This is a genomic window from Azospirillum largimobile (assembly GCF_977007025.2).
This window is the reverse complement of sequence record NZ_CDRMUA020000006.1, coordinates 229,164-285,998: the sequence shown is the minus strand read 5'-3', so window position 1 is coordinate 285,998 and position 56,835 is coordinate 229,164. Positions and strand designations below refer to the sequence as shown.

The following is a 56,835-nucleotide window of genomic DNA, read 5'->3' as shown; positions in this document are numbered from 1 at the left end:
GACCTATCAATGGCGCCTGATCCGTCCGCGCGTGATCGTCTACGCCCTGCTGATGCTGGTCATCGGCGGCGCCATGGCCTGGAGCTTCGCGCTGCGTCCCAGCCTGAACATCACCGTCCTGCGCGACCGTGCGCCGCTGTTCGTCACGCTGTCGGACGGGTCGATCCGCAATGCCTACACCTTCAAGGTCGCCAACAAGACCCGCCAGAACCGCTCCTACACCCTCAGCGTCGTCGGCCTGTCCGCTGCCGACATCAAGGTGATCGGCGAGAGCGAGGCGGAGACCGCCGCCCACACCGCCACCATCTCGGCGGAGGCGGACAGCGTCGCCACCTACCGCGTCTATGTGACTGCCCCCCGCGGGGAGGTGACCGCCACCTCGCTGCCGCTGACCTTCCAACTGTCCGACACCGTGACCGCTGAAAAGAACAGCCGCGACAGCGTGTTCATGGGGCCGGCCAACCAGTAGTCCGTCACAGAAGCTCTCCGTTGGCGCGGAGTCGAAAGGCGGTGGCCGGCGGATCGGCCTACCGCCTTTCGCATTTCTGCGCAAAGGGAGGGCATCCGCATGGACAGTTTGCGCGAGCCGGACCGCCACTCACCTGACTCAGCGAACGAAGGCTGGGCAATCGGGAAACCGGGCCCGCCGGCCGGCAGCGGGGTGAACAGGCCATGCTTTTCGATTTCGAACCGTCGGGCATCAACGACACCTACCTGCGCCTGACACGGTGCGGCGTGTCCAGCATCGTCGCCCCGGCGGGTGCCTGGAACGGCCTGCTGCGGGTCAATTACATCGTCGCCGGCGCGCCCGGCGGCGGCGAACCGCACATGATCTTCCGCAGCCTCGATGTCGGCTGGGACGACGGCCGCTTCTGCTGGAAGGGACGCGCGGCACCGGTGATGACCAGTTCCGCCATGGTGGACATCCTTCTGGAGCGCGGTCTGGTGACGGAGGCGGAAGCGGAACGGCTGCTGTTCGGCATCAACACCCCGGCCGCCGGCGCATCCTCCGACGAGGCGCTGATGATCCGCGCGCTGCTCGCCGGCTGCAGCTTCACCCCCGTCTACGAGTCGCAGCCGCTCGGCACCGAACCGCCCGCCGTGGTCGGGTTCGCCATGCGCACGCTGTCCGATCCCGGCGCCTACATGCTGGATGCCCGTGGCGGTATGCCGGTTCTCGACGGGGATTCGCGCGACGCGCTGCGGCGGCTGGTCGGCGTGGTGATGTGACCCACTCGTTCTTTCGCCCCTCCTTCTTTGGTCGAAGATAGGGGCGAAAAGGGCGAAAACCCTGCCCTATGGCCTATGGGCTAAACCTTCGGATGGTGGAAACTGTCACAGTGCCGCGTCATCCTTACTGCAACCGCTCACAGGAGCCTGACGCTACCCCATAGAACCGCCGATCCCGACATCCCGTGCGAGAAAGCTGACCAGCCATGAACGCCAGACTGTCCCATCGCTGCACCGCCCTGATCGACCGCGCCCGCGCAGCCTGGCTCAGCCGGCCACTGGCCCGGAAGCTGAGCGCCCGCAAGACGGCCGGTCGCCGCCGGATGACGATGGAACTGCTGGATCTGGAGCTTTACCGGATCGATATCGGCGGCTGAAGCAGGCCCGACCTCACTTCAGCAGATGCTCGTACCGCGCGTCGGTCAGCGTCTTCATGAAGGCGACCAGCGCCTTGACGCGGCGGGTTTCCAACGCCGGAGCCGATTCCAGCTCCTTTTTCGACAGGTTCGCCGCCACCTCGGGCGGGCCCCAGGGCTTGCCGGTCTCCGGGTTGATCGCCGCCTTTTCCGTGCGGTTGTTGTAGTGATCGTAGAAGCGGACCACCGTTTCCAGATCCTTGAAGACGCCGTTGTGCATGTAGGGGCCGGTCACGGCCACATTGCGCAGGCTCGGTGTCTTGAATTTCCCCTCGAAAGCCGGCTTGGCCGCCCCAGGGTTGTCGCGCAGGCCGCGGTCGGCGAAGCTCGCCGGCTTGCCCGATGCCTCGCGCAGGGCCGGGTTCGCCGGCACGCCGATGTTGTGGTGTTCGTAGTTGGTGAACATCTCCCCGGCTGCGGCCGGCATCGGCTTCAGCTTGTGGCACTGGTTGCAGTTGGTGAACTGGGTGGAGAAGAACAGGGTCATGCCCAAGTCCTCCTCAGCCGTCATCTTGTACTCGCCGCGCAGATGGCGGTCGTACTTCGAATCGAAAGGCGCGAAACCGTCGGTCTTCTCGAAGGCGGCGAGGCTGTCGCTCATCGCATCATAGGCGCGCTCCGCATCGTCGAGCACGCCGGCACCATAGAGCGCCACGAAGGCGCGGGCATAATCGGGATTCTCGGCCAGCCTTTCGCGCGCCTGCTCCTTGGACGTCAGCCCCATCTCGGCCGGGTTCAGCGGCGGGCCGCCGGCCTGATCCTTCAAGGTCGCGGCGCGGCCGTCCCAGAACTGTCCGCCGATCGCCTTTCCGTCCGCGGTGATGTGAAAGGCCGGCGTGAAGGCCGCATAGCTCGCCGTCGGCGCATTGCGGTCGCCCACCGACTTGCCGTTATCGCCGACTGACGCCGCCCCGCCCGCGCCGCCGGTGCGCGGATCGGCGAAGCCGAAATCGGGATTGTGGCAGTCGGCGCAGGCCTGGGTGCGGTTGGCCGACAAATTGTGGTCGGAAAACAGCGCCTCCCCCAGCTTTTCCTTCGTCGACAGATCCGCCGCAAGGGCGGAACCGCCCCCGGCGAGTCCGGCCGACAGAAGCACCAGCGCGAGCGCGCGGCGAGACAGGGGGAGGATGGTGACGGACATGACGACGCTCCTGGCAACGGCCGGCCACAGGGAGTTTCCCGATGGCCGGCGCCAACACTGCGCGTCAAAGGTTAAGCGAGAGTGAGAATTGTTATCAATGAGGCTGCGCAAAGGGAGGGTGGGGCGAAAGGTCGCTGTGCTGCGGCCTCACCCCTGCCCCTCCCCTATCGGACCTATCTAGCCCCCGCCCCTTCCGTCAGCAGACGGCGGATGGCATTGACCAGCGGCTTCATGTGGAAGGTCGATTCCGGGGACACCGCGACGGTCCCGCCCGCCGCCTCCACCGCCTCGGCGACAACCGGGCCGACCGCGGCGATCCGGGTCCTGGCGAAGCCCTGGCGGAAATCGTCGGCAAGGCCGCAGGCCTCCGCCACCTCGTGCAGGCGCCGCACCTGGGGCGAGGCGGTGAAGGCGACGAAGTCGATCCGACCGGCCGCCATGTCGCGGATGGCGGTCTGCACCGCCCCGGTCTCGGAATCGTTGGCATAGCGGTAGGGCGTGACCGCCACCGGCGTGCCGCCGCGCGCCCGCACCGCCTCCAGCAGCGGCTCGTTCGGGTTGTCGGGGTAGAGCTGGATGCCGACTCGGCGGCCGGTCAGATCCTCGTCAGACAGCATGGCGATGACGCCGTCCGTGGTCGGAGCCGGGGCGGATTTGAACGGGCTGCAGCCGATCTCCCGCAGCGCCTTCACCGGCTTGGGTCCGCGGACGAAGACGCGTGCCCGACCGATGGCGGCGGCCACGTCGGCCTCCCGGCCCATGGCGCGGGCGACCGTCATCAGCCGCCGCAGCCCTTCGCCGGTCAGCAGCACAATGTCGTCGAAGCCTTCGGCCAGCAGCCGGTCCAGCCATTCCCAGGCCGGTGCCGGGTCATCGAGATCGAGGATCTTGACCATCGGGCAGCGGATGGTCTCGGCCCCATGCTGTTCCATCATGCCGGCGAACAGGTCGAGATCCCGGCTCTCCGGCACCAGAATCCGCTTTCCCGCCAGATCTCCGCCCTGTTCGGACATGGCCCCGCTCCCGTGATCGCCTGTGTGGTCACGGCGAGTCTAACAGCAGGCGGCGGGGGCGGTCACGCGCCGGTTGGAGGGGTGGGATTCAGCCGACTGCCGGCAACCCCCTGACCAAACGACCTTGACAAGCGGTGTCCGGGTGCCCCCCATCACGCGGCCCTCCCATGGCTGCGCATGATGATCCGGAACGACGCTATGGCCTTGTCCCCGCTCCTATCGGTTTTCCTGTTCGCGGTGGCGATCTGTGCATCCTGGACCGTCCTGCGCCTCGTTGCCCTGCCGCTTCGCCCGCACGCCAGCGCCACCGGCCGGTACGCCGCCATCGACGGCATGCGCGGGCTGCTTGCCTATGCCGTGTTCATCCACCATGGCGCCATCACCTGGCATTATCTGCACACCGGCCTTTGGGCGCTGCCGCCCTCCCGGCTCTATACCCATCTGGGGCAGAGCAGCGTCGCCCTGTTCTTCATGGTCACGGCTTTCCTGTTCTGGGATAAGCTGCTGAAGGCAGGGCCGGACATGGATTGGCCGAGCTTCGTGTCGTCCCGCTTTTACCGCGTCTATCCGGTCTATGCGGTTGCCGTCCTGCTGATCGCGGTCCTGGCACTGGCATCGACGGGCTTCGAACTCAGGACCGGTCCGCTCGACCTGCTGCGCCGGCTGATCGCCTGGGCGACCTTCAAGGCGCCGCCGATCAACGGAATGGAGAATACCGGCCAGATCGTCGCCTACGCCACCTGGTCCCTGCCATACGAGCTGCTGTTCTACGCGGCGCTGCCGGCGTTGGCGTTCCTGTTCACTTCGGCGCGTCGGCTGCGGCCCGCCCTCGTCTCGGCTGTCGCGACGCTGATCCTGTTGCTCTACTTCCGCAGCTTCAGCCTTGCGGTATTGGAGTGCTTCCTCGGCGGCATCGCCGCAGCCTACGCCATCCGCCAACCCTGTCTCGTTGGATTTGCGAGGTCGGATCGCGGGCTGGCCGTGGCGCTCGCCGCGCTGTTGGCAGCCGTCACAGGCTTCGAAACCGCCTATGCGCCGCTCCCAGTGCTGGGGCTCGGCTTGTTCTTCATCATGGTCGCAGCCGGGCAGGATTTCCGCGGCGTCCTGACCCGGCAGCCGGTCCTCTGGCTGGGGGAGATCAGCTACGGCGTCTACCTGCTGCACGGGATCATGATTTGGGCACTGATCACCGCCAATGCCGCACTGCGCCCTGTCATCGCCGAGGATGCGCGCCTATACGCTCTGGCGTTAGCGGGCGCAGGCATTCTGGTGGTGGCGGTGGCCAGTCTGGTCCACCTGACGGTAGAGCGGCCGACGATCATGGTCGGCCGGCGGAGTCGTGCCTCCCGTCGCGACGACCGTGTCGCCGCCTGATACCAACCGATCATCAATCCCTTACCCACGCCCCTACCCCCGCCGGCAATGCAGCAGGCTGAACAGCCCGAAGGGCGGCAGGGTGCGGATGCTTTCCACCGCCAGCCGCGATCCGGCCATCATCGCGTCCAGGGTGAAATCGGGCCGCCAGCCCAGCTTCTTCGACAGCGGCGACAGCCAGCCCTCCACCGCGCGGCGGACGCCCGGGCGGGGAGCGGCGAAGTGGTTGACGATCACGATGTCGCCGCCCGGTTTGCAGACGCGCTCCAACTCCGCCATCGTGCCCTGGGGGTCGGGGACGACGGTCATCACATACATGGCGACCACCACGTCGAAGCTGCCGTCGGCGAAGGCCAGCTTGCCGGCATCCATCTCCAGCAGCCCCTCGACATTGTCGAGCTTCTCGCGCTCCACCCGCTCCTGCGCGACCTTCAGCATGTCGGTCGACAGATCGATGCCGACGACGCGGTTGTCCTTGCGGTAGTCGGACAGCGACAGGCCGGTGCCGACGCCGACTTCCAGGATCCGCAGGTTCCCACGCCGGTTCAGCCACTCCACGGCCGCATGCCGGCCGGACGCCAGAAGCACCCCGAACACCTTGTCGTAGAAGCCCGCATAGCGGCGGTAGGCCGCACGAATGGAGTCGGCGTCCATGATCCTGTTTCCCCTCTCTCGATCCCGATGCCGGGTACTGTTCAAAGGTCAAGCCCAAGCCGGCAGGGGCGCACCATAGCCGTCTTTGGAGCTTCATGAAAGTGACGCAAACAACAGAATCGGGCCAACGTCGCCATTCGGCGGTCCGTTCATTTGGCCTATCCATTTCGTCGCTTGCCCTTGCCGTTTTTGATTGAACGTTCATTCAAAGAACGACGCCCCATTGTTCGAAGAAATTTTTCCACTCCCATCGTCCCTTCCGGACGGGAAAAGCCGCTGGACAGCATCGCCCCCACCGTCCCATAGACGGAGCATGGCCGACATCGTCTCCACCCGTCCGCTGCGGCGCCGCAGGCTGGCGTTTCTCGTCGCGGCACTGACCGCGGTCACCGCCTTGGCCTGCTGGGGCGCCTACCGCTGGGCGGAGGTCGACGCGCGGACGGCCCTAACCCTGAACGGCGACCAGCGGCTGGGGCTGTATGCCAGCAGCATCCGCAACGCGGTCGGCCGCTACGACTATCTCCCCTTCCTGGTCGCCCGCGACCATGAGGTGCTGGATCTGCTGGACGCGCCATCGGACGCATTGCGCGACGCCGTGAACCGGCGGCTGGAGACGGCGAATGCGGCGGCAGGCTCGGCGGCGCTCTATGTGGTGGACCGCAGCGGGCTGGCGCTGGCGGCGAGCAACTGGGCCGATCCGGCGCAGAGCTTCGTCGGCCAGACATACGATTTCCGCCCCTATTTCCGGCAGGCGGTGGAGGCCGGCAGCGGGCGTTATTTCGGCATCGGCGTCACCACCGGCCTGCCCGGCTATTTCCTGTCGCACGCGGTGCATCTGGCGGAGCGGCTGATCGGCGTCGCCGTGGTCAAGATCGACCTGGAGTCTCTCCAGCGCGACTGGACGGCCGGCGGCGAGCGGGTGCTGGTGACGGACGAGAACGGCATCGTCTTCCTGTCCAGCCATGCCGGCTGGAAATACCATGCCCTACGCCCGCTCCCCGACGCGGTGAAGGCACGGCTGGCGCAGACCCGCCAGTACGATCGCAGCGAGGTGATGCCGCTCGGCCTCCACGACGGTCCGGTGATGGAGAACGGCGCCCGGCTGGTCAGCCTGCCCGATTCTGTTCCCGGCGGTTCCCGCCGCGCCTATCTGATGCAGGAGCTTGCCCTGCCAGAATTCGGCTGGACCATCCGCTTCCTGTCCGATCTGGAACCGGTGAAGGCGCAGGCGGCCGGGGCGGCGGTGCTGACCGCCATGGGACTTCTGCTGCTGGCCGCGGCCCTGGCGCTGGGCTGGCAGCGGCGCCATGCCCTGCGGCTGCAGCAGGAGGCGCGGGCGATGCTTGAGCGCCGGGTGGAGGAACGCACGGCCGAACTGCTGACCGCGAACCGCGTCCTGCGCGAGGCGCAGGAGGAGTTGGTGCAGGCCGGCAAGCTGGCGGCGCTCGGCCAGATGTCGGCGGCGCTGGCGCACGAGATCAACCAGCCGTTGGCCGCCATCCGCACCTTCGTCGCCTCCACGCGGCTGCTGGCCGAACGGGGCGAGACGGCGATGGTGCGCGACAACCTCGCCATGATCGGTGATCTGGCGGAGCGGATGGCGGTGCTGTCCGGCCATCTGAAGGACTTCGCCCGCAAGGGGCCGGCGCGGGTCGAAGCAGTACCGGTCGCCCGCACGATGGACCGCGCACTGGCCCTGCTCGCTCCCCGCCTACGCGAGGAGGAGGTGCGGGTGGAGCAGGCGATCCCGTCCGACGCCCATGTACGCGGCGACGCGGTGCGGCTGGAACAGGTCTTCGTCAACCTGCTGCGCAACGCCGCCGACGCCATGGACGGCAGCGACGAGCGGCGGCTGACCTTGACCGCCGCCCGCGATGCGGAAGGTTGGGAAATCCGCATCCGCGACACCGGCACCGGCATCGCCGAGGCGCACCAGTTCCAGCTGTTCGATCCCTTCTTCACCACCAAGGAGGTCGGACAGGGGCTTGGCCTGGGGCTGTCGCTGTCCTATGGCATCGTGCGGGACTTCGGCGGCACGCTGCGTGCGGAGAACAACCCCGGCGGCGGCGCCTGCTTCGTCATCCAGTTGCCGGACGCCCAGTTGCCGCACGCACAGTGAGGACCGCGATGAAGACCGATCCGCTTGCCACCCCCGTGCTGTTCATCGACGACGAATTGGCGATGCGCGTGTCGGTGACGCAATGGCTGCAGCTGGCCGGCTTCGCCGCACAGGGTTTCGAGACGCCGCAGCCGGCGCTGGACCTGCTGTCGCCCGACTTCCCGGGCGTGCTGGTCACCGACGTGCGGATGCCGCGGATGGACGGCATGGCGGTGCTGGAACGCGCATTGGAACGCGACGCCGACCTGCCGGTGATCCTGGTGACCGGCCATGGCGACGTGGCGCTGGCGGTGGAGGCGATGCGGCGCGGCGCCTACGACTTCATCGAAAAGCCCTTCGAACCCGACAATCTGGTCACCGTCATCCGCCGCGCGGCGGAGAAGCGCCGTCTGGTGCTGGAGAATCGCGGCCTGCGGCGCAGTGCGGCCGGCGATGGGATCGATACGCGGCTGATCGGCACCTCCCCCGCCATCGCCGAGCTGCGGCGCGAGCTGATGGATCTCGCCGCCACCAGCGCCAGCGTGCTGATCCATGGCGAGACGGGCACGGGAAAGGAGCTGGTCGCCCGCTGCCTGCATGATTTCGGCGGCAGAGGGCAGAAGGGCGCCTTCGTCGCCGTCAATTGCGGCGCCATCCCCGACAGCATGGCGGAAAGCGAACTGTTCGGGCACGAACCCGGCGCCTTCACCGGCGCCACCCAGCGCCGCGCCGGCAAGCTGGAGCATTCCAGCGGCGGCACCCTGTTCCTGGACGAGATCGAAAGCATGCCGATGGCCATCCAGGTCAAGCTGCTGCGCGCGCTTCAGGAACGCACCATCGAACGGCTGGGCTCCAACAAGCAGGTCGCGGTCGACCTGCGGCTGGTGGCGGCGACCAAGATCGATCTGCTCGACCTCAGCGAGGAGGGCCGGTTCCGCGCCGACCTCTATTACCGCCTGAACGTGGCGGAACTGCACATCCCGCCGCTGCGGGCCAGGGCGGAGGACATTCCGCTGTTGTTCGACTATTTCGCCGCCGAGTTCGCCACCCGCCACAACCGCGAGCCCCGCCGGCTGGAGCCGGCCGACCTCGACGCCCTGCTGGCCCATGACTGGCCCGGCAATGTGCGGGAGCTGCGCAATCTGGCCGAACGCCATGTCCTGTCGGTCGGGCGGAACGGGGTCGCCGGGCTGCTGCGCCGCCGGCCGATCGGCGGAGAGGCGGCGGCGGTCCCGCGGGCGCTCGTCGATCAGGTCGATGCCTTCGAAAAGCGCGCGATCGAACAGGCGCTGGAGCGTTGCAAAGGCGACATCAAGGCGGTGATGGACCTGCTGGACATCCCGCGCCGGACCCTGAACGAGAAGATGGCCCGCCACGGGCTGGACCGCAGCCGCTTCCTGCCGCGGAGCTGAGAGGCGCACTCCCTGCCAGAGACCAAAGGTTGTGCCGCCTTTCGCGACGGGCGAGCAGAAGCGAAAACCAGAGCACGCACGAGCAGAGCATCCCTGCAAATCGGCTCAAATACAGGAAACTCGCTGTTGCCTGCGTGACATATCCCCATGCGACACCGTAGCGCGGCCAATCGATAAGCATTCTGTTCAATATTCAGGCAATAATTTTCTCGACGACACTCTGCACGACAAGGCGACTGCGATACGCCGAAAGGTGGTGGTCAATGACCAAATCTTCTCTTTCCATCCGCGCGAAGCTGCTGATGCTGGTGGCAACTGCCAGCCTCGCCTGCATGGCGATCGCAGGCGCCGGACTTTATCTCAGCTACAACCGCATGTATCAGGACCGCGTGGAGGCCCTGCGCTTCATGGTCGAGGCCGGGCACAGCATGGCGGCTCGATTCGAAAACGACGTCGTGGCCGGGCGCCTGTCTCGTGACGAGGCGCAGGCCCGCTTCAAGGAAGCCTTCCTCGCCATCCGCTACAGCGGGGAGGAGTATCTGTTCGCGCACACCTACGACAGCGTCGGCTTCGCCCATGTCAACAAGGCCCTGATGGGCAAGGATGTCTCCGGCATCAAGGACGCGGCCGGGGTGCCGGTCATCCCGGCGCTGATCGGCATCATCAAGGCCAGGGGCGAAGGGACCTACGCCTATGATTGGCCGCGCACGGTCGGCGGCACCGAGACGGCGGTGAAGCTGGCTTATGTGAAGGGGTTCGAGCCCTGGCGGATCTTCATCGGCACCGGCGTCTTCATCGACGATCTATGGACCGCGTTCCTGTCGCAGCTCTGGACCCTGCTCGGCGTCATCGCAGGCCTCGCCCTGCCGGCCATCGTGCTGCTGGCGCTGGTCGGGCACAACATCAGCGCCACCATCCGCTCGCTGGCCGACCGCATGCGGGCCATGGCCGATGGCGACCTGACCGTCACCTTCCCCGAAACCCGCCGTGGCGACGAGCTTGGCGACATGAGCCGCGCCACGCAGGTGTTCAAGGAGAATGCGCTGGCCAAACAGCGGCTCGAATCCGAACAGGCCGAGCAGGCCCGCCGCGCCGAGGCGGACAAGCAGCGGGCCATCGCCGAACTGGCCGACCGCTTCGAGCACGCGGTGGGCGGCGTCATCCATGCGGTGGTCGAGGAAGCCGCCGGGATGGAAAGCCGCGCCAGCGCGGTGACGCAGGCGGCGGATCAGACCGGCCGGCTGGCCAGCGACGTCGCCGTGACGACGGAACAGACCTCCGCCAATGTCCAGACCGTCGCCGCCGCGACGGAGGAACTGACCAGTTCGATCGGCGAGATCAGCCGGCAGGTCGGCCAATCCTCGGAAATCGCCCGCGAGGCGGTCGGCATCGCCGAGCGCGCCAACGGCAAGGTCGACGGGCTGGCCCAGGCGGTGCAACGAATCGGCGCGGTGGTGGAACTGATCAACTCCATCGCCAGCCAGACCAACCTGCTGGCGCTGAACGCCACCATCGAGGCCGCCCGCGCCGGGGACGCCGGCAAGGGCTTCGCCGTGGTCGCCAGCGAGGTGAAGGCGCTCGCCAACCAGACGGCGAAGGCGACCGACGACATCGCTGTCCAAGTCGCCGAGATCCAATCGATGACCGGCGAGGCGGTGGGAGAGTTGCAGGAGGTGGTCCGCGTCATCGGCCACATCAACGAGGTCGCCACCTCCATCGCGTCGGCCGTCGAGGAACAGGGGGCCGCGACCCGCGAGATCAGCCGCAACATCCAGCAGGCCGCCCAAGGCACGCAGACCGTGTCCGACAGCATCGGTGGCGTCAACCAGGCCGCCAGCCAGAGCGGCAAGGTCGCCTACGAGGTCCTGACCTCCGTCCGCCAGCTGTCCAGCCACACCGACACGCTGAGCCATGAGGTGGACCGCTTCCTGACCCAGGTCCGCGCCGGGTGACGATCTCTCCGATCTAAAGCGCGCTTTAGCTCATTGACGTTGACTTCCCCCTGCGCCCGTGGCGAAATCCGCTGGCGCAGGGGATTGTCCATGTCCGAACGGGATCGGGTTTACGGCGTGACGGAACTGGCGGCGGAGTTCGACCTCACGCCGCAGGCGTTGCGCTTTTACGAGGAAAAGGGGCTGCTGACGCCGCAGCGGGCGGGGGGACGCCGTGTCTTCACCTACCGCGACCGCGCGCGGCTGATCCTGATCCTGAAATTCCGGCGGGTGGGCTTCTCGCTGGAGCAGATCGCCGACTATCTCGCCCATTACCGGTCCGGCCGGCCCAGTGCCGGGCAGTATCGCGACGGGCTGCGCAAGATCCGCGCCCGGCTGGACGAGCTTGAACGAATGCAGTCGGAAATCGCCGAAGTGATCATCGAGCTGAAGGCGATGGAGGCCGACGCCGAGCGGCGGCTCGCCACCTGCATGCCTGACGAAAACCCGATGCAGAATATGCCCACACAGAAGAGAAACGAACCGGGAGTGAAACGATGCTGCGTGGAATGATGATGAACGAGCCGCTGCTGGTGACCTCGATCCTGCGTCATGCGGCGCTCTACCACGCCGACACCGAGATCGTGTCGCGCACGACCGAGGGGCCGATCCACCGCTACACCTATGCCGACGCCTGGATCCGCGCGCAGAAGCTGGCGAATGCACTGGCGGCGCTGGGGATGAAGCCGGGCGACCGCATCGGCACGCTGGCCTGGAACGGCTACCGCCACCTGGAATGCTATTACGGCATCGGCGGCTCGGGCATGGTCTGCCACACCATCAACCCGCGCCTGTTCCCGGAACAGATCGCCTACATCGTCAACCACGCCGAAGACCGGCTGCTGTTCACCGACCTGACCTTCGTGCCGCTGCTGGAGGGCATCGCCCATGAACTGGCCGGGCTGAAGGGCATCGTCGTGATGACCGACCGGGCCAACATGCCGCAATCCTCCCTGCCCAACCTGCTGTGCTACGAGGATTTGCTGGCCGACCAGCCCGGCAGCTTCGACTGGCCGGAGCTGGACGAGAACACCGCCTGCGGCATGTGCTACACCTCCGGCACCACCGGCAACCCGAAGGGCGTGCTGTACAGCCACCGTTCCTCCTACCTGCATGCGATGGCCGCCTGCCTGCCGGACGTGTTCGGCCTGTCGGCGTCCGACGTGGTCCTGCCGGTGGTGCCGATGTTCCATGTCAACGCCTGGGGCGTTCCCTATGCCGCGCCGATGGTCGGCGCCAAGCTGGTCTTCCCCGGCGGCAAGCTGGACGGCGCCAGCCTGTACGAGCTGTTTGAGAGCGAGAAGGTCACCAACACCGCCGGCGTGCCGACGGTCTGGCTGGCTCTGCTGAACTGGCTGGACGCCAACAAGAAGAAGCTGACGACCATGCGCCGCATCGCCATCGGCGGCTCCGCCTGCCCGCCGGTGATGATCCAGCGCTTCCGCGAGATGGGGGTCGAGGTGCTGCATGCCTGGGGCATGACGGAAACCAGCCCGCTCGGCCTCGCCAACATGCCCAAGGGCAAGCATTCGGGGCTGAGCGCCGACGATGCGCTGGCGCTGGCCTCCAAGCAGGGGCGGCCGATCTGCGGCGTGCAGTTCCGCGTCGTCGACGGCTCCGGCAACGACGTGGCCCGCGACGGGACCAGCTTCGGCCGGCTGCTGGTGCGCGGCTCCACCGTCTGCTCCGGCTATTTCGGCGTGACCGAAAGCCCGGCCCACCAGATGGTTCCGGGCTGGTTCGAGACCGGCGACGTGGTGACGATGGACGCCGACGGCTATGTCCAGATCGTCGACCGCACCAAGGACGTCATCAAGTCGGGCGGCGAGTGGATCAGTTCCATCGACCTGGAGAACATCGCCGTCGGTCACACGGGCGTCCAGGAAGCCGCCGCCGTCGCCGTTCCCGACGAGAAATGGGGCGAGCGCCCGGTCCTGGTCGTGGTGCGCAAGCCGGACTCGACCGTCACCCGCGAGGAACTGTTGGCGGTGTTCGAGGGCAAGGTCGCGAAATGGTGCATCCCCGACGATGTCCGCTTCGTCGACAGCCTGCCCCACACCGCCACCGGCAAGCTGCTGAAAAGCGAGATCCGCCACATGCTGACCGACCCCGAGGGGGTGTGAGCCAGAAAGAAAACGGGCCGGACGGCGTGAACCGTCCGGCCCAGTGTCCCCGCTGGACCGGCGAGGACGACGCACCCGAGGGAGGAGCGCGCAACCGAAATCAGATTAGCGGCGGGCAAACGGGGCGACTTGTCCGTCTGCGTCAGACTCTCTGCAAAATTCCGCCATCGCGGCCCTATCGGCGGTCCGACCGCACCCGCGCCACGGCGTCGCGCCAGCCGCCATAGAGGCGGTCGCGCTTGTCCTGCTCCATGCGCGGATCGAAACGCCGCTCGCTGCCCCAGGCGTCGGAGACCGAATCCAGCCCGTCGAACACGCCCACCCGCAAGGCCGCGAGGCAGGCGGCGCCCAGCGCCGTGGTCTCGATCACCTTCGGGCGTTCGACCGGCATGTTCAGCAGGTCGGCCAGGAACTGGCAGAGCCAGTCGTTGGCCGCCATGCCGCCGTCGACACGGAGCGCGTTGATGGTGCCGCCCCAGTCGCCGGCCATCGCCTCCATCAGGTCGCGGGTCTGGAAGGCGACCGCTTCCAGCGCCGCGCGGGCGATGTGGGCCGGGCCGACATCCAGCGTCATGCCGAAGATCGCGGCGCGGGCATCCGAATCCCAATGGGGAGCACCCAGCCCGACAAAGGCGGGGACGAAATAGACGCCGTGGCTGTCGGGCACGCGGGTGGCCATGTCGTCGGTCTGGCTGGCATGGGTGATGATGCCGATGCCGTCGCGCAGCCACTTGATCGCCGCGCCGGCAACGAAGATCGAGCCCTCCTGCGCATAAGCGGTCTTGCCGTTCAGCCGGTAGGCGACGGTGGTCAGCAGCCGGTTCTTGGACACCACCGGCGTCTCGCCGGTGTTGATCAGCGCGAAGCAGCCGGTGCCGTAGGTCGATTTCGCCATGCCCGGCGTCAGGCAGGCCTGCCCGAAGGCCGCCGCCTGCTGGTCGCCCGCCACGCCGGCGATGGGAATCGGCCGGCCGAACAGCTCCGGGTCGGTCTCGCCGAAATCGTCGGAGCTGTCGAGCACCCGCGGCAGCACGGCGCGCGGCACGCGGAACAGCGCCAACAGCTCGTCGTCCCAATCCTGGGCGTGGATGTCGAACAGCATGGTGCGCGAGGCGTTGGTCGCATCGGTCGCATGCACGCGGCGGCCGGTCAGGTGGTAGATCAGGAAACTGTCGATGGTGCCGAAGCACAGCTCGCCCCGCTCGGCCCGCGCACGGGCGCCCGGCACATGGTCGAGGATCCAGGCGATCTTGGTGGCGGAAAAATAGGCGTCGATCAGCAGGCCGGTCTTGGACCGCACCAACTCGGCATGGCCGGCGGCCACCAGATCGTGGCAGAGCGACGCGGTGCGGCGGTCCTGCCAGACGATGGCGCGGTGGATCGGCTCGCCGGTCGCGCGGTCCCACACCACGGCGGTCTCGCGCTGGTTGGTGATGCCGATGGCGGCGATGCTGGCGACATCGACCCCGGCCTTCTCCACCGCACCGCGCGCCACGGCGCGGACGTCTCGCAGGATGTCGGCCGGATCATGCTCCACCCAGCCGTCGCCGGGATAATGCTGCGGAAACTCGCGCCGCGCCTCGGCCAGCGGGGTCCCCCGGCCGTCGAACAGGATCGCCCGCGACGAGGTGGTGCCCTGGTCGATGGCGAGGATATGGCCGGCCTTGCTCATGGTGCGTGTCCCCCATTAATCCGATTTTCGCGCGTCTCTCCCTCTCCCCCCGGGGAGAGGGTCGGGGTGAGGGGGACGCATGGCGTGACTTTTCAAGGAATGCGGAGCGGCTTCAACAATTGAAAGCCACGTTGTGCATCCCCCTCACCCTAACCCTCTCCCCGGGGGGAGGGGGGATTGGCAGGTGGTTGAGTAAAAGCGGGGCGGCGACAGCCTTTCGAAGGAATGCCGCCGCCCCAGGGTCACCTCCGGCTCAACCAGGACGAATGCCGGGGTGAGAACCCGTCGCCGCAGCCGCTATCAGCGGGCGCGGCCTTCCTTCCAGGCCTTCAGCAGGTCGTCGTAGGCGATGGTCTCGCCCTTGGGCTTCTCGTTGTCCAGCTTGGCCTTCGGAGCGCCCGGCTTGTCGAACCAGACCTTGGCGTCCTCTTCCTTGTTCAACTGCGGGGCGCACTCGCCGCCGATCTTGGCGCGCTCCATGCGGGACAGCACCTGCTCCATCTGGCTGGCGAGGTTGTCCATCGCCTGCTGCGGGGTACGCTCACCCGTGACCGCCTCGGCGATGTTCTGCCACCACAGCGGGGCCAGCTTCGGGTAGTCCGGCACGTTGGTGCCGGTCGGCGACCACGAAACGCGGGCCGGACTGCGGTAGAACTCGACCAGGCCGCCCAGCTTCGGGGCGGCGGCGGTCATCGGCTCCGAGTTGATGTCGCTCTCGCGGATCGGCGTCAGGCCGACCAGCGTCTTCTTCAGCGACGCGGTCTTCGACACGGTGAACTGGGCGTAGAGCCAGGCAGCCTTGCGGCGTTCCAGCGGGGTGGACTTCAGCAGCGTCCAGGAGCCGACGTCCTGGTAGCCCAGCTTCATGCCCTCTTCCCAGTAGGGCCCGTGCGGCGAGGGGGCCATGCGCCACTTCGGCGTGCCGTCGGCGTTGACCACCGGCAGGCCCGGCTTGGTCATGTCGGCGGTGAAGGCGGTGTACCAGAAGATCTGCTGTGCGACGTTGCCCTGGGCCGGCACCGGGCCGGATTCGGAGAAGGTCATGCCCGACGCTTGCGGCGGCGCGTATTTCTTCAGCCAGTCGATATACTTGGTCAGGGCGTAGACCGAGGCCGGGCCGTTGGTGTCGCCGCCCCGCTTGACCGAGGCGCCGGCCGGCCGGCAGCCCTCGACGCGGAGGCCCCACTCGTCCACCGGCTTGCCGTTCGGCAGGCCCTTGTCGCCTGCGCCGGCCATCGACAGCCACGCGTCGGTGAAGCGCCAGCCGAGCGACGGGTCCTTCTTGCCGTAGTCCATGTGACCGTAGACGCGGACGCCGTCGATCTCCTTCACGTCGTTGGTGAAGAACTCGGCGATGTCCTCATAGGCCGACCAGTCCAGCGGGACGCCCAGTTCGTAGCCGTACTTGGCCTTGAACTTCTCCTTCAGGTCGGGACGGGCGAACCAGTCGGCGCGGAACCAGTAGAGGTTGGCGAACTGCTGGTCGGGCAGCTGGTAGAGCTTGCCGTCGGGGCCGGTGGTGAAGCTGGTGCCGATGAAGTCCTTGAGGTCCAGCGTCGGCAGGGTGACGTCCTTGCCCTCGCCCGCCATGAAGTCGGACAGGGCGACCGCCTGGCCGTAGCGGACATGGGTGCCGATCAGGTCGCTGTCGTTGACGTAGGCGTCGTAGACGTTGCGTCCCGACTGCATCTGCGTCTGCAGCTTCTCGATGACGTCGCCTTCCTGGATCAGGTCGTGCTTCAGCCGGATGCCGGTCAGCTCGCTGAACAGGCGGGCCAGCGTCTTCGATTCATATTCGTGCGTGGTGATGGTTTCGGAGACGACGTTGATCTCCATGCCCTTGAAGGGCTCGGCCGCCTTCATGAACCACTCCAGCTCCTTCATCTGCTCGTCCTTGGACAGCGTGGAGGGCTGGAGTTCCTCGATGATGCGCTTGGCGACGGTTTCCTGCTCCGGCGTCATGGCGGCGGACGGCGCCGCCGACCCCATCGCCAGCAGAACGCCGATGCCGCCGGCCATCACCGCGCCGGTCAGACGGCGCCGCAGAGTCTGGTGCTGAAGCATGGTTCCTCCCACTTGATCGACTTGATGTCGGGTTGACGTTTCGTTTTGCTCTTACCGCAGCCCCCCGGGCTTCGCCGGGACGGCCGATCCCTTGAAAGCCGTTCCCTCAGCCGAACCGGATCACCAGCGCGATCCAGACCAGCGAGACGGCGAAGGCGCCCCACAGCGACACGTCGGTCGCGGCGAGCCAGCCCAGATGGATGAAGGCGCTGCCCAGCAGGCCGATGAACAGGCGGTCGCCACGGGTGGTGCGCATCGGCAGGAAGCCCTTCGCCTCCACCGTCGGCGACACCACCTCCCAAACCGTCATGCCGGCCAGCATCAGGGCGATGCAGAGGAAGAAGATCGCGGTCGGCGTGGTCCACGCCATCCATTCCATATCCATTACGGGTCTCCCTCAGACGCGACCGGTCAAACACGACCGAGTGCGAAGCCCTTGGCGATGTAGTTGCGGACGAACCAGATCACCAGCGCGCCCGGCAGGATGGTCAGCACGCCGGCGGCGGCCAGCAGGCCCCAGTCCATGCCCGACGCGCTGACGGTGCGGGTCATGGTCGCGGCGATCGGCTTGGCGTCGACCGAGGTCAGCGTGCGGGCCAGCAGAAGCTCCACCCAGCTGAACATGAAGCAGAAGAAGGCGGTGACGCCGACGCCGGCCCGGATCATCGGCAGGAACACCGTGCCGAAGAAGCGCGGGAAGCTGTAGCCGTCGATGTAGGCCATCTCGTCGATCTCGCGCGGCACGCCGGACATGAAGCCTTCCAGGATCCAGACCGCCAGCGGCACGTTGAACAGGCAGTGGGCCAGCGCCACCGCGATGTGCGTGTCGAACAGCCCGACCGTCTGGTACAGCTGGAAGAACGGCAGCAGGAACACGGCCGGCGGCGCCATCTTGTTGGTCAGCAGCCAGAAGAAGACGTGCTTGTCGCCGATGAAGCGGTAGCGCGAGAAGGCGTAGGCCGCCGGCAGGGCCACCGTCAGCGAGATGATGGTGTTCAGCGTCACATAGTAGATCGAGTTGATGTAGCCGCTGTACCAGCTGGGATCGGTGAAGATGACCGCGTAATTGCGCAGCGTCGGATTGTGCGGGTACAGCGTCAGGCCCGACAGGATCTCCTCGTTCGTCTTGAAGGACATGTTGACCATCCAGTAGATGGGCAGCATGAGGAAGACGATGTAGCAGACGAGAACGATCGTCCTGTTCGACACCCGCGCCGAGGATCGGCGGATGTTGGCCGGCGCACTCAGCGAACCGGGAGCGAGAACCGCGGCCTTGCTCATTTCTTCTCTCCCTCGCCGGTGCGGGTGATGATGGTGTAGAAGATGAAGCTGAACAGCAGCACGATCAGGAAGTAGACGATGGAGAAGGCCGCGGCCTTGCCGATGTCGAACTGACCCACCGCCATCTGCGTCAGATACTGGCTGAGGAAGGTGGTGGAGTTGCCGGGGCCGCCGCCGGTCAGCACGAATGGCTCGGTGTAGATCATGAAGCTGTCCATGAAGCGCAGCAGGACCGCGATGATCAGGACGCCGCGCATCTTCGGCAGCTGGATGTAGCGGAACACCGCCCATTTGGAGGCGCCGTCGATCTTGGCGGCCTGATAGAAGGCCGGCGGGATCGACTGTAGGCCGGCGTAGCACAGCAGCGCCACCAGGCTGGTCCAGTGCCAGACGTCCATCACCAGCACGGTCAGCCAGGCGTGGACCGAGTTGTTGGTGTAGTTGTAATCGATGCCGATGGCGCGGAAGGTGGCGCCCAGGAGGCCGATGTCGCCGCGGCCGAAGATCTGCCAGATGGTGCCGACCACGTTGAACGGGATCAGCAGCGGCAGGGCCAGCAGCACCAGCGTCAGCGACGTCTTAGCGCTGCGACCGCCGGGCATGCCGAGCGCGATCAGGATGCCGAGCGGGATCTCGATCGCCAGCACCGCCAGCGAATAAATGATCTGGCGGATCAGCGCGTCGTGCAGCCGCTCGTCGGCCAGCACCGCGGAGAACCATTCGGTGCCGACGAAGAAGGTCTGGCCGGGGCCGAAGATCTCCTGCACCGAATAATTGACCACCGTCATCAGCGGGATCACCGCGCTGAAGGCGACGATCAGAAAGACCGGGATGATCAGGAACCAAGCCCGGTTGTCCTGGACCTTATCCATGGCTCTGGCTCCTTCAACCGACCAGATGGCTGTCGCGGTAGAGCTTGGTCCACCGGGTGGGGAAACGGATGGCGGCGTCGAGCGCCGGGATTTCCTGCTCCTCGCTCAGCCGGGCCTTCAGCGTGTGGCTGCCCAGCCGCACCGTCGCCAGCTTGGAGGTGCCGAGATCGTCAACGCCTGTGACCTGCACCGGGATGGCGCCGGCATTGCCGCTGCGGGTCAGCTCCAGGAATTCCGGACGGATGCCCAGTTCGAACTTGCCGCCGACCGCCGGAACGGCACGGTCCGGCAGCGGGATGGCGACGCCATCCACCAGCGCGTGGTCGTTGCCCAGGGTGCAGGGCATCAGGTTGATGCCGGGGCTGCCGATGAAATAGCCGACGAAGGTGTGCTGCGGATTCTCGAACAGTTCCTGCGGCGTGCCGAGCTGGACCATGGCGCCTTCGTACATCACCGCGACCTTGTCGGCGAAGGTCAGCGCCTCCACCTGGTCGTGGGTCACGTAGATCATGGTCAGGCGGTATTCCTCATGGATCTGGCGCAGCTTGCGGCGCAGGATCCACTTGGTGTGCGGATCGATGACGGTCAGCGGCTCGTCGAACAGGATGGCCGCCACGTCGGACCGCACGAGGCCCCGCCCCATGGAGATCTTCTGCTTGGCGTCCGGCGTCAGCCGCTGGGCGCGCTTCTTCAGGTCGGCGGTCAGGTCCAGCGCCTCCGCAACCTGCCGCACGCGGCGGTCGACGTCGGCGGCCGGGACCTTGCGGTTGCGCAGGGGGAAGGCGAGGTTCTCGTACACCGTCATGGTGTCGTAGATCACCGGGAACTGGAACACCTGGGCGATGTTGCGCTCTTCCGGGGTGCAGCGGGTCACGTCCAGCCCGTCGAACAGCACCCGCCCCTCGCTGGGCACCAGCAGGCCGGAGATGATGTTCAGCAGCGTGGACTTGCCGCAGCCCGACGGACCCAGCAGCGCATAGGCCTTGCCGTCCTCCCATTCCTGCGACAGGCGGCGGAGCGCGTAGTCCTCAGGCCGGCTGGGATGCGGGTGGTAGGAGTGGCCGAGATTGTCGAATTGGATGGTCGCCATCGCTCCCGCCCCCTTAAGCGATGTTGCGCAGCGCGCCGCGCCGCCAGTTGGGTGCCGCCACCAGCTGCCCGGCGGTGGAGAAGACGAAGATGCGGTCGGGATCGGCATAGACCTGGATCTCGCTGCCGATCGGGTGGCTGTGCACCCCATCCTCGCGTGCGATCAGCGTGCTGCCGCCATGGTGCAGGTGGACGAAGGTCTCCGACCCGCTGATCTCCGACAGTTCCACCCGCCCCTTGATCGGCACCAGCCGCTCGTTCCGGCGCAGGACCGTCAGGTGGTTGGCGCGGATGCCGACCTTGCAGGGACCGGCCGGCAGGTTGCGGTCATGGACCGACAGCGGCAGGCTGGTGCCGTCGGACAGCGCGACCCGGTCGTTGGTGAGGATCGCGTCCACCACGTTCATCGGCGGGTCGCTGAACACCGCGGCGCATTCCAGCGACACCGGCGCGTGGAACACGTCGCCCGTCGGTCCGGTCTGCAGCATCCGCCCCTCATGCATCACCGTGACGTTGCCGCCGAGGATCAGCGCCTCCTGCGGTTCGGTGGTGGCGTAGACGACGGTGGTCTTGCCGTCGGCGAAGATGTCGCGCAGTTCGGCGCGCAGCTCCTCGCGCAGCTTGTAGTCGAGGTTGACCAGCGGTTCGTCCAGCAGGAGCAGGCCGGCGCCCTTCACCAGCGCGCGGGCGATGGCGCAGCGCTGCTGCTGGCCGCCCGACAGTTCGGCGGGAAGCCGCTGCAGGTAGGGTTCGATCCGCAGCATGGCGGCGGTGCGGCGCACCTTGGCGTCGATCTCCGCCTTGTCCTTGCCCTGGCGGCGCAGCGGCGAGGCGATGTTCTCGTACACCGTCATCGCCGGGTAATTGATGAACTGCTGATAGACCATCGCCACGTCGCGATGGCGCACCGACGTGCCGGTGACGTCCTTGCCGTTCTCCAGCACGCGCCCGGTGCTGGGGGCGTCAAGCCCGGCCATCAGCCGCATCAGCGTCGTCTTGCCGGCCAGCGTCCGCCCCAGCAGGACGTTGAAGCTGCCGGGTTGCAGCTCCAGCGACAGGGGATGGAGATGCTGCTCGGCGCCGACGCGCTTCGCCACGCCTTCCAGTGTGAGTGTCACCGCAATCCTCCCATCGACCGCAGGCCGGAGCTTTCCCCCGTGTCCCTGTTGGCCGTAGCTTCGCGGCGCCGGTCAAACCAGCCACCGATGGCTTCCCGGACATTTGCGTCCAGGTGCAGCCCAAGTTTGGAGCGCCGCCACAGGAAGTCGTCGCCGGTCATGGCGAATTCCTCCCGCATGGCGTAGTCGAGTTCGGCTTCAAAGACGCCGCCCCCGAAATCGATTCCCAGGTCGCCCAGCCCCTTGGCTTCGCCCAGCAGCCGGTCGACCCGCGTGCCATAGGCCCGCGCCAGCCGGTAGGCCAGCGCATCGGGCAGCCAGGGCCGGCTCCGCTTCAGCCCGGCCAGGAAGCCGGCGAAATCCGCGTCGGCGATGTCGCCGCCGGGAAGCGGCGCGTCGGCCGTCCAGGTGACGCCACCCTTGCCGAGCGCCTTGCCCAGCTTTTCCGTCGCCTCCTCCGCCAGCCGGCGGAAGGTGGTGATCTTGCCGCCGAAGATCGACAGCATCGGCGCCTCGCCGGCCGGCTCGTCCATCTCCAGCACATAGTCGCGGGTGACGGCCGAGGCGTTGCCGCTGGCGTCGTCGAACAGCGGGCGGACACCGCTGTAGGTCCACACCACGTCCGCCTCGCGCACGGGCTTGGCGAAGTAACGCGACACCGCGCGGCACATGTAGGTGATTTCCTCAGGAGCGATCGCCACCGCGCCGGGATCGCCCGAGTAATCGAGGTCGGTGGTGCCGATCAAAGTGAAATCACGCTCGTACGGGATGGCGAAGACGATGCGGCGGTCGTCGTTCTGGAAGATGTAGGCGTGTTCGCCTTCGAACATCTTGCGGACGACGATGTGGCTGCCCTTCACCAGACGCACCGACTTGTCGACGGTGACGCCGGTGCGCTTTGCGATCATCTCGCGCACCCAGGGGCCGGCGGCGTTGACCAGCGCGCGGGCGCGGACCACGCGGGTGGCGCCGGTGGTCACATCGACCAGCGTCGCTTCCCACAAGCCATTGCGGCGTTCGGCCTTGTCGCAGCGGGTGCGGGTCAGTATCTCCGCCCCGCGGGCCTGCGCGTCCATTGCGTTCAGCACGACCAGCCGGCTGTCCTCCACCCAGCAGTCCGAATATTCGAACGCCTTGGTGAAGCCGCCCGCCAGCGGCCTTCCGGCCGGCGAGCTGGTCAGGTCGACGCCGTGCGAGCCCGGCAGAAGCTTGCGCTTTCCCAGATGATCGTAAAGGAACAAGCCGATCCGCACCATCCAGGCCGGGCGCATGCTGCTGTCGTGGGGCAGGACGAAGCGCATCGGCCAGATGATGTGCGGAGCGGCGCGCAACAGCACCTCCCGCTCCTGCAGCGCTTCGCGCACCAGACGGAATTCGTAATATTCGAGATAGCGCAAGCCGCCATGGATCAGCTTGGTGCTGGCCGACGAGGTGGCGCCCGCAAGGTCGCCCTGTTCGCACAGCACCACCGACATTCCGCGCCCGACCGCGTCGCGGGCGATGCCCGCCCCGTTCACGCCGCCGCCGACGATCAGAAGGTCGGTAACTGCGGACTCGTTTGCCATGAGTTCCTCTCCGTACCGCGCCGGTTCCTTGCGAACCCGGCCGCTTTCGTTTCGGAACATATGATTTTCGTTCGCGGTTGAAAAGGAAAATGTTTGTTCAGCGGACCATGCTTTGAGGCTACGCCGGTTTGCTCCCACTGGCTACGGGGAAATGGAGTGGGGGATGCGGGCGGGACGATGAGCGCGGCTGGTCGCCGGACTGCCTTCGATTGGCAATGGGCTTTCGTTACCGAATATGCTTGTCTGGCAAACAGTCTTGCCCTTACGGTGAGGCTCGCGCTCTGCGGCGGATCGACCGGCGGCGGCGCAGCCACCCGTTTTTCGCTTTGACCCATTCCGCGCATCTGATTCACTGACGCCCCACCCCCAGCCGACCGGAGACAGCCCCCCGATGGACGCGCGCCTGGACGCCGAACGCCGCCAGCAGGAGATCGTTGCCCTGGTCCATGCCAAGGGCATGGTGCAGATCCAGTGGCTGGCCGAACATTTCGACGTCACGCCGCAGACCATCCGCCGCGATATCGAACATCTGGCCGGCCAGTCCGCCGTGCGGCGTTTCCGCGGCGGCGTCACCGTGCCGTCGAGCGTGGAGAACATCGCCTATTCCACCCGCCAGACCCTGATGGCGGAGGAAAAGCGCCGCATCGCCGAGCTGGTCGCCCGCCATGTGCCGGAGGACGCCTCGCTCTTCCTCAACATCGGCACGACGACGGAGGCGGTGGCCCAGGCCCTGCTCGGCCACAAGCGGCTGCGGGTGCTGACCAACAACCTGAACGTCGCCACCATCCTGCACAAGAACACCAGCTTCGCGCTCTCCATCGCCGGCGGCCTCGTCCGCGAACGCGACGGCGGCATCATCGGCGAGGCGACGGTGGAGTTCATCCGCCGCTACAAGGTCGACATCGGCATCATCGGCATCAGCGGCATCGACTCCGAAGGCGACCTGCTCGATTACGACGAGCAGGAGGTGCGCGTCGCCCGCGCCATCATCGAAAGCTCGCGCCGGGTCTTCCTGGTCACCGACCACACCAAGTTCGGCCGCAACGCCATGATCCGCATGGCCGACGTCAGCGTGCTCGACGCCCTGTTCACCGACCGCCTGCCGCCGCCGGAGCTGATGGAGGTGCTGGGCAACGCCGACTGCCAGGTCCATGTCGCCGACGGCAGCGAGCCGGCCAACGGCGACGTGGAGGATGCGGAGGACTGAGGCGAATTTACCTGATTCGGCGAAACAGCTTCAAAAGAATCAGACCGATCCTGGCCCCACAGCCATTTGATTGATGTTTGCCCGCTGACAAAGCCCCTCTCCCCTTGTGGGAGAGGGGTTGGGGTGAGGGGTAGCAAACCGTTGACTCCCTTCGACTTCCAGTCGCCTGCACCCCTCATCCCAACCCGCGGGTCGGCAAAACGCCGTTGGCGTTTGGCCGATCCCGCCCCGCAAGGGGAGAAGGGCATCCGAAACGCAAAGCCATCGCCCTGAACTCAAGCATCCATGCCCCGTCTGCGACCCCGATGCTGCTTGCCGAAGCGGGACATCGCCTCCACTCTGTGATGTTGGGCCATGTGAAAGCGGTTGGCCCGGCAAACAGATATCAGCAGGTGTGCGGTGATCATCGAAAGCGACCTCAAGCTCGACTTCAAGGATGTGCTGATCCGGCCGAAACGCAGCACGCTGCAGAGCCGCAACGACGTGGACGTCAACCGGACCTTCACCTTCCTGCACACCCAGCGCGACTGGACCGGCTTCCCGCTGATCGCCGCCAACATGGACGTCACCGGCAGCATGGGCATGGCCCGTGCGCTGTCGCGCTTCGGCGCCATGACCGCCCTGCACAAGCATTACAAGGCCGACGAACTGGCCGCCTTCTTCCGGGAGGAGGCCGAGTCCGCCACCCTGTCCAACGTCTTCTATTCGATGGGCATCGCCGACGCCGACCATGACAAGTTCCAGGCGGTCAAGGCCAAGGCGCCGGTGGGAAAGATCTGCCTGGACGTCGCCAACGGCTACACCGAGCGCTTCGTCGAGGTGATCGCCCGCCTGCGCGAGGAGAACCCTGACACCGTCATCATGGCCGGCAACGTCGTCACCGGCGACATGACGGAGGCGCTGCTGCTGGCCGGCGCCGACATCGTCAAGGTCGGCATCGGGCCGGGGTCGGTCTGCACCACCCGCAAGATGACCGGCGTCGGCTATCCCCAACTGTCGGCCATCATCGAATGCGCCGACGCGGCGCACGGGCTGAAGGGGCAGGTCTGCGGCGACGGCGGCTGCACGGTGCCGGGCGACATCTCCAAGGCCTATGGCGCCGGCGCCGATTTCGTCATGCTCGGCGGCATGCTGGCCGGCCATGACGAGTGCGAAGGCGAGATCCGCTACGAGGACCGCGACGGCAACCGCGTGCCGGTCGCCATGACTTTCTACGGCATGTCGTCGGACACGGCGATGCACAAATATTCCGGCGGAGTCGCCTCCTACCGCGCCTCGGAAGGCAAGACGGTGGATGTTCCCTACCGCGGCCCGGTGGAGAACACGATGCAGGAGATCATGGGCGGCGTGCGCAGCATGATGACTTACATCGGCGCCACCCGGCTGAAGGAGGTGCCGAAACGCACCACCTTCGTCCGCGTCGGCGCCCAGCTGAACACCGTGTTCGGCGGCTGATCCGCGCCGGTGCCGCATGGCTGATCCCTGCCGGACACGTCGTCCGATTCTTGTCTCTTGGTCCCGTTCCGTTCTACTGCTTGGGTGAGCGGCGAATCGGATCTTTGCGGGAACGAGAGTGCTTATGGACGGGGTGCCCGGCAGCGGAGCGGACGTCATCCGCGCCCAGTTGCCGACCCTTCCGGACACGCCCGGCGTCTATCGGATGCTGGCGGCCGACGGGTCGGTCCTTTATGTCGGCAAGGCGAAGAACCTGAAGCGGCGGGTGGCCAGCTACACCCGGACCGACGGGCTGCCCAACCGCACCCGGCGGATGGTGTCGCTGACCCGCGCCATGGAGTTCGTCACCACCCATACCGAGGCCGAGGCGCTTCTGCTGGAAGCGAACCTGATCCGCAGCCTGCTGCCGCCCTTCAACATCCTGGTGAAGGACGACCGGTCCTTCTCGTACATCGTCATCGGGAAAGGTCATGACTTCCCCCGCCTGATGCAGCATCGCGGCAGCGCCGAACGCCGCGGCACATCGGGCAAGGGCAACCGCCGGGATTCCGACCTGTTCGGCCCCTACGCCTCGCCGCATCTGGTCGGCATGACCATCGCCGCCCTGCAGCGCGCCTTCCTGCTGCGGACCTGCGACGACGGGGTGTTCGCCTCGCGCACCCGGCCCTGCCTGCAGCACCAGATCAAGCGCTGCTCCGCCCCCTGCGTCGGGCGCGTCGACGAAGACGAATACGCAGCCCAGGTCCAGGGCGTGCGCGACGTGCTGTCCGGCCGCAGTGCGGAGGTGCAGGCGGAATTCGCCCGCCACATGACCGACTGTTCCGACCGGCTGGAATATGAGGACGCCGCCCGCTGGCGCGACCGCATCCGCGCCCTGACCGCGCTGCAGAGCCGCCAGGACATCAATCTGGAGGACACGCTGGGCGACGCCGACGTGCTGGCCCTGCACCGCGAGGGTGGAGCGGCCTGCGTCCAGGCATTCTTCTTCCGCGGCGGTCGCAACCAGGGCACCCGTGCCTTCTTCCCCCGCATCGACGCGGAGGAGGAGCCCGGCGACATCCTGGCCGCCTTCGCCGCCCAACTCTATGCCGACACCCCGCCGCCGGCCCTGCTGCTGCTGAGCGATCCGGTCGAGTCACCGGAGTTGCTGGAAGAGGCGCTGAGCCTGTCGGCCGGCAGCCGCGTCGCCGTGGAATGCCCGAAGCGCGGGCCGAAGCGCCGCGCGGTCGAACATGCGCAGACCAACGCCCGCGACGCTCTCGGCCGCCGGCTGGCCGAGCGGTCCACCCAGGCAACGCTGCTGGAGGGGGTGGCGCGCGTCTTCGGCCTGCCCGCCGCCCCGCGCCGCATCGAGATCTACGACACCTCCCACATCCAGGGAGCCTTCCCGGTCGGCGCCATGGTGGTGGCGGGACCGGAGGGGTTCCAGCGCAACGCCTACCGCCGCTTCTACATCCGCGATCCCGAGGCGGCAGGCGACGATTACGCCATGCTGCGCGAGACCTTCACCCGCCGCTTCCACCGCAGCAGCGACTCCGGCCGCGATTCCGGGCAATGGCCCGACCTCGTCCTGATCGACGGTGGGCTGGGGCAGTTGAACGCGGTGAAGGACGAACTGGCGATGCTGCAGATCACCGACATCCCGCTGGTCGCTATCGCCAAGGGGCCAGACCGCAATGCCGGGCGCGAGCGCTTCTTCCGCCCCGGCCAGCCGCCGCTGACGCTGGCGCCCAACGACCCGGTGCTGCATTTCCTGCAACGCCTGCGCGACGAGGCTCACCGAACCGCCATCGACAGCCACCGCGCCCGCCGCATGAAGGCGATGTCGCACAGCCGGATCGACGGCATCCCCGGCATCGGACCGACCCGCAAGAAGGCGCTGCTCCACCATTTCGGCAGCGCCACCGCCGTTGCCTCCGCGGGCCTGAAGGATCTGGAAGCTGCCCCGGGCATCAGCGCTGCCATAGCGCGAAAGCTCTACGAGCATTTTCACGGATAGACGGTTACGGAACCGTCTTCCCCGTGAACGGGTTCCAGCCCAGCGCCGCCAGCGCCGCCCAGGCGGTGGCGCCCAGATGCGGGCGGCGGTAATAGAGGAAGTCGTCGGTCTTGCTGTCCGGCCCGATGGCAAGGCCGGTGGACAGCACCTGCGGCCGGGTGGCGTAGAGATAGCCGCTGGGGCTGATCTCCTTCAGCAATTCGCCGAACAGCCGGTCGGCATCGCCGCGGCGGCCGACGACGCGGTAGGCGAGTGCAGCCTGCGCCGTGCCCTCCACCCACATGCCGTCGCGGTCGTCGTTGAAATCGAAACCGCCGTCGGCGCCATGGGCGCGCTCGGCATAGGACAGCGCGGCGCGCCAGGGCTCCGGCGCCTTCGGCAGCATCAGCGGCCAGAGCTGGGCGTCGAGGCCGGAGGTGGAGGTGCTGACCGTCACCCCGTCCGGCCCGGTGCCGATCGGGAAATGGTCGCCACCGGCCGTCCACAACGTGTCGAGGAAGGCGCGCGCCTCGCGCTCCGGACCTGCAAAATCGCCGCCGAGCCAGCCGAACAGGGCGACCAGATCAGTGTTGTGCTCCGTCGATTTCCAGGTCAGCGGCTGCGGCGCGTCGTCGAAGCCCTGAAGCCCGCCGTTGAAGCCGCCGGGGCCGCGCGGGTCGCGGGTATGCTCGACGACCCAGCGCGCCAGTTCGCCCGCACCGTCGCGGAACCGGGTTTGGCCGGTCGACTCCGCCAGGGTCAGCAGCGCCAGCCCGGCCCAGGCGACGTTGCCGGTTGCGGTGCCGACCTGATAGGGGTCCTCGCCCCAGTGGTTGCCGACGGCATCCCACCAGCCGTTGGGCGGGATCGGCCGCTGCTTCTGCGCGCCCGCCCGATAGGTGTTGCGCAGCCGTCCCTTCCAGCCGGCGCGGTCGAGCGACACCGCGTCCAGCAGCGCTTCGCCGATGCGCAAGGCACGGTCCTGCCGGCCGCAGGCGGTCAGCGCCATGATCGCAAGCGCGTTGTCGTAGGTGAAGGCGGCGTTGGACAGCGCCGGCTCCGAGGTGGGGCCGGGGGCGTAGGAATTGTCGTAGCTGCGCAGGAACAGCGGCCCGCGCCCCGACACCTCATCGACCCGCGACGCAAGCGTGGCGCAAGTCTTCTGGGCCAGATCCTTCGCTGCCGCCAGCGGGGCGGGAGCGGCGGAGGCCGGAACGGTCATGACGGCACAAATCCCGAATGTGACCACCGCCACCATGGCGTTGCGGAACCATCCGGCCCGCTGCGGGAGCACTCGCTTGACGCAGATACGCTTTGACATCGACACCGCCGGCCAGTTCCAGAAAGGTCCAGATATGGCCCTTTTACCGACCGGCGGCAACCGAACGGGAGAGGAAGCCCGCCCTTACAGCGGCGCCAGCCCGGCCATGATGTGCTGCTTGCGGTCGGCGTAGACGCTGCCCAACTCGGCGGCGCGGGTGTCGTCGAGGACGTCCTTGGCCTCCTCGAACAGCTCCTCCTCCTCTTCGTCCAGGTGGTGGCGGACCAGTTCGCCCAGCACCTGGAGCTTTTCCTTCCAGCCGCTGTCGCTGGTCTTCATCGCGTTCAGTTCGTCCAGCAGGCCGTTGATCAGATGATGCTCGTTCAGCCCCTCGATGGTTTCCGACTTCGCCTCCTTGGCCTTCTTCAGCGAGGCGTAGAACACGCCCTCCTCGACCTTGGAGTGGGCCCACAGTTCGCGCTGCAGGTCCTCGAACACGGCGCGGCCGCTGCCGTTGGCCTTCTCGGTCTGATCGAGAAGGCTGCGGATGGTGTCGTGATCGGTCTTGATGCGGGCGAAGATGTCGGCCTGGGTACCGGTGGTCTTGCTGGCCATCGTCGGGGTCCTTGGCAATTGTCGGGGGCGACCGCTGAAGGGCAATCGCGAAAAAGCTTGCCAATAGAACCCCGCCGCGGCCGGACTGTTCCCGGCGGCCGGCACCGCCCTTTCAGCCCTGCGGCCATTTCAGCCCTGCGGATGCGTGTCCACGAATTCCCGCAGGGTGTGCATCAGTTCCACCGCATGGGCGACCTGCCCGTGGGCACAGGCCTCCGCGATGTCGTCGGCGATGATATGGGCAATGCGGTCGGGTCCGCCGGGGCAGTGGGCAAGGCAATGGCCCATCTCCACCGCCAGCATTTCCGGCAGATGTTCGTGTTCGGCGATCGCGTCGATCTCGGCTTCGGTGAGATCGCTCAGCGCGATGCAGTCCTTGATCGTCAACATGGCGCGTTCCTCCCAGGAACGGCCGGGCCTCCCTGCGGACAGGGGCGGATCGGTTCGGCTGGAACGCCCGCCTTGAAACGGCCGTCGCCGCAGGGCATCCCCGCCCGAATGGGCGGCGGGGATGCCGCGCGGCCGAAGGCCGGCAAAGATCAGTGAGCCATCAGAACCGGCAGCCCGGCGTGGTTCAGCACGTAGCGCGTGACACCGCCCAGGATCATTTCCCGCATCCGGCTGTGGCCATAGCCGCCCATAACAAGCAGGTCGGCGCCCAGCTCCACGGCTTTCTTGGTGACCGTCTCCCCAACGGGTTCCGATCCCGGATGCAATATAGTTAACTCAGGGTTAACGCCCTGCCAAGCGAGATAATCGGTGATGCGGCGTCCTGTCGCGGCCTCCGTCACCGAAGTCTCGGCGGTCAGCACAACCGCGCGCTCGGCGCTGCGCAGGAAGGGCAGTGCCGCGGCGACGGCGCGGGTCGCCTCCGCCTTGCCGTTCCAGGCGACGGCGACGGTGCGGCCGATCTCCGCCGGCAGATCCTTCGGCACCAGCAGCACCGGCCGGGCGGAGCCCAGCAGCGCCGTTTCCATGGTGGTGTAGCCCTGGGTGTCCGCTTCGATGGAGGTGTGGGCGCAGACGATCAGGTCGGACAGGCGGCCTTCCATCGGCACCACATCCTCAACCCGCCCGACGACCTCGCGCCAGGCGGCGGACGGCGCCTCCACCCCGCCGGGGACGTCGCGCAGCTCGATCCCGGCTTCGGCGATCACCGTCTCAAAATGCCGGCGGGCGGCGACGCGATGGTTGTTCGACTCCGATTCCGCCGCGCGCATGATCTCGTCCACCATGGCGCCGGACATGCCCTCGCCCAGCATCGGCACGGCATCGCGCGGGTCGAGGCGCACGAACAGGGCGACGATATGCGCGTCGAAATCCTTCGCAACCGCGACCGCACCTTTGAGGGCCACCGGATCGTTGTCACTGCCGCACAGCGGCACAAGGATGGTCTTGTAGGTCATGGACTCCTCCCGGACCGGTTCGAGCGGCCCTTCCCGGACGGCTCCGGTCCGCCCGCCGGTGCGGCGGGCATTCACCGTGCCGTCGTTCGCCCCATCATCATAGCTCTATGGCCGCAACGGTCCACGGCCTGGGGCGGAGCCGTCGACTTTCGACCCTTAACATGTTGTCCGTCCTGGAATTAGGCCAAGCTTGCGCGGGCGTCGTCCAGCACATCCGCTGCAACCCTGCCAGCATCCAGGCGCGTCCAATCGATTGTACCCAAATCATAGCTTTCCTGCCGTTCCACCACGTCGGCGGTGGCGTCGGACGCGTCGTTGCGACGATTGGCCACACGCTCCACCCGCGCGTTCAAGGGCGCCTCCAGCCAGATCCCGTCGAATCGCACGCAGGCATCGGCGGCCAGCGCGGAGAGGCGGCGGCGCTCATCCGGCCGGGCGCTGACCGCGTCGACCACCACCGCATGCCCGGCGGCCAACACGGCGGCGGCCCGCCGGTACAGTTCGGCATAGACCCGCTCCGTCACGGGCACGGCATAGCCGTCCTCCGGCAGCCGGTCGGTGTCGGCCACGCCGCACAGCCGCTTGCGCAGCACGTCCGTGCGCAGGACCACCGCGCCGGGTGTTGGCCCCAGGCCGGGGGCGAGCCCTTCGGCAAGGCAGGTCTTGCCGGTGCCGGACAGGCCGCCGACCGCGACCAGCCGCGCCGGTGGCGGATCGAGCGCCGCCAGCGCATGGTCCAGATAGCGCCTCGCCTCCTCCGCCAAGCCGGAAGCGGTTCGGTCCAGCCGCAGTGCTGCGGCCAGCACCTTTGCCCGCACCGCGGCGCGGAGCGACAGGAACAGCGGCAGCGCCGCCAGCCCGCCGTAATCCTCCGTCTCCTCCAGATAACGGTTCAGCACCACAGTGCCGAGCGGCCGCAGCCCCTGGTGGTCGAGATCCATCAAGAGGAAGGCGAGGTCATAGAAGACGTCGGCGACCGCCAGCGCCTCGTCGAACTCGATGGCGTCGAACAGGGTCGGCTCGCCGTCCAGCAGGACGATGTTGCGCAGATGCAGGTCGCCATGCCCGTGCCGGACGAGGCCGGTCCGCCGCCTCTCCTCCAGCAGCGGCGCCAGCCGGTCGAGCGCCGCCGCGGTGCGCTCCGCCAGCCGTGCCACCATGGCTTCGGGGAACAGGTCGGGAGCGGCTCGCAGATCCTCCAGGTTGCCGTCGGCGACCGCCCGCATCGCTTCCGCGCCGCCGCCATCGGGCCTGGGGTCGGCCTCGCCATGGAAAGCGGCGATCCGTTCGGCCAGCCGGCGCATCAGGTCGGGGGTCAGCCGGTGCCGCTCCGCCATGCGGTCGAACAGCGCGTCGTCCGGAAAGCGCGTCATCGACACCAGCCAATCGACGGCGTCTCCCGGGCCGTCGCCGGCATCCAGGAACAGCCGTCCGTCGGCGCCGCGGCGGAGTGCCGCCACGTCGTGATAGAGCGCCGGCGCGGTGCGGCGGTTGATCGCCAGTTCCGCCAGGCAGGCGGCGTGGCGCTTCTCCACCGTCGAGTAATCCAGATAAGGGTAGCGCACCGCGCGCTTCAGCTTCAGCGCGCGGTCGCCGGCCAGGAAAACCAGGGCGGCATGGGTGTCGATCCGCTCCACCGCCCGACCGCCATGGCTGTGCGGATCGCTCAGGAAGGCGATCGCCTCCTCCTGCTGGCTGGAGCCCTGCGGCGGGGTCGGGCTTCGATCGACGGGATGCGCGGTCATGACGTGATGGTAACAGAGCAGCGCCCCGCCCCGCTCCTGCTTTCATGGTTGAAACGCCGATGCCAATCACGACATCCTAGGGGTAGCGCCGATACACCATGGGACGACGGCCACGCCCCATCGTTATAGTGGCCGAGAACGCTTGCTTGGAGCCGACGCGTCACCGGAGGGTGCCCGTGAACCGCCTGTTCAGCCACCTGACGCACAGCACACCCGCCGCGGCGCGGGCCGGCCTGATCGCCGGTGCGCTCGCCGGCATCCTTACGTGCACCCTTGCGGCACCGGCAGCGGCACAGGCGATCGACGCCGACGGGCGATTCGGCAATTGGGCGCTGGGCGGCCTTGCCTACAGCCTGCAGCCGCCGGCCGAAAGCAGCCTCACCGTCCTCAACAGCAAGATGCGGATCGGCGCCTCGCTGATCCCGCAGATCGAAGGCTACGCCAACGTGCAGCCCTGGATCGGGCCGGGCACCGGAAGCAGCCTGACCCCGCGCGGCGCCGTGACCGGGCTGACCGGCGGGCTGCCCGGCACGGGAAGCGCCGGTGTTTCCGGCGGACTGGCCGGCATCATGGGCGGCGTCCTGATCGACGTGCCGCTCGGCTCCTTCGTCTTCACCCCCAGCGTCGGCGCCGGCACCCTGCCCACCGTGCGGCGGGAGGGCGCACCCACCACGGAATTCCGCTCGCAGCTGGAACTGGGGTACCAATTCGACAACAACTCCCGCTTCAGCCTGGGCTACAGCCGTATCGTCAACGATGCCGCCGCAGGGGATCCGGCGGCGGGCACCAACAACGTCTTCGGCTTTTATTACCGTTTGCCTTTCGGCGGTCCCTGACCCTGCCGGCACGACAGGACATCGTGTCGCGGCGTCTGGCGGTGGGAAAACGCGCGCGGCGGTAGCGTCTTAACTGCATTTTAAACATGGTCGGCTCAAGTGGACGCGGACCGAACGCTCCCCGGGGAACCCACCATGGCCACCAAGCGCAAGACCGCCGCCTCCGCTGCTCCCGCAACCGCTCCTTCCGCTGCCGCGCCCGTCTTCGAAGCGCCGGTGGAAAGCTGGGCCGACATCATCCTGCGGACCAACTTCGCGTCGGTGGAACAGGACAGCATCGTCCTGCTGCAGGCGGCCAGCTGCCTTCTGGAATCGGATGCTCCGGAGAAGGTCAGCATCGCGCTGGACCAGAACCTGAAGCTGTGGATCGCGATCAAGACCGTCCTGCTGAACGACGATTGCCCGGTCGAGCCGGAGGTGAAGGCCAACCTGCGCAATCTGGCGCAGTATGTCGTCTCCACCACCATGCTGGCGACCCAGGGCGCCATCGAGACGAGCAAGCTGGTCTCGCTGGCCCGCCTGAACATGAACATCGCCGAGGGCCTGCTGAGCGGCCAGCGCAACCGGATGATCCAGGAACGCGCCTACCAGATCTGGGAAGAGGAAGGCCGTCAGGAAGGGCGCGAGCAGGAGCATTGGCTGCGCGCCGAGGCCGAGATCACCGGCCTGTTCAAAGTTTAAGCTCCTCAGCCGGTTAGACGGCGGGTCGGGCGGGTTTTCGCAACGCCGCCATACCCCGTGGACATGACCGCCCGCGTCGCGACACCGTGACGCGGGCGGTTTCGCTTGGTAGGCTCGGGGCACCGTGACAGTCCCGCCGCAAACCCTCTCCAAACCGCACAAGCGCATCGACAACACCCCGCTCGGCATCGGTTCGATGCTGGCGTCGGTGCTGTTCTTCTCGCTGATGAACGTCCTGGCGAAGCTCCTGATGGACCGCTTCCCGGTGACCGAGGTGATGTTCTTCCGCAGCCTGTTCGCGCTGATCCCGGTCTGCCTGTCGATCCATCTGGGCAAGGGCTTCGCGTCCACGCTGTACACGCGCCATCCCTGGGGCCATATGGGACGGTCGCTGATCGGGCTGACCACCATGGTCGCCATGTTCTGGTCGTTCCACCTGCTGCCGCTGGGCGACGCCATCGCGCTGAACTTCGCCGCCCCGCTGTTCCTCACCGCGCTGTCCGTGCCGCTGCTCAGCGAGAAGGTCGGCATCCACCGCTGGAGCGCGGTGCTGGTGGGCTTCGCCGGCGTGCTGATCATCGTACAGCCCAGCGGCGACGTGCTGAACCTGGGAGCCATCATCGCACTAGCCGGCGCGCTGACCAACGCGCTGGCGATGATCGCCATCCGCCAGTTGAGCCGGACGGAGCCGCCGGACACCATCGTCTTCTATTTCACCCTGCTGACCACCGTCCTCCTTGGGCTGACCCTGCCCTTTTCCTGGGTCACGCCGGAGCCGTTGGACTGGCTTCTGCTGGTGGCGACCGGCCTGCTGGGCGGCTGCGGTCAGCTGATGCTGACGCGGGCTTATTCGCTGGCGCCGGCCGCGGTGGTGGCGCCGCTGAATTATACCTCGCTCCTGCTGGCGGTCGGCTTCGGCTGGCTGATGTGGGGGGAGGTGCCGACCGGCACCATGGTGATCGGGGCCGCGGTGGTGATGGCGAGCGGCCTGTACATCCTGCATCGCGAGACCCGGCGCCGCGCCACCCCGTCCCAGCCGCTGCCGCCCGGCGACGGCGACTGAAGGCTCAACCGCCTGTTCCGGCTCTGAATTTTCGCGCCATAGTTTCGCCGCCATAGTTTCGCCACTACGCAATGATGGGCTGTACCATCGCGCCGATGGGCAAAATCCATCGCCGGCACCTATATGATTGGCGTGCGCAGCAGTATCGGTGGGTGGCGGACCGGCTGCATTTCGGCGCGGAGGGGGCGGCATGAAGCAGAACGAGCGACGCGGCGACTCCGGAGCTGGGCCGAACCGGCCTGCCGATGGCAATCCGGGGGGCGACGGCCTAAGAGAGCCGCGCTTCCGGCTGGTCCAGGCGCGCGCGGCGCTGTTATGGGAACGGCTGGGGCCGGCGCTGTGGGCGCCGTTGTCCGTGCTGGGCGCCTTTCTGGCGCTGGCCCTGCTGAATCTGCTGATCCTGCTGCCGGGCTGGCTGCATGCGCTGGCGCTGCTGGCGCTCGCCGCGGCCTTCCTGCTGTCGCTCGTCGTCGGCGTCCGGCGCTTCCGCGCTCCGGCCGAGGATGAGGCGCGACGGCGGCTGGAGCGCGACAGCGGTTTGGACCACCGTCCGCTGCACACCCTGCGCGACCGTCCGGCCGGCAACGACCCGATGGCCCAGGCCCTATGGCGCCTGCACCAGGAGCGCGCCCGGGCCGCGATGCGCAAGCTGCGCGTCGCCTGGCCGGGGACCGAGGTGCCGTCGCACGACCGCTACGCCCTGCGCGCCCTTGTGATCCTGACGCTGGTGGTGGCGGGGGCCGCCGCCTGGGGCGACTGGCGCCCGCGGGTGGCCGCCGCCCTGACCCCGCGGCTGGACGGCGGCACCGCCACGGCCACGGCGACGCTCGATCTCTGGATCAACCCGCCCGAGTATACCGGCCTGCCGCCGGTCTTCCTGAAATCCGGCTCCACCGCCACACCCGCCGGCACACCCGGCACCACGCCCCCCGGCCAGCAAGGAGCCAACAAGCAGGCGTCCGGCCAGCAGCCGGCCGACCAGCCGGTCCAGGTTCCGCAGGGCAGCCTCGTGCTGGCCCGCGTCACCGGCGGCAGCGGCACCCCCAGCCTGGAGGCCGGCGACCGGACCGGCCCGTTCGAGGCGGTGGATTCCACCAATTTCCAGGTGCAAAGGCCGGTGACCGGCGGCACCCGCATCTCCGTCACCCAGGGCGGCCGCACGCTCGGCTCCTGGCCGATCGAAGTGGTGCCGGACCGCGCGCCCATCATCGCCCATGCCAGCCCGCCATCGGCGGCGGAGCGCGGCGCCCTGAAACTGGATTATGCCGCACGCGACGATTACGGCCTGACCGAGGTGAAGGCGCAAATCCGCCTCGCCCCCGCTGCTCCGCCGGCGACCGACGCCGACAGGAAAGCGGCGGAGGAGAAGGCGGACAGCGCCGAGATGCTGGAGCTTCCGCTGTCGCTGCCCGGAGTCCGCCCGAAGGAGGCGCACAGCACCGCCTTCCAAGACCTGACCGCCCACCCCTGGGCCGGCATGCCGGTGACCGTGCGCCTGACCGCCGCCGATGGCGCTGGCCAGACCGGCCGGTCGGAGGACGCGGCGATCACCCTGCCGGAACGGACCTTCAACCACCCCGTCGCCCGCGCCATCGTGAACCAGCGCAAGATCCTGACCCGCAACCCGCAGGGTTCGCGGGTGCAGGTCGCCCGCGCGCTGGCCGAGATCTCCGCCCGGCCCGGCACCTATGGCGACGACATCGTCGCCTTCCTGTCGATGCGCACCGCCATCGCCCGGCTGATGCTGGATGAAAGCGCCGAGGCCATCCCCCCGCTGCAGCAGCTGATGTGGGAAACCGCGCTGCGCATCGAGGACGGCGGCCTGTCGCTGGCCGAGAAGGATCTGCGCGACGCCGAGAAGCGGCTTTCCGAGGCGCTGGACAAGAATGCGTCGGACGAGGAGCTGAACCGCCTGATGGACGAGCTGCAGGCGGCTCTCGACAAGTTCCTGGACGCCATGGAACAGCGGATGATGGAAGCCATGCAGCGCGGCGAGCAGTTGCCCATGGTTCCGCCGGAGATGGCCGACCAGATGACGGACCGCAACGACCTGCAGCAGATGCTCGACCAGATGCGCGAGATGGCGCAGACGGGATCGCGCGACGCCGCACGCCAGATGCTGTCCCAGCTGCAGCAGATGCTGGAGAACATGCGCTCCGGCGCCATGGCCCAGATGAACCAGCAGAACGGCCAGCAGCAGAACCAGAACTGGGAGATGATGCAGCAGCTGCAGAAGCTGGCGCAGCAGCAGCAACAGCTTCTGGACCAGAGCTTCCGCCAGTCGCAGGAATCGATGGATCAGCAGCAGCAGGGGCAGCAGGGCGAACAGCCGCGCAACCGGCAGTCCAACCAGCGCCGCAACCAGAACGGCCAGCAGCAGAACGGCCAACAGAACGGCCAACAGAATCCTGGCAGCCCGACCCTGCAGAAGCAGGCCGAACATCAGGAGGCCCTGCGCCGCCAGCTGGGCGAGCTGATGCGCCGAATGGGTGAGCAGCAGGGCGGCGAGATCCCGCAGCCGCTGGGCCGCGCCGAACGTGCCATGCGCGACGCCGCCCAGGCCCTGCAACAGGGCGCCCCCGGCGCCGCCGTGCCGTCGCAGACCGAGGCGATGGAACAGCTTCAGCAGGGGATGCAGGGCATGGCCGAACAGATGGCCCAGCAGATGATGATGGGCCAGGGACCGGCCATGATGGGCCAGCAGGGCCAGATGCCGCGCCAGAACGGCCGTGGCCGCGACCCTCTGGGCCGCCGCCCGTCCGGTTACGGCATGCAGGACTCCAACGACGTGAAGATTCCGGAACAGTCGGAACTGCAGCGCGCCCGCGAAATCCTGGACGAACTCCGCCGCCGCTCCGGCCAGTACGGCCGCCCGCAGGAGGAACGCAACTACATCGACCGCCTGCTGAAGCAGTTCTGACCGGGAGCTGCGGCCGAACGACGGCTCCTACCCGCGGAAATGGTCCTTGCGGTGGCGGAGTTCGGTGAAGACCTCCACCGCCGGGGCGCCGGACAGGCCGATGGCGGACTGGATGCCGGGGTCGTCGGCGCGCAGGAAGGGGTTGGTGCGGCGTTCCAGGCCGATGGTGGTCGGGATGGTCGGCTGGTTGCGCTCGCGCAATGCCGCGACCTCCTCCATGCGCTGTTGCAGGGCCGGGTTGGCGGGGTCGACGGTCAGGGCGAAGCGGCCGTTGGACTGGGTGTATTCGTGGCCGCAATAGACGCGGGTCGAATCGGTCAGCGCCCGCAGGCCCTGCAGCGACTCCCACATCTGGGCCGGCGTGCCCTCGAACAGGCGTCCGCAGCCGAGCGAGAACAGGGTATCGCCGCTGAACAGAGTCTCCGCCGCCTCGAACCAGAAGGCGATGTGGCCGCTGGTGTGGCCGGGAACGGCGATGATGCGGGCGGTCTGCTCCCCGAACACCGTGCGGTCGCCGTCGCTGAGCGCCACGTCCAGGTCGGGAATGCGGTGGGCATCGGCACGGGCGCCGATCACGGTGGCGCGGTGGCGGGCCTTCAACTCCGCCACGCCGCCGATATGGTCGTTGTGATGGTGGGTCAGGAAGATGTGGCTCAGGGTCCAGCCGCGGCGCTCCAGCTCGGCCTGCACCGGGGCCGCGTCGCCGGGATCGACAACGCCGACCTTGCCGGATGCCGCGTCGCGCAGCACATAGATGTAATTGTCGGCGAAAGCCGGAACGAGAATGACCTCCACGGCAGCGGACTCCCTGCTGTTGCGATACGAAACCCGTGTTACGCTTGGAATACCATGTACACAGATATCGTCGATCTGAGGGAGTTCTACGAGTCCGGATTGGGCAGGACCGCCCAGCGGATGATCCGCCGGCGCATCCGCACCATCTGGCCCGACGTGCGCGACCAGATCGTGCTGGGCGTCGGCTACACCACCCCGTACCTGCGCCCCTTCATGGGCGAGGCGGACCGGGTGGTCGCCGTGATGCCGGCCAGCCAGGGCGTCAGCTTCTGGCCGGCGGAAGGGCCGGGCATGGTGGCGCTGGGCGACGAGGCGGATTTGCCCTTCGGCGACAACACCATCGACCGCGTCCTGCTGGTCCACGGCCTGGAGGGTACGGAACAGCTGCGGCCGATGATGCGCGAGATCTGGCGCGTGCTGGCCGGCGGCGGCCGGGTGCTGGCCGTGGTGCCGAACCGCCGCGGCCTGTGGGCGCGCGCCGACTGGACGCCCTTCGGCCACGGCTTCCCCTATTCGGCCTCGCAGCTGAAGCAGGTGCTGCGCGACACCATGTTCGTGCCGGAACGCACCCGCCACGCCCTGTTCATCCCGCCGTTGCGCTCGCATTTCCTGCAAAAGACGGCGCCGGCCTGGGAAGAGGTCGGCGTCCGCTGGTTCAAGGCCTTCGCCGGGGTGACGATGATCGAGGCGTCGAAGCAGATCTTCGCCGGCGTGTCGCGCCGGGCGGCGCAGCAGCCGGTCAAGCGCCGGCTGATCGTGCCCCTGCCGGGCGGCGCGGCCCCCGCCGCGCGAAGCGGCAGCGCCCGCATCATCACCGGCCCCGGCGGCGACCCGGTGGACCGGCAGCCCTACCCGCGGACCTGACGCAGCGCGTCGGACAACCGGCTGCCCAGCCCGCTGCCCAGGCTTCCCGCCCGCGCCGCGATGGTCTGGCTCAGCGTAGCCAGCTCGTCCAGCGTGCGCGTCACCCCGCCCAGCGTCTGTTCGGCGTCGCCGATCCGCTGTTCCGCCGCCATGGCATCCTGGCGGGAGCGGTCGAGCGAGCGCGCCACCTCGGCGGTCAGCGACGCCTGTTCGTCGATGGCGGCGGCGACGGTGCCGTTGATCGCCTGGATCGAACCGATGGTGGAATGGATGCGGCCCAGCGCCTCGTCCACGGCAGCCGTCTCCTTCTGCAGGTTGGCGACCTGATCGGCGATCTGCTTGGTGGCGTCGGCGGTCTGGCGCGACAGGGCCTTCACCTCGTTGGCGACGACGGCGAAACCGCGCCCGGCCTCGCCCGCACGGGCCGCTTCGATGGTGGCGTTGAGCGCCAAGAGATTGGTCTGGCTGGCGATGGCGTTGATCAGCTTCACCACGCTGGCGATCTGCTCCGCCGCGGAACGCAGGGAGTTCATGACGGTGGTGGCGCGGTCGCTGTCGGACGCCGCCTCCAGGCTGATCTCCCGCGCCTTGCTGGTGTCGCCGGAGATCTGGTCGGAGGTGGAGGCCAGCCGGTCGAGCATCCCGGCGATGGCGCCGACCGACCCGTCGACGGCGCGCGCGGCACCGGCGGCATCGGCGGTCTGGCGCAGCCCTTCGGTCCCGGCGGTGCGGACGGAGGCGACTGCCGTCTCCAGCCGGCGCCCGGCATCCGCCAGATCGGCGGCCAGCCCGCCGACCTCGCGCTCCACCCGGTCGGACAGGTCGCGCATCAGGGCAACGCGGCGGCTCTCCGCCGTCTCGGCCCGCAGGGTCGCCACCGCCCAATGGCGGGCGAGGCGGGCGAAGCGGCGGGCCTGGTCGGCCGGCCCGGCGACGGCCAGCGCCCCCACCCGCTCGCCGTCCAGGTCGATGGCGATGGCGTATCCCTCGCGCATCGTTCCGCCCGACTTGGCCGCCTCCTCCCGGCTGACGGCACGCTCGTCCAGCCGCCGTGCGACGATGTCGGCCGCGGCCGGGTGGCCGGTGCCGATCCGCTCCCGCAGGGTGGAGGCGGCGACGGTGCCGCCCTTGCCGATGAAGGACACGACGGCGTCCAGTTCACGGCCGATGGCGTCGCAGAGATCCTGTGCGATGGTGGCGCTGATGTCCAAGGCGCTTCTCCCCTATCTTCGGTTGGTGCTTCCCGGCCCTGCCCCGCCCACCGGACGGAGAGCATTTGCCATGTTTTTGGTTATCTTCCGACACTACACGCAACATTTACAAACGCAGAGTTGAAAGAATGACGCAGCCGACCGTTCTGGTTCTTCCCGGCCTGGGCAATTCCGGACCGGGGCATTGGCAGACATGGCTGGAAGGCAGGCTGCCGGCGCTGAACCGCGTCGACCTCGGCGACTGGGACGCGCCGGAGCCGGAGCGATGGGTGGAGCGGCTCGATGCGGCGGTCCGCGCCGCAGCCCTCGCCGCACCGGGACCGGTGGTTCTGGTGGCGCACAGTCTGGCCTGCATCCTGGTCGCGCGTTGGGCGGCGGAGTCCGACGCAGCAAACAAGGTGGCGGCGGCCCTGCTCGTCGCCCCGCCCGACGTCGAGTCGCCGGATCGCGTGCCGGCGGTGGTCCTCCGCTTCGCGCCGGTACCGACGGATCCGCTGCCCTTCACCGCGGTGACGGTCGGCAGCCGCAACGATCCCTACTGCGCCGCCGCCCGTGCCTGCGGGTTTGCCGCCCTGTGGGGCGCCGACTTCATCGACGCGGGCGAGGTCGGTCACATCAACGACGACAGCGGCCACGGCCCCTGGCCGATGGGCGAGACCCTGCTGAGGGATCTGCTGGCGCAGCTGTGAAGCAACCCCTTGCCGCTGCAGGGCCAAGGGTGCGACACAGGGCGCGTCGTCGCGCGCCCGCCAGCGGATTGGAGCTTATGACCGGCATTCCCATCACCGAGGCCGCCCCGGCCAAGCTGAACCTGTACCTGCACGTCACCGGCCGGCGCGCCGACGGCTATCACGAGTTGGACAGCCTCGTCGCCTTCGCCGAACTTGGCGACACCATCACCCTGACGCCGGGCGCCGCAAGGGTGGCGCTGCGCGGCGCCGACCTTCCGCCTGCCGGGCCGCGGCTGGCCATCGCCGGCCCCTTCGGCCCGGTCCTGATGGGCGAGAACCCGGCCGGCAATCTGGTGATGCGCGCCGCCCATGCGCTGGCCGCCCGGCTGGGGCGTCAGGCCGACGTGATGATCGCGCTGACCAAGGCACTGCCGGTCGCGTCCGGCATCGGCGGCGGGTCGGCCGACGCCGCCGCCTGCCTGCGGGCGCTGGCTCGCCTGTGGGGGATGCCGGCCGGCGATCCGGCGCTGTTCGCGGTGGCCGCAGGGCTGGGCGCCGACGTGCCGGTCTGCGTCGCTGGGCGCAGCTGCTATTTCGGCGGCATCGGCGACGTGCTGGACGAGGCGCCGGACCTGCCGGAAACCCATGTGGTTCTGGTCAACCCGAACGTGCCGGTGCCGACGCCAGCGGTGTTCAAGGCGATGGCCGCCGCAAGGGCGGCGAACGGCGCCGGATTCTCCGCGCCTGCCCGCTTCACCCGCAAGCCGGCGGACGCCCATGATCTGGCAGCGCTGTTGCTGGAGCGGACCAACGACCTCACCGCCCCGGCGCTGACGGTCGCCCCGGTGATCGCCGACGTGCTGGCGGCGCTGGAGCGCAGCGCCGGTTGCCTGCTGCCCCGCCTGTCGGGCAGCGGCGCCACCTGCTTCGGCCTCTATGCCACGGCGCAGCAGGCGGAGGGTGCGGCCAAGGCCATCGCCGCGGCGGAACCGGGCTGGTGGGTCAAGCCGACCCGCCTGCGCCCCACCCCGCCCGACGCCCCGGTCCTGCCGCGCGACATCGTCGCCGATCCCGTTGCCGCCGTCCCGCCGCCGGCCGCCCCCTTCCCCGACACCGGCGGCTGGGGCGTGGGCTGACCGAAGCGAATGCGGCTCAGGCCCGCATGTAGCCCCAACCCTCCGCCTGCGCCTCGGCGATGTCGAGAACGCCGGCGGGCACCACCGTCAGCCCTTCCGCCGACCGGCCGGTCTTCGCCAGCGTGTTGCCGCAGACGCGCAGAAGCCGGTCGGTCTCCGCATCCGGGGCGTCCAGCGCCGCCGCGACGGCACCGGCATTCACCACGATGCGGACTTCGGCGTCCGGCCGCACCTTCAGCAGGTTGCGGGTGTTGTTCCGCGCCCGCTCCAGCGCCGCCGGGGTGGGGGCGTGGATGACCAGTCGCAGGGTGCCGCTCGGGGGCGGGGTCATCGCCGTCATTTCCCCAGGGCGGCGTCGTGGAAGGACAGGTCGAACAGCGCGTCCACGTCGACCGGTTCGGTGATCTGGCCCAACGTCTGCTGAAACGCCTGCATCCGCTTGGTGGACTCCAGGATCACCCTGGGGTCGTCGATGAAAGTCGTCGCGTCGGAGGTCAGCGCCGCCCGCATCACGTCGCGCTCGACCAGGCCCTTGCCGATGATCTCCGTCACCAGCTCCGCCGTGCGGTCGGGATTAGATTTGGCGAAGGCGGTGGCGCGGATGTGCAGCTTGACCAGATCGGCGACGGCGGCGCGATTGCCGGCGATGGCGTCCTCCGTCACCACCAGGACGGCACCCGGCTGCTTGGGGAACATGGTGCCGGCCTTGGCGATGATGGCGGCATCCTGCAGGCGCGACTGAACCAGGGTCAGGATCGGCTCCAGGATCGAGGCGCCGTCGATGGCGCCGGTCAGCAGCGCCTGCTGCAGGGGCTGCTCGCCCATGCCGACGATCTCGACATCGTCCGCACCGATCCCGGCGACTTCCGCCATCCAATAGCGCAGCACCGTGTCCGGCACCGAACCGGCCGGCAGCGAGCCGATCTTGGGCAACCGGCCGTTGGCCGCGCGGAAGGCCTTGATCCCCTCTGCCGGGCTGGCGGCACCGGCCATCGCCTTGGCCAGCGGCCCGCGGCCGATCAGCGCCACCTGATCGATGACGTTGGCGGCGACGACCTTCAGCTTCACCCCCTTCGACCGCGCGATCATCGCCGGGCCGATGCCGACATAGGCGACGTCCAGCGTCCCCGACGCCAGCGCCTGGATCATCGCCGGACCCGACTGGAAGCTGGTGGTCTGCAGGGCCAGCCCGACATCCTTCGCCCATCCCTCCCCCGTCAGCACATAGAGCTGGGTCATGGGAATGATCGGGATATAGCCGACACGCAAACTGGTCGCGGCAAAGGCCGGCAGCGGCAGCGACGCAGCGGCACCGGCGGCGCCCAATGCGGCTGCACCGGCCAGCAGCCGGCGGCGGGCGATGGGAAGGGTGGTGTTGAAACGGCTGGTCGTCGGCATTGCTGTCTCCCTTTGCCGGGCAAAGCTAGCCCGCCCGGCTAGGAAACTCAATTCACAACATTCTGAAATGACACATCCCAGTATTCAACAAGAATTTTCTGTCTTACTGTTCGCCATGCTGCCGGCGACGGACGGGTCTGATCAGCCACAGGTTCAACACCAGGCTGACCAGGGCCGCGCCGCCGATCACCGCCGCCATCGGCAAGCCTGTGCCGTTGGCCATCAGCCCGACAGCCCAGCCCGACGCCGCGCCGATGCTGAACTGCAGCATGCCCGCGAGCGCCGACGCCGTGCCGGCCATTTGCGGGAAGGACTGCAGCGCCCCGGCCATGGAGTTGGCGAAACAGAAGCCGGTCAGCGACATGAACAGGAACAGGCAGCCGACCAGCCCCCACAAGCCCCCCCAGCCGCTCGCCACGACGACGACCAGCAGGATCCCGCTCGCCGCCGACAGCCAGACGCCGGTCCGCAGCATGACGTCGGACCCGAAGCGCATCACCGCGCGGCTGTTCAGCGTGTTGACGATGATCATGCCGACGATGTTCAGCCCGAACAGGAAGCCGTAATTCTCCGGCTGCACGCCGAACAGCTCGATGTACACGAAGGGCGAGCCGGAGATGAAGGCGAACATCCCCGCATAGATGAAGGACGATCCCACCGCATAGCCGAGATAGCGGCGGTTGGTCAGCAGCTTGCGGTAGGATTCCGCCAGCACTACAGGGCGCAGGCTGGTGCGCCGCGTTTCGGGGTGGGTTTCCGGCAGGGTGGCGAGCGCCAGCATGGCGATGACGCCGAATGCCGCCTGCGCCCAGAAGATCCAGCGCCAGTTCGCCCAGATCAGGATCTGCCCGCCGATCAGCGGGGCGATGATCGGGGCGGCGCCCATCACCAGCATCATCATCGACAGCACGCTGGCGGCGCGGTCGCGTTCGAACACGTCGCGGATCATCGCACGGACCAGCACCGGGCCGGCGCACGCCCCCACCGCCTGCACGAAGCGCCAAGCCGCCAGATGGCCGACATCGGTCGTCAGCGAGCAGCCGACGCAGCCCACGGCATAGAGCAGGATGCCGGTCGCAACCGGGATCCGCCGGCCGAACCTGTCGCTCAACGCCCCCCACAGCAGTTGCCCCACGCCGAATCCCAGGAAGAAGGCCGACAGCGTCCATTGCACCTGATCCTGCGGCGCGTGCAGGTCGCGCCCGATCTCCGGCATGCCGGGCAGATACATGTCGGTGCCCATCGGACCGAACGACATCAGCACGCCGAGCGCCGCGATGAAGAAGGGGCTTTCGGCAGGCAAACGGGAACGGACGGCGGCAAGGCGCGCGAGCATCAGCAAATCCGAATAGAAAAAAGGGGGGGAATCGGCCGGACGGAGTCCGCAGTCTCTAAGCTGATCCGTCACCCGCCATGCGCAAAGTCCCGTCTTGTCATGGCTGCCTTGACCGATGCGCGACGGGCCGAAACCGCGACAATCCGGACTTTGGCCGGTTTGCCGCCCGATCCTGGGAGCCGGCCATTCGGCCGCGGCTTGCGGCGCAACAAAATTCTGGTTCCGTCAACGGAGCCGTGGCTAGAATTGAGGCCGAGTACCGGGTTTTCCACCCAGCTGAAGGCCGTGCCATGCCGCACCCCAACCGTCGGTCGGTCCTGTCCTGCGCCGCCGCCGGGGCCACCCTGGCCCTGCTGCCACGGCACGCGCAGGCGGAGGCCATACGGCCGGGGCTGGTCTATGCGGCGGGACAGAAATTCGACAAGAGCTTCAACGAAGGCGCCTTCGCCGGGGCGGAGCGGTTCAGGTCCGCCACCGGCATCCCGGTCGTCGAATACCTGCCGTCCAATCCGGCCCAGTTCGACCAGGGGGTTGCATCCCTGCTGCGGCGGGGCGTGACCGATCTGGTCGCCATCGGCTTCTACTATGCGACGCCGCTGGCCCGGCTGGCCCCGGCACACCCGGCGGTGCGCTTCACCCTGGTCGATGCGGTGGCGGAGGCGCCGAACATCCGCTGCGTCACCTTCAAGGAGCAGGAGGGCGCCTTCCTGGTCGGCGTGCTGGCGGCGCTGGCGTCCAAGACCGGAACCGTCGGCTTCATCGGCGCGCTGGACATCCCCTTGATCCGCAAATTCATCGCCGGCTTCGAACAGGGTGCGCGCCACGCCCGGGGCGACATCCGGGTGGTGGTGAACTTCGTCGGCACGACGCCCGCCGCCTTCAACGACCCCACCGCCGGCGCGGAGGTGGCCCGCAGTCAGTTCCAGCGCGGAGCCGACGTGGTCTTCGCCGGGGCCGGCGTGTCGAACTTCGGCATCTTCGCCGCGGCAAGCGACGCGCGCCGGCTGGCCATCGGCGTCGACAGCAACCAGAACTACCTGTATCCCGGCTCCATCCTCACCTCCATGCTGAAGCGGGTGGATCTGGTGGTGGATTCGACCTTCCAGGCAGCGCTCCAGGGGCGATGGAGCGCCGGCACGGTGGCGCTGGGGCTGGCGGAGGGAGCGGTCGATTACGCGCTGGACGAAAACAACCGGGAGCTTCTGACCCCCGCCATGCTGGACGCGGCCGAGGCGGCCCGCCGGGCCATCGTCGCCGGCCGGATTCCCGTGGCGGACGGCAGTTGAACCGGCAGTCGATCCGAAGTCGGGGCAGGCTCAGGCCGGCGCCTCGCAAGGCTGCCAACCGAGGGCGGCGGACAGGTCAGCCCCCTTCAGCGTGGCGAAACTTGTCTTGATAGCGGTCAGGTCGGTGCCGCGCAGAACCACCCCGGCAAGGCTGGCGTCGCGCAGGTCGGCCCCGGTCAGCCGCGCCTTGGCGAAGCTGGTCGGCCACAGGCGGCTGCCGTCGCCGCTGAGGTCCACCTTGCGGAACTTGGCCCGCCACAGCTTGGCGCCGGCCAGATTGGCGCCTTCCAGGTTGCAGCCGGACAGGTCGGCGCTGGTGAAGTCGGCATCGCGCAGGTCGCTGTAGGACAGGTCGGCCATCATCAGCTTCGCGCCGGAAAAATCCGCCCCGCGCAGCCCGCAGAAGCGCATCACCGCCCCGCACAGCAGCTGGTTGGCGAAATTGTAGCCGCGCAGGTCGATGCGCTGCAGTTGGATGCGCTCGCCGCCCTTTCCCAGCTTCTCCACCCAGATCTGATGCTCGGCGATCAGGTCGGTCATCCGCGCCGCGGTGGTGGTCAGGCCGGTTCCGTCGACATCGACGCCGTGCCGCTCCAGCGCCACCCGCAATTCCTCGTGCAGGCGGGCGCCGCACATCAGTACGCCGTCCAGCGTCGCCTTGCGCATGGTGGCCCCGGTCAAATCCGCCCCGATCAGGATGGCGCCGCTGAGGTCGCTGCCGCTGAAATCGGCACCGGACAGGTCGCTGCCGCTGAAATCGCACTGCGCCATCCGGCAATCGGTCAGGATCGCCTTGGTCAGGCTGCAGCCGACGAAGGTCGTGGTTCCGTCGCTGTTGCCGGCCGCCCGGAACTCGCCCGCGTCCAGCACCATGCCGCGGCGCAGGTCGGCGCCCTGCAGGTTGGCGTTCTGCAGCTTCGCACCGTCGACCCTGGCCCCGCGCAGATCGGCGCCCTGCAGCTGCGCGCCGGTCAAATCGGCCTTCGACAGGTCGGCGCCGTAGAGATCGGCCTTCGACAGCACGGTGCCGACCATCCGCGCCCGCGCCAGGCTGGCACCCGTCAGCTTGGCGCCCGACAGGTTGACGCGGTTAAGGCCCAGCCCGGCCAGATCGTAAAAGCTGAGGTTGGCGCGGCGCCCCCGTCCGGCCGGGTCGCGCAGCAGCCATTGCTGGTGCCGCACCAGCGCGTCGCGAACCGCCCGAAGGTAGCGTTCATCCGTCATGCGGCGCGTCGATGCCCCGGCACTGCCGTCCCGGACACGCTGTCCCGGACTGTTGGCAATCGGGATGTTACCGAAACCGATTCAATTTCGGAAGGCATGTCCCCTCGAACCTTCGCCAGACCGGCAAGAATCTTTTGTCGCAGCCTCAGATCCGGTCCGACATAGGACCGCCGCCATCACAGCCGCGTGATCGCCCTCCCGACCCGCTTGGGCCGGCGGCAAGTCCGACCAATATAGTGGGTCTGGAACACCGACCACCATCAGCGGAGACCGGCGGCATGCCCGAATCGGACAAGACCAACACGGCCAAGAGCGAACAGGACTGGAAGCAGGAGCTGTCGCCCAACCAGTTCAAGGTTCTGCGCGAACACGCGACCGAGTATCCCGGCACCAGCCCGCTCAACGACGAGAAGCGCCGGGGCGTCTACCGCTGCGCCGGCTGCGGACAGCCCCTCTATGCCAGCGATACCAAATACGAGAGCGGGTCCGGCTGGCCCAGCTTCTGGGAGCCGATTCCCGGAGCGGTGGAGACCTCCACCGACTACAAGCTGGCCTATCCGCGAACCGAGGTTCATTGCGCCAGCTGCAAAGGCCATCTCGGCCATGTCTTCGACGACGGGCCGCAGCCGACAGGGAAGCGCTACTGCATGAACGGCGTCGCCATGACTTTCGTGCCTACGGAAAAGTCCGGCTGACCCGCAGAACTATGACCGGGCGCCGGAGTCCTTTGCCTGATCGGCGTCTGGTCATAAACCCTCCCAAAAAAGGCGGGTTTACCCCTAATTCAGCTAAAAATGACAACCTTGGCCCAGAGCGCGATGGTATGATCTGCCCCCGTGCGGCGGGTTGTCGCGAGGGCATCGCGACCCTCCGCCGTCCATGGCACCATGCGTCGTCGAAGCGGCGCGGGCATTCGGTGCGGCTGGCGGAGGGCGAATGGTCATTTCGGCCGAGTTCCTGGGGATGCTGCTTCTGATCACCAGCGCCGCCGCGCTTGGTCTGTCGATCGTGGTCGACGTCGGCCGCGTCAGCGCCGAAAAGGCGCGCGAGGCGATGAACCAGAGACAATACGACAAGAAGCGCGCCGCACTGGCCGAATGGCGCCAGAAGACGGAGCGCAAGCGCGTCGACGTCACCACCCTGCAAGCCCGCCTGACCGAATTCAACGGCCGCCGCCAGAAGGCGCTGACGGAGTTGCGGGCGCTGGAATTCTCCAAGATCGAACTGGTGCACGAACTGGGCGACCAGGATTCCGACGGCGACGTCTACTGGGCGCAGTTGGCGGTCGGCCCCAATTTCAACGAACTGGATCGCAAGGACATCGTCTTCTCGCGCCAGATCTGGGAGTACCGCAACGTCGCGCACATCACGGCGCCGTCGGCCGAACAGGCGCACGGCACGGTGCGGACCAGCTTTTCCCAGCGCAACGGCCTGATCAGTTCGCCGGTGGTGCCGCTGGCGCTGGCTCCCGATCCCGAGGTGGAGGCGACCGCAGCATGATGGGAACGGCTTGATGACCGGCATGATGCTGTATTTCGCGCTTGGCCTGATGGTGCTGACCGTCCTGTCCAACCGCTATTGGCGCCGCCAGCTGACCCTGACCCGGGTTGCCATGTCCAAGTTGAAGGAGAAGGTGGACGACGTGACCAAGGAGGTCGCGGACGTCGCCTCCGACTATGCCCAGCTGGCCCACCACCATGCGGAAATGGAAAAGCGCGTCCAGAAGGCGGAAATCGACATGCAGGCCGCCATCCTGGAGCTGGACCAGAAGAAGGGCGCCGCCATGCAGCGCTACTTCGTGTTCGACCGGAACGAGCCGCGCCCCGGCCGCTTCTGGGAGGTCGCGGTGCGCTTTCACCCGACCGCTGTCAGCTTCGCCGACCAGCGCGGCCATCGCGGCTGGTCCGGCATCCGCCGTTTCCTGCTGATCGCCGACGGCGAACGTGACGCGCGCGAGCGGGTGGCCGCCCGTTACCCCCGGAAGGCCGGCTTCGAAATCCTGGAGGTTGCCGGCTGCCGCCTGAACGGGCTGACGGTCAACCGCATTTCCGAACTCAGCACCTTCCGCAAGCCCGGCAAGCTGGAGGAGGAAGGCGCCGCCGCCCGTCCGCAGCGCCGGACCTCGCCCGCCCAATCCTGAGCGGCGTGCGCGATCAGTCCACCGCAGCCTGGAACATGTACCCCATGCCGTGGACGGTGACGATGCGGGTCGGGTCGGCGGGGTCGGGCTCCACCACCCGGCGCAGGCGGCGGACCAGCCGGTCGATGGAGCGGTCGTAGGGTATCGAGTCGCCCCGCAGCGTCAGGTCCAGCAGATCGTCGCGGCTCAGCACCCGCCCCGGATTCTCGACGAAGGCGGCCAGCAGTTCGAATTCGGCCGAAGTCAGCCGCGCATCCTCGCCTTCGGGGTCGCGCAGGCGGCGCTTGTCCAGATGCAACTCCCACCCGTCGAACCGCTTCACCCGCCCGCCCGCCGGCTTGGTCGGCTTGGCGATGCGGCGCAGGAGGCTGCGGGTGCGGGCCAGGATTTCCCGCGGTTCGAACGGCTTGGTGATGTAGTCGTCGGCACCCAGTTCCAGCCCGATCAGCCGGTCCATCCGGTCGGACCGGCCGGTGATCAGGATGATGCCGATGTTGGAGGTGGCCCGCAGTTCCCGCGTCACCGCCAGCCCGTCCTTGCCGGGAAGCCGGATGTCCAGCAGCAGCAGGTCGATCCGCCCGCGCGCCAGCAGCGCCGACAGCTGATCGCCGTCGCGCGCCAGCATCACCCGATACCCCTCGCCTTCCAGATAGGCCTTCAGGGTCTCGCGGGTGATGGGATCGTCGTCGACCACCGCGATGGTGTTCATTGTCCCCCGTGACGGAGTCCGATGGCCGGCGGATTGTCTGCCGGCCCCTCATAGCAAGGCTATCGGTTCCGCCAACCGGATACAAGGTGGAGCACACGGGTCCTCCCAAGCGGCATCCGTCGATTGTGCGGCGCACCAAGAGCCAGCAAATAGGGACAATCGCGCCGAACTTGCCAGATCGAGGGGACAATGCCACATTTGTACTCATGACAAATTGGACCCCGAACCTGGAGGGCCGCGCCGGCCCGCTCTATCGCGTCATCGCCGACGCGCTGGCCGACGACATCGCGGAGGGCGCGCTGCCGGTCGGCACCCGCCTGCCCACCCACCGCGACCTCGCCTTCCGGCTCGGCGTCACGGTGGGAACGGTGACGCGCGCCTATACGGAAGCGGAAAAGCGCGGCCTGATCGGCGGCGAGGTCGGACGCGGAACCTTCGTGCAGGGCCAGCGCCCGCCGGCGACACCCCTCCCGCTCGGCTGGCCACCGGCCGGAGAAACGTCCGCCGGGGAGGCGGGCACCGGCTCCGCCATCGTCAACATGACCACGGTCCACCCCGAACATGCCGTCGCGGTGCAGGCCTTCGGCCAGACGCTTGCAGCGATCGGCGCCTCCGGCCGTGCGGCGGCGTTGATCGGCTACGGCCCGCATGCCGGGCTGCCCGACCATCGCACCGCCGTCGCCGCCTGGCTGGAGCGCCAGCACCGGGTGCAAGCGACGGCCGACTCGGTGCTGCTGACCACCGGGGCGCAGAACGCACTGGCGGTGGCGCTGGCTGCCGTCGCCCGCCCCGGCGACGTCATCCTGGCGGAACGGCTGACCAACATCGGCACCAAGGCGCTGGCGGCCACCCAGGGCTATCATCTGGAAGGGGTTGCCATCGACGAGCATGGGCTGGTGCCCGACGCCTTCGACAGCGCCTGCCGCCGGCTGGGGCCGAAGGCGGTCTATCTGGTGCCGACCCTGCAGAACCCGACGGCGGTGGTGATGCCCGCCGCCCGCCGCCGCGAGATCGCGGAGATCGCCCGCCGCTATGGCGTGATCCTGATCGAGGACGACGTGTTCGGCTTCATGGTTCCGGATGCCCGGCCGATCCAGACCATCGCCCCCGACATCACGCTGTATGTGTCGAGCGTGTCCAAGAGCCTTGCCGCCGGGCTGCGGCTGGGCTTCGTCGTCGCCCCGGCGGAACTGCGCTCGCGCGTCGAGACGGCCATCCGCGCGCTGCAATATTCCGCCCCGGCCCTGCCGGCGGAGGTGGTTGCGCGCTGGATCCAGGATGGCACCGCCGACCGCATCGTCGCCACCCAGCGGGAAGAGGATCTGGCCCGCCAGCGGCTTGCCCGCTCCATCCTGCCGGCCGGCACCATCTACGGCAGCTCGGCGGCACAGCATCTGTGGCTGGTCCTGCCGGAGCCCTGGCGGCGCGAGGATTTCGTCGGCGAGGCGCGGCGCCGCGGCGTGATCGTCACCGGCGCCGACGCCTTCGCCGTGGGTCGCGCCAGCGCCCCCCATGCCGTGCGCGTGGGGCTGTGCATGCCGCGCAGCCGCGACGAGACCGCGCGCGGCCTGCGCGCGCTGGCCGATGCGCTGGACGCACCGGCGGCGGCGATGCTGTCGATCGTGTAGGAACCGCCCTACGCCCCCTGCAGCATTCCCTGCACCGCGTCCATCGCCGCAAGCCCGCGGCTGAACACCGACTCCGCGGTCGCGGCGAGTTCCTGGGCCTCGACGCGGCGGCCTTCGCGCATGCCGTCCTCCACCGCGCGCATCAGGCCGACGAAGCGGGTCAGGCCGAAATGGCTGGCGGCCCCGGCCAGACGATGGGCGATGTCCTCGATCTCGTCGTCGGGCGTATCGGCGGCGGTCAGGCGGGGCAACCCCTCCTGCGCGGAGTCCAGCAGCAATCCGCGGATGGTGGCGAAGCGCGCCGGGCCGAGGGACCGGATGTAGCGCTCCAGGATCTCGTCGCTCACGTCCTCCTCGACCACCACCGGTGGGCGGGTGGGGATCGCAACGGCGACCATGTCGCCTCCTGTGTCCTCGCCATTGCCATCCCCGCGCGAGGCGACGGCGTTCGACAGCAGATGCATCAGCCGTTCCGGGAAGATCGGCTTTTCGATCACCGCGTCGATGCCGGCGGTGAGATAGCGGGCACGGTCGGCAGCGAAGACGTTGGCGGTCACCGCGACGATCGGCACCGCCGCCCGGTCGGCATCATCGAAGGCCCGGATGCGGCGCGCCACCTCCGGCCCGTCGATGTCGGGCAGGCGGATGTCGAGCAGTACGGCGTCGAAGCGTCGCCGGGCCGCCAGTTCCAGCGCCTTCTCCCCCGTCTCGGCGATGGTGATGCGATGGCCGGCGTCGGACAGCAGGCCAAGCGCCACCTCCCGGTTGATCGCGTCGTCCTCCACCAGAAGCAGTGCCAGCGACCGTACCCGACTGATCGGCAGAAGCCGGCCGGGCCGCCGCGCCGGCAGGGCGGATTCCTCCACCCGCTGCAGGGGGATGGTGACGGTGAAGACGCTGCCCAGCCCAACCGCGCTGTCGACGCGGATGCTGCCCTGCATGGCGTCCAGCAGGTGCCGCACGATGGCGAGCCCCAGCCCGCTGCCGCCGAAGCGCCGGGCGATGGTGGGATCGGCCTGCTCCAGCTTCTCGAAGATGGCGGCGCGGCGTTCCGGCGGCACGCCGATGCCGGTGTCGCGCACCGCGAGACGCAGCATTTCGCCGGTCTCTCCGCCCCCGGAACGTTCCGGTGCCGGTTCGATATCGACGCGCAGATCGACCCCGCCGCGTTCCGTGAACTTCACCGCATTGCCGACGAGGTTCACCAGGATCTGGCGCAGCCGCTGGCGGTCGACCACGACCAGTTCCGGCACCTCCGGCGCAATGTCGAGGTCGAGGTCGATCCCCTTCTCGTTCGCCAATCCTTCCACGGTCGCAACGACCTCTTCCAGCACCGGCAGCAGGGCGCAGGGCGCAGGATCGAGGTCGAGCTTGCCGTCTTCGATCTTGCGCAGATCGAGGATGTCGTTGACCTGATCGAGCAGCCCGTGGCCGCAGCGCATGATCGACATGGCATAGCGCCGCTCGCCCGCATGCAGCTGCCCGGTCAGCAGAAGCCGGCACAGGCCGAGGATGCCGTTCAGCGGCGTACGCATCTCGTGGCTGACGGTGGCGAGGAATTCGGTCTTGGCGGCGTCGGCGCGCTCCGCCCTCTCCTTGGCCTGCCGCAGCTCCTCCCGCGCCCGGCGCGAGGCGGTGATGTCGTTGGCGACGCAGATGATGCGGCAGCGGCCGTCGCCCGACCATTCGAAGGGATGGCGCTGCAGGGCGAAGACCGCGGTCTCGCCGTTGCGGGCGAGCACCAGCTCCTCCACGCCCAGCGACCGCATGGCACCGGGATCGCCGCCGGCCAGCGCCCGCCCGGTCTCCGGCCCCAGCACCTCGGCCAGGGTGCGGTCCTCGATGTCGGCACGGCGGGTGCCGAAGCAATCCTCCGCCGCCCGGTTCCACAGCACGACCCGGCCGGTATCGCCCTCCAGCACGTAGAGCACGCTCGGCACGTTGTCGATCACGGCGTCCAGGAAGGCCTGGGTCCGGCGCAGCAGCTCCTCCGCCTCGCGGCGGCGGGTGATGTCGACCACCGAACTCAGCAGCACCTCCTCCCCCTGGAATTCGAAGGCGATGCCGGAAAGCAGGCCCCACAGCCGGCGGCCGGTGCGGGTCACCAGCTCCGTCTCGACGTCCAGCGCCAGGCCGGTGTCGAAGACGTCGCGGACGAACTCCTCGCGCACCGCCGGGACATACCAGACGGTGGCGGCCGGGCGGCCCAGCAGTTCGCCGGCATCGGCGGCCTCGAACAGGTCGGCGGCGCGGCGGTTGACGAAGCGGATCTGGCCGTCGGCACGGCCCGAGATCACCAGCGGGACCGGCGCCGCCTCCAGCACCGTGCGCAGCCATTGCTCGTTGCGGCGCAACGCCTCGCTCTTGTCCTCCGTCTCCTGGATGTAGAAGCGCAGCGCGCGGGCCAGCTCGCCGATCTCGTCGGCACCGGTCGCCGGCACCTCCGCCCTGCCGCCCCCGGTGCGGTCGCGGATCGCCTCGCTGACCGCCCACAGCCGGGCCAGCACCTTGCGCCGGACATACAGCACCGACAGCACCATCCCCAGCACCACCACCCCCACCGAGGCGAAGAACAGGCGGGTGTAGGTGGTCGATACCTCGATCACCTGCTGGCGGCTTTCCTCCGCCGCCTTGGTTTGCTCGACGAAGATGCCGGTGTTGAGGCCGGTGTTGACCAGCGACACCTGATTGGCGCGGTCGACCAGCCCGTTCAGGGCCTCCGACGCCTGCAACTCGGCCTGCCGCTGGCGGAAGACGGAACGGTCGCCCTCCACCACCGCGCGCATGCCCTCGGCAAGGCGGGTCAGACGGTCCGATACGCCGTCCGCAAGCCCTTGCGGCACGGACGAGGCAAGGCTTTCCAGCTGCGCCGCCGCGCCGTCGGCCAGACGGGCCAGGGCGAAGCTGTTCTCCGCCTGATGGACCGACGCGATCAGGAACAGAAGCCGCTCGGCCATCGCCAGCCAGCGCTGAACGCCCACGTCCTCGACCCCGCGCAGCCCCGGTTCCGCCAGGGCGTCTGCCATCCGCCGCACGTCGCGGGTGCGGTCGGCCAAGGCACGGCGGGCGGCGACGCGGGCGGTCACGCCGCGGTCGATGGCGTCGCGCAGCCGCAGGATCTCGTCGCGCTGCTGCTTCAATCCGGCGATCCGCCTTGCCTGGGGGGCGTCGGACGAGTCCATCTCCGCCAGCAGCCGGTCATAGCCGTCCAGTTGGTCCGCCAACCCCTGCTTGATGGTTTCGCGGCCGAAATTGTCGTCCGACAGGGCCAGTTGTTCCAGGGTCCGCATGATCCGCTGGTGCTGGCGCTCCAGCTTGGCGGAGGCGACCACGGCCGGAAACTGCTCCGACGTCACCTTGGTGATTCCGGCATGCAGGCCGTCGAAGGCGATGTAGGCGCCAAGCCCGATCAGGAAGGCGACCAGACCATTGAAGGCGAGCGCGCCGAACAGACGCGCGCCAACGCCGATCCTCACCACGCCCGCCTTGCCGGCTTCGGACCTGCCGGTTTCCGACTTGCTGCCGCCCGCCATTCCCAATCCCGCCAGTCCCGTCCAGACGCCCAGCCCTGACACCCCCAATCGTTTGCGCGGTGCCATGGGCAGCGTATCATAGCGGCGCCGTAGGATAAGGGGAGAAGGATGGGGCTGAAGCCTGTTGCCGCCGCGCTGGGACTGATTCTGGCGCTCGTCCCGGCGCTTGGCGGAACCGCCGCGGCGCAGCCGGACGCACAGCCCATGCCGAACGGCGACCGACCCGTCCTGGCGGAAATCGAGCGGCGGGGGGTGGTTCGCTGCGGCGTGTCCTTCAATCCCGGCTTCGCCGCCAACGACGACAGCGGGCGGCCGGTCGGCTTCATGGTCGATCTGTGCCGGGCGCTGGCCGCCGCCGTCCTGGGCAAGGCCGACGCCGTGGAGATCCGCCGCCTGTCCAAGCCGCAGGAATTCGACGCCGTCGCCGCCGGCGAGGTCGACGTCTCCTTCGCCCAGACCTCCTGGACGCTGACCCGCGACGCGACCTATGCCGTCGATTTTGGTCCGCCGGTCTTCCACGACGTGCAGGGGATCGCCGCATGGCGCCTGCCCGACGGCCGGTCGGCATTGGACGGAACGGAGTTGACGGTCTGCGTCCCGTCCGGAACCACCACCCAGGCCGAG

General features: G+C 68.3%; 49 protein-coding genes (2 of these 49 running past the window's edge). 25 read left to right on the top strand and 24 right to left on the bottom strand.

What is annotated here, in order from left to right; all coding sequences use genetic code 11:
• The 3 genes from ccoG to ACWPKK_RS28535 form a co-directional block, all read left to right on the top strand.
• On the top strand, positions 1-469 hold the 3' portion of the coding sequence (ccoG, locus tag ACWPKK_RS28545; RefSeq protein ID WP_324865791.1) for a cytochrome c oxidase accessory protein CcoG. The gene continues 1,010 nt to the left of window position 1, outside the view; the window shows 469 of its 1,479 coding nt (coding positions 1,011-1,479); the start codon falls outside the window, past its left edge; it ends in the stop codon at positions 467-469.
• A 203-nt stretch (positions 470-672) separates the two neighbouring features.
• The gene (locus tag ACWPKK_RS28540) at positions 673-1,230 is read left to right on the top strand and encodes a hypothetical protein (RefSeq protein WP_452011265.1); all 558 of its coding nucleotides are present in this window, start codon (positions 673-675) and stop codon (positions 1,228-1,230) included.
• Positions 1,231-1,436: 206 nt separating this feature from the next.
• Positions 1,437-1,607, top strand: a complete 171-nt coding sequence (locus tag ACWPKK_RS28535; protein ID WP_324865794.1) for a hypothetical protein — start codon at positions 1,437-1,439, stop codon at positions 1,605-1,607.
• Positions 1,608-1,620: 13 nt separating this feature from the next.
• Here ACWPKK_RS28535 and ACWPKK_RS28530 read toward each other — a convergent pair whose 3' ends face one another.
• A complete protein-coding gene (locus ACWPKK_RS28530; RefSeq protein WP_452011263.1) occupies positions 1,621-2,787 on the bottom strand; it encodes a cytochrome-c peroxidase in 1,167 nt (388 codons plus the stop codon).
• Between the two features lie 173 nt (positions 2,788-2,960).
• Positions 2,961-3,800 (bottom strand): uroporphyrinogen-III synthase, encoded by an 840-nt coding sequence (locus tag ACWPKK_RS28525; RefSeq protein ID WP_452011261.1) that lies wholly within the window; start codon positions 3,798-3,800, stop codon positions 2,961-2,963.
• Positions 3,801-3,998: 198 nt separating this feature from the next.
• Between ACWPKK_RS28525 and ACWPKK_RS28520 the strand changes: the two genes are divergently transcribed.
• Positions 3,999-5,174, top strand: a complete 1,176-nt coding sequence (locus ACWPKK_RS28520) for an acyltransferase family protein (RefSeq protein WP_452011259.1) — start codon at positions 3,999-4,001, stop codon at positions 5,172-5,174.
• 33 nt (positions 5,175-5,207) lie between these two features.
• On the opposite strand, the gene ACWPKK_RS28515 is transcribed toward ACWPKK_RS28520, so the two are convergent.
• Positions 5,208-5,828 carry a class I SAM-dependent methyltransferase gene (locus tag ACWPKK_RS28515; RefSeq protein ID WP_111070450.1) on the bottom strand — a complete coding sequence of 207 codons (621 nt, stop codon included), beginning with the start codon at positions 5,826-5,828 and terminating at the stop codon, positions 5,208-5,210.
• Positions 5,829-6,141: 313 nt separating this feature from the next.
• On the opposite strand from ACWPKK_RS28515, the gene ACWPKK_RS28510 reads away from it, so the two are divergent.
• From ACWPKK_RS28510 to ACWPKK_RS28490, 5 genes are all read left to right on the top strand, one after another.
• A complete protein-coding gene (locus tag ACWPKK_RS28510; RefSeq protein WP_452011255.1) occupies positions 6,142-7,947 on the top strand; it encodes a sensor histidine kinase in 1,806 nt (601 codons plus the stop codon).
• Between the two features lie 8 nt (positions 7,948-7,955).
• Complete coding sequence (locus tag ACWPKK_RS28505; RefSeq protein WP_452011252.1) at positions 7,956-9,338, top strand: sigma-54-dependent transcriptional regulator; 1,383 nt, start codon at positions 7,956-7,958, stop codon at positions 9,336-9,338.
• 263 nt (positions 9,339-9,601) lie between these two features.
• Complete coding sequence (locus tag ACWPKK_RS28500) at positions 9,602-11,290, top strand: methyl-accepting chemotaxis protein (RefSeq protein ID WP_452011249.1); 1,689 nt, start codon at positions 9,602-9,604, stop codon at positions 11,288-11,290.
• Between the two features lie 90 nt (positions 11,291-11,380).
• On the top strand, positions 11,381-11,842 hold the full coding sequence (locus tag ACWPKK_RS28495) for a MerR family transcriptional regulator (protein WP_452011247.1): 462 nt from the start codon (positions 11,381-11,383) through the stop codon (positions 11,840-11,842).
• Positions 11,827-13,452 carry a 3-(methylthio)propionyl-CoA ligase gene (locus tag ACWPKK_RS28490; RefSeq protein WP_452011244.1) on the top strand — a complete coding sequence of 542 codons (1,626 nt, stop codon included), beginning with the start codon at positions 11,827-11,829 and terminating at the stop codon, positions 13,450-13,452. Before ACWPKK_RS28495 ends, ACWPKK_RS28490 begins: the two co-directional genes overlap by 16 nt.
• A gap of 175 nt (positions 13,453-13,627) precedes the next feature.
• Here the strand turns inward: ACWPKK_RS28490 and glpK are convergent, their stop codons facing one another.
• From glpK to glpD, 8 genes are all read right to left on the bottom strand, one after another.
• Positions 13,628-15,124, bottom strand: a complete 1,497-nt coding sequence (gene glpK / locus ACWPKK_RS28485; RefSeq protein ID WP_452011241.1) for a glycerol kinase GlpK — start codon at positions 15,122-15,124, stop codon at positions 13,628-13,630.
• A gap of 300 nt (positions 15,125-15,424) precedes the next feature.
• Positions 15,425-17,188, bottom strand: coding sequence for an ABC transporter substrate-binding protein (locus ACWPKK_RS28480; RefSeq protein ID WP_452011239.1), 1,764 nt, complete (start codon positions 17,186-17,188; stop codon positions 15,425-15,427).
• Positions 17,189-17,294: 106 nt separating this feature from the next.
• Positions 17,295-17,567, bottom strand: a complete 273-nt coding sequence (locus ACWPKK_RS28475; RefSeq protein ID WP_452011567.1) for a DUF2160 domain-containing protein — start codon at positions 17,565-17,567, stop codon at positions 17,295-17,297.
• Positions 17,568-17,599: 32 nt separating this feature from the next.
• Complete coding sequence (locus tag ACWPKK_RS28470; RefSeq protein WP_149201473.1) at positions 17,600-18,352, bottom strand: carbohydrate ABC transporter permease; 753 nt, start codon at positions 18,350-18,352, stop codon at positions 17,600-17,602.
• Between the two features lie 113 nt (positions 18,353-18,465).
• Positions 18,466-19,341, bottom strand: coding sequence for a carbohydrate ABC transporter permease (locus tag ACWPKK_RS28465; RefSeq protein WP_310119221.1), 876 nt, complete (start codon positions 19,339-19,341; stop codon positions 18,466-18,468).
• Between the two features lie 13 nt (positions 19,342-19,354).
• Positions 19,355-20,431, bottom strand: a complete 1,077-nt coding sequence (locus tag ACWPKK_RS28460) for an ABC transporter ATP-binding protein (protein ID WP_452011236.1) — start codon at positions 20,429-20,431, stop codon at positions 19,355-19,357.
• Between the two features lie 13 nt (positions 20,432-20,444).
• The gene (locus tag ACWPKK_RS28455) at positions 20,445-21,548 is read right to left on the bottom strand and encodes an ABC transporter ATP-binding protein (RefSeq protein WP_452011234.1); all 1,104 of its coding nucleotides are present in this window, start codon (positions 21,546-21,548) and stop codon (positions 20,445-20,447) included.
• Positions 21,545-23,113 (bottom strand): glycerol-3-phosphate dehydrogenase, encoded by a 1,569-nt coding sequence (gene glpD, locus ACWPKK_RS28450; RefSeq protein ID WP_452011232.1) that lies wholly within the window; start codon positions 23,111-23,113, stop codon positions 21,545-21,547. Before glpD ends, ACWPKK_RS28455 begins: the two co-directional genes overlap by 4 nt.
• A gap of 391 nt (positions 23,114-23,504) precedes the next feature.
• Between glpD and ACWPKK_RS28445 the strand changes: the two genes are divergently transcribed.
• The 3 genes from ACWPKK_RS28445 (at position 23,505) to uvrC (ending at position 27,774) form a co-directional block, all read left to right on the top strand.
• Positions 23,505-24,320: a DeoR family transcriptional regulator gene (locus tag ACWPKK_RS28445; protein WP_452011229.1), complete on the top strand. Its 816-nt coding sequence runs from the start codon at positions 23,505-23,507 to the stop codon at positions 24,318-24,320.
• A 399-nt stretch (positions 24,321-24,719) separates the two neighbouring features.
• Positions 24,720-25,775 (top strand): GMP reductase, encoded by a 1,056-nt coding sequence (locus ACWPKK_RS28440; protein WP_324869749.1) that lies wholly within the window; start codon positions 24,720-24,722, stop codon positions 25,773-25,775.
• Between the two features lie 124 nt (positions 25,776-25,899).
• Complete coding sequence (uvrC, locus tag ACWPKK_RS28435) at positions 25,900-27,774, top strand: excinuclease ABC subunit UvrC (protein WP_452011227.1); 1,875 nt, start codon at positions 25,900-25,902, stop codon at positions 27,772-27,774.
• Positions 27,775-27,778: 4 nt separating this feature from the next.
• Here the strand turns inward: uvrC and ACWPKK_RS28430 are convergent, their stop codons facing one another.
• The 5 genes from ACWPKK_RS28430 to ACWPKK_RS28410 form a co-directional block, all read right to left on the bottom strand.
• Positions 27,779-29,074: a hypothetical protein gene (locus ACWPKK_RS28430; RefSeq protein WP_452011225.1), complete on the bottom strand. Its 1,296-nt coding sequence runs from the start codon at positions 29,072-29,074 to the stop codon at positions 27,779-27,781.
• A gap of 84 nt (positions 29,075-29,158) precedes the next feature.
• Entirely contained in the window at positions 29,159-29,629 is a 471-nt protein-coding gene (locus ACWPKK_RS28425; RefSeq protein WP_324869752.1) for a hemerythrin domain-containing protein, read from the bottom strand.
• Positions 29,630-29,758: 129 nt separating this feature from the next.
• Complete coding sequence (locus ACWPKK_RS28420) at positions 29,759-30,019, bottom strand: hypothetical protein (protein ID WP_324869753.1); 261 nt, start codon at positions 30,017-30,019, stop codon at positions 29,759-29,761.
• Positions 30,020-30,168: 149 nt separating this feature from the next.
• Positions 30,169-31,035: a universal stress protein gene (locus ACWPKK_RS28415; RefSeq protein WP_452011221.1), complete on the bottom strand. Its 867-nt coding sequence runs from the start codon at positions 31,033-31,035 to the stop codon at positions 30,169-30,171.
• A 179-nt stretch (positions 31,036-31,214) separates the two neighbouring features.
• A complete protein-coding gene (locus ACWPKK_RS28410; protein WP_452011218.1) occupies positions 31,215-32,780 on the bottom strand; it encodes a bifunctional aminoglycoside phosphotransferase/ATP-binding protein in 1,566 nt (521 codons plus the stop codon).
• A gap of 176 nt (positions 32,781-32,956) precedes the next feature.
• Here ACWPKK_RS28410 and ACWPKK_RS28405 point away from each other — a divergent pair, with 176 nt between their 5' ends.
• The 4 genes from ACWPKK_RS28405 to ACWPKK_RS28390 all read left to right on the top strand — a co-directional run bounded on the left by ACWPKK_RS28405 (position 32,957) and on the right by ACWPKK_RS28390 (position 38,280).
• The gene (locus ACWPKK_RS28405; protein ID WP_324869756.1) at positions 32,957-33,616 is read left to right on the top strand and encodes a hypothetical protein; all 660 of its coding nucleotides are present in this window, start codon (positions 32,957-32,959) and stop codon (positions 33,614-33,616) included.
• Between the two features lie 135 nt (positions 33,617-33,751).
• Entirely contained in the window at positions 33,752-34,297 is a 546-nt protein-coding gene (locus tag ACWPKK_RS28400; protein WP_324869757.1) for a DUF2934 domain-containing protein, read from the top strand.
• 124 nt (positions 34,298-34,421) lie between these two features.
• On the top strand, positions 34,422-35,360 hold the full coding sequence (locus ACWPKK_RS28395; RefSeq protein WP_452011215.1) for a DMT family transporter: 939 nt from the start codon (positions 34,422-34,424) through the stop codon (positions 35,358-35,360).
• A 190-nt stretch (positions 35,361-35,550) separates the two neighbouring features.
• Positions 35,551-38,280, top strand: a complete 2,730-nt coding sequence (locus ACWPKK_RS28390) for a TIGR02302 family protein (RefSeq protein WP_452011213.1) — start codon at positions 35,551-35,553, stop codon at positions 38,278-38,280.
• Positions 38,281-38,307: 27 nt separating this feature from the next.
• On the opposite strand, the gene gloB is transcribed toward ACWPKK_RS28390, so the two are convergent.
• Complete coding sequence (gene gloB / locus ACWPKK_RS28385; protein WP_452011210.1) at positions 38,308-39,075, bottom strand: hydroxyacylglutathione hydrolase; 768 nt, start codon at positions 39,073-39,075, stop codon at positions 38,308-38,310.
• Positions 39,076-39,129: 54 nt separating this feature from the next.
• On the opposite strand from gloB, the gene ACWPKK_RS28380 reads away from it, so the two are divergent.
• Entirely contained in the window at positions 39,130-39,939 is an 810-nt protein-coding gene (locus ACWPKK_RS28380; protein WP_149222661.1) for a methyltransferase domain-containing protein, read from the top strand.
• Here the strand turns inward: ACWPKK_RS28380 and ACWPKK_RS28375 are convergent.
• Positions 39,924-41,150, bottom strand: a complete 1,227-nt coding sequence (locus ACWPKK_RS28375) for a methyl-accepting chemotaxis protein (RefSeq protein WP_452011206.1) — start codon at positions 41,148-41,150, stop codon at positions 39,924-39,926. The two genes, ACWPKK_RS28380 and ACWPKK_RS28375, sit on opposite strands and share 16 nt — an antisense overlap.
• Before the next feature lie 128 nt (positions 41,151-41,278).
• Here ACWPKK_RS28375 and ACWPKK_RS28370 point away from each other — a divergent pair, with 128 nt between their 5' ends.
• Together ACWPKK_RS28370 and ACWPKK_RS28365 are read left to right on the top strand one after the other, a co-directional pair.
• A complete protein-coding gene (locus tag ACWPKK_RS28370) occupies positions 41,279-41,839 on the top strand; it encodes an RBBP9/YdeN family alpha/beta hydrolase (RefSeq protein ID WP_452011203.1) in 561 nt (186 codons plus the stop codon).
• 77 nt (positions 41,840-41,916) lie between these two features.
• Entirely contained in the window at positions 41,917-42,957 is a 1,041-nt protein-coding gene (locus ACWPKK_RS28365; protein WP_452011201.1) for a 4-(cytidine 5'-diphospho)-2-C-methyl-D-erythritol kinase, read from the top strand.
• Between the two features lie 16 nt (positions 42,958-42,973).
• Here the strand turns inward: ACWPKK_RS28365 and ACWPKK_RS28360 are convergent, their stop codons facing one another.
• The 3 genes from ACWPKK_RS28360 to ACWPKK_RS28350 all read right to left on the bottom strand — a co-directional run bounded on the left by ACWPKK_RS28360 (position 42,974) and on the right by ACWPKK_RS28350 (position 45,691).
• Positions 42,974-43,288, bottom strand: coding sequence for a DsrE family protein (locus tag ACWPKK_RS28360; protein ID WP_452011198.1), 315 nt, complete (start codon positions 43,286-43,288; stop codon positions 42,974-42,976).
• Between the two features lie 5 nt (positions 43,289-43,293).
• Positions 43,294-44,355 carry an ABC transporter substrate-binding protein gene (locus ACWPKK_RS28355; protein WP_452011196.1) on the bottom strand — a complete coding sequence of 354 codons (1,062 nt, stop codon included), beginning with the start codon at positions 44,353-44,355 and terminating at the stop codon, positions 43,294-43,296.
• Between the two features lie 103 nt (positions 44,356-44,458).
• Complete coding sequence (locus ACWPKK_RS28350; protein ID WP_452011194.1) at positions 44,459-45,691, bottom strand: Bcr/CflA family multidrug efflux MFS transporter; 1,233 nt, start codon at positions 45,689-45,691, stop codon at positions 44,459-44,461.
• A 290-nt stretch (positions 45,692-45,981) separates the two neighbouring features.
• On the opposite strand from ACWPKK_RS28350, the gene ACWPKK_RS28345 reads away from it, so the two are divergent.
• Positions 45,982-46,977, top strand: a complete 996-nt coding sequence (locus ACWPKK_RS28345; protein ID WP_452011191.1) for a BMP family lipoprotein — start codon at positions 45,982-45,984, stop codon at positions 46,975-46,977.
• Between the two features lie 30 nt (positions 46,978-47,007).
• Here the strand turns inward: ACWPKK_RS28345 and ACWPKK_RS28340 are convergent, their stop codons facing one another.
• Positions 47,008-48,201, bottom strand: a complete 1,194-nt coding sequence (locus ACWPKK_RS28340) for a pentapeptide repeat-containing protein (RefSeq protein ID WP_452011188.1) — start codon at positions 48,199-48,201, stop codon at positions 47,008-47,010.
• 278 nt (positions 48,202-48,479) lie between these two features.
• On the opposite strand from ACWPKK_RS28340, the gene msrB reads away from it, so the two are divergent.
• The 3 genes from msrB to ACWPKK_RS28325 all read left to right on the top strand — a co-directional run bounded on the left by msrB (position 48,480) and on the right by ACWPKK_RS28325 (position 50,341).
• Positions 48,480-48,896 carry a peptide-methionine (R)-S-oxide reductase MsrB gene (gene msrB, locus ACWPKK_RS28335; RefSeq protein ID WP_452011185.1) on the top strand — a complete coding sequence of 139 codons (417 nt, stop codon included), beginning with the start codon at positions 48,480-48,482 and terminating at the stop codon, positions 48,894-48,896.
• Between the two features lie 241 nt (positions 48,897-49,137).
• On the top strand, positions 49,138-49,701 hold the full coding sequence (locus tag ACWPKK_RS28330) for a hypothetical protein (RefSeq protein ID WP_452011182.1): 564 nt from the start codon (positions 49,138-49,140) through the stop codon (positions 49,699-49,701).
• Between the two features lie 13 nt (positions 49,702-49,714).
• On the top strand, positions 49,715-50,341 hold the full coding sequence (locus ACWPKK_RS28325; protein WP_452011179.1) for a hypothetical protein: 627 nt from the start codon (positions 49,715-49,717) through the stop codon (positions 50,339-50,341).
• 13 nt (positions 50,342-50,354) lie between these two features.
• Here the strand turns inward: ACWPKK_RS28325 and ACWPKK_RS28320 are convergent, their stop codons facing one another.
• The gene (locus ACWPKK_RS28320) at positions 50,355-51,050 is read right to left on the bottom strand and encodes a response regulator (RefSeq protein ID WP_324869774.1); all 696 of its coding nucleotides are present in this window, start codon (positions 51,048-51,050) and stop codon (positions 50,355-50,357) included.
• A 206-nt stretch (positions 51,051-51,256) separates the two neighbouring features.
• Here ACWPKK_RS28320 and ACWPKK_RS28315 point away from each other — a divergent pair, with 206 nt between their 5' ends.
• Positions 51,257-52,678, top strand: coding sequence for an aminotransferase-like domain-containing protein (locus ACWPKK_RS28315; protein WP_452011176.1), 1,422 nt, complete (start codon positions 51,257-51,259; stop codon positions 52,676-52,678).
• Between the two features lie 8 nt (positions 52,679-52,686).
• Here the strand turns inward: ACWPKK_RS28315 and ACWPKK_RS28310 are convergent, their stop codons facing one another.
• A complete protein-coding gene (locus ACWPKK_RS28310) occupies positions 52,687-56,277 on the bottom strand; it encodes an ATP-binding protein (protein ID WP_452011174.1) in 3,591 nt (1,196 codons plus the stop codon).
• 42 nt (positions 56,278-56,319) lie between these two features.
• On the opposite strand from ACWPKK_RS28310, the gene ACWPKK_RS28305 reads away from it, so the two are divergent.
• Positions 56,320-56,835, top strand: partial view of an amino acid ABC transporter substrate-binding protein gene (locus ACWPKK_RS28305; RefSeq protein ID WP_452011171.1) — the start only. The gene runs 564 nt beyond the window's last position; only the first 516 of its 1,080 coding nucleotides appear in the window; its start codon is at positions 56,320-56,322; the stop codon falls past the right edge of the window.

What these genes read in the sequence shown, in the direction of transcription:
- glpK (WP_452011241.1), bottom strand. Translation starts at nt 15,124, where the DNA reads ATGAGCAAGGCCGGCCATATCCTCGCCATCGACCAGGGCACCACCTCG.
- ACWPKK_RS28520 (WP_452011259.1), top strand. Translation starts at nt 3,999, where the DNA reads ATGGCCTTGTCCCCGCTCCTATCGGTTTTCCTGTTCGCGGTGGCGATC.
- ACWPKK_RS28505 (WP_452011252.1), top strand. Translation starts at nt 7,956, where the DNA reads ATGAAGACCGATCCGCTTGCCACCCCCGTGCTGTTCATCGACGACGAA.
- ACWPKK_RS28345 (WP_452011191.1), top strand. Translation starts at nt 45,982, where the DNA reads ATGCCGCACCCCAACCGTCGGTCGGTCCTGTCCTGCGCCGCCGCCGGG.
- ACWPKK_RS28425 (WP_324869752.1), bottom strand. Translation starts at nt 29,629, where the DNA reads ATGGCCAGCAAGACCACCGGTACCCAGGCCGACATCTTCGCCCGCATC.
- ACWPKK_RS28470 (WP_149201473.1), bottom strand. Translation starts at nt 18,352, where the DNA reads ATGCTGCCCATCTACTGGATGGTCAACATGTCCTTCAAGACGAACGAG.
- ACWPKK_RS28480 (WP_452011239.1), bottom strand. Translation starts at nt 17,188, where the DNA reads ATGCTTCAGCACCAGACTCTGCGGCGCCGTCTGACCGGCGCGGTGATG.
- msrB (WP_452011185.1), top strand. Translation starts at nt 48,480, where the DNA reads ATGCCCGAATCGGACAAGACCAACACGGCCAAGAGCGAACAGGACTGG.
- ACWPKK_RS28530 (WP_452011263.1), bottom strand. Translation starts at nt 2,787, where the DNA reads ATGTCCGTCACCATCCTCCCCCTGTCTCGCCGCGCGCTCGCGCTGGTG.
- ACWPKK_RS28495 (WP_452011247.1), top strand. Translation starts at nt 11,381, where the DNA reads ATGTCCGAACGGGATCGGGTTTACGGCGTGACGGAACTGGCGGCGGAG.
- ACWPKK_RS28410 (WP_452011218.1), bottom strand. Translation starts at nt 32,780, where the DNA reads ATGACCGCGCATCCCGTCGATCGAAGCCCGACCCCGCCGCAGGGCTCC.
- ACWPKK_RS28430 (WP_452011225.1), bottom strand. Translation starts at nt 29,074, where the DNA reads ATGTCAAAGCGTATCTGCGTCAAGCGAGTGCTCCCGCAGCGGGCCGGA.
- ACWPKK_RS28350 (WP_452011194.1), bottom strand. Translation starts at nt 45,691, where the DNA reads ATGCTCGCGCGCCTTGCCGCCGTCCGTTCCCGTTTGCCTGCCGAAAGC.
- ACWPKK_RS28400 (WP_324869757.1), top strand. Translation starts at nt 33,752, where the DNA reads ATGGCCACCAAGCGCAAGACCGCCGCCTCCGCTGCTCCCGCAACCGCT.
- glpD (WP_452011232.1), bottom strand. Translation starts at nt 23,113, where the DNA reads ATGGCAAACGAGTCCGCAGTTACCGACCTTCTGATCGTCGGCGGCGGC.
- ACWPKK_RS28315 (WP_452011176.1), top strand. Translation starts at nt 51,257, where the DNA reads ATGACAAATTGGACCCCGAACCTGGAGGGCCGCGCCGGCCCGCTCTAT.
- ACWPKK_RS28330 (WP_452011182.1), top strand. Translation starts at nt 49,138, where the DNA reads ATGGTCATTTCGGCCGAGTTCCTGGGGATGCTGCTTCTGATCACCAGC.
- ACWPKK_RS28340 (WP_452011188.1), bottom strand. Translation starts at nt 48,201, where the DNA reads ATGACGGATGAACGCTACCTTCGGGCGGTTCGCGACGCGCTGGTGCGG.
- ACWPKK_RS28515 (WP_111070450.1), bottom strand. Translation starts at nt 5,828, where the DNA reads ATGGACGCCGACTCCATTCGTGCGGCCTACCGCCGCTATGCGGGCTTC.
- ACWPKK_RS28475 (WP_452011567.1), bottom strand. Translation starts at nt 17,567, where the DNA reads ATGGAATGGATGGCGTGGACCACGCCGACCGCGATCTTCTTCCTCTGC.
- ACWPKK_RS28525 (WP_452011261.1), bottom strand. Translation starts at nt 3,800, where the DNA reads ATGTCCGAACAGGGCGGAGATCTGGCGGGAAAGCGGATTCTGGTGCCG.
- ACWPKK_RS28380 (WP_149222661.1), top strand. Translation starts at nt 39,130, where the DNA reads ATGTACACAGATATCGTCGATCTGAGGGAGTTCTACGAGTCCGGATTG.
- ACWPKK_RS28490 (WP_452011244.1), top strand. Translation starts at nt 11,827, where the DNA reads ATGCTGCGTGGAATGATGATGAACGAGCCGCTGCTGGTGACCTCGATC.
- ACWPKK_RS28510 (WP_452011255.1), top strand. Translation starts at nt 6,142, where the DNA reads ATGGCCGACATCGTCTCCACCCGTCCGCTGCGGCGCCGCAGGCTGGCG.
- ACWPKK_RS28325 (WP_452011179.1), top strand. Translation starts at nt 49,715, where the DNA reads ATGACCGGCATGATGCTGTATTTCGCGCTTGGCCTGATGGTGCTGACC.
- ACWPKK_RS28540 (WP_452011265.1), top strand. Translation starts at nt 673, where the DNA reads ATGCTTTTCGATTTCGAACCGTCGGGCATCAACGACACCTACCTGCGC.
- ACWPKK_RS28415 (WP_452011221.1), bottom strand. Translation starts at nt 31,035, where the DNA reads ATGACCTACAAGACCATCCTTGTGCCGCTGTGCGGCAGTGACAACGAT.
- ACWPKK_RS28420 (WP_324869753.1), bottom strand. Translation starts at nt 30,019, where the DNA reads ATGTTGACGATCAAGGACTGCATCGCGCTGAGCGATCTCACCGAAGCC.
- ACWPKK_RS28355 (WP_452011196.1), bottom strand. Translation starts at nt 44,355, where the DNA reads ATGCCGACGACCAGCCGTTTCAACACCACCCTTCCCATCGCCCGCCGC.
- ACWPKK_RS28320 (WP_324869774.1), bottom strand. Translation starts at nt 51,050, where the DNA reads ATGAACACCATCGCGGTGGTCGACGACGATCCCATCACCCGCGAGACC.
- ACWPKK_RS28360 (WP_452011198.1), bottom strand. Translation starts at nt 43,288, where the DNA reads ATGACCCCGCCCCCGAGCGGCACCCTGCGACTGGTCATCCACGCCCCC.
- ACWPKK_RS28445 (WP_452011229.1), top strand. Translation starts at nt 23,505, where the DNA reads ATGGACGCGCGCCTGGACGCCGAACGCCGCCAGCAGGAGATCGTTGCC.
- ACWPKK_RS28310 (WP_452011174.1), bottom strand. Translation starts at nt 56,277, where the DNA reads ATGGCACCGCGCAAACGATTGGGGGTGTCAGGGCTGGGCGTCTGGACG.
- ACWPKK_RS28500 (WP_452011249.1), top strand. Translation starts at nt 9,602, where the DNA reads ATGACCAAATCTTCTCTTTCCATCCGCGCGAAGCTGCTGATGCTGGTG.
- ACWPKK_RS28370 (WP_452011203.1), top strand. Translation starts at nt 41,279, where the DNA reads ATGACGCAGCCGACCGTTCTGGTTCTTCCCGGCCTGGGCAATTCCGGA.
- ACWPKK_RS28460 (WP_452011236.1), bottom strand. Translation starts at nt 20,431, where the DNA reads ATGGCGACCATCCAATTCGACAATCTCGGCCACTCCTACCACCCGCAT.
- ACWPKK_RS28465 (WP_310119221.1), bottom strand. Translation starts at nt 19,341, where the DNA reads ATGGATAAGGTCCAGGACAACCGGGCTTGGTTCCTGATCATCCCGGTC.
- ACWPKK_RS28390 (WP_452011213.1), top strand. Translation starts at nt 35,551, where the DNA reads ATGAAGCAGAACGAGCGACGCGGCGACTCCGGAGCTGGGCCGAACCGG.
- ACWPKK_RS28535 (WP_324865794.1), top strand. Translation starts at nt 1,437, where the DNA reads ATGAACGCCAGACTGTCCCATCGCTGCACCGCCCTGATCGACCGCGCC.
- ACWPKK_RS28365 (WP_452011201.1), top strand. Translation starts at nt 41,917, where the DNA reads ATGACCGGCATTCCCATCACCGAGGCCGCCCCGGCCAAGCTGAACCTG.
- uvrC (WP_452011227.1), top strand. Translation starts at nt 25,900, where the DNA reads ATGGACGGGGTGCCCGGCAGCGGAGCGGACGTCATCCGCGCCCAGTTG.